54 protein-coding genes (1 of these 54 running past the window's edge) are annotated in these 57,671 nt (G+C 40.0%); 36 read left to right on the top strand and 18 right to left on the bottom strand.

Annotation, left to right across the window (positions count from 1 at the left end; translation table 11 throughout):
* The 4 genes from ACTWQB_RS00270 to cysK form a co-directional block, all read right to left on the bottom strand.
* Nucleotides 1-36, bottom strand: the 5' portion of a protein-coding gene (locus ACTWQB_RS00270) for an ABC transporter ATP-binding protein (protein ID WP_443137178.1). Its footprint begins 702 nt before the window's first position; the window shows 36 of its 738 coding nt (coding positions 1-36); it begins with the start codon at nucleotides 34-36; the stop codon falls past the left edge of the window.
* A 4-nt stretch (nucleotides 37-40) separates the two neighbouring features.
* Nucleotides 41-1,633 (bottom strand): ABC transporter permease, encoded by a 1,593-nt coding sequence (locus ACTWQB_RS00265; RefSeq protein ID WP_443137177.1) that lies wholly within the window; start codon nucleotides 1,631-1,633, stop codon nucleotides 41-43.
* 207 nt (nucleotides 1,634-1,840) lie between these two features.
* Nucleotides 1,841-2,881 (bottom strand): Fe(3+) ABC transporter substrate-binding protein, encoded by a 1,041-nt coding sequence (locus ACTWQB_RS00260; RefSeq protein WP_443137176.1) that lies wholly within the window; start codon nucleotides 2,879-2,881, stop codon nucleotides 1,841-1,843.
* 372 nt (nucleotides 2,882-3,253) lie between these two features.
* Nucleotides 3,254-4,183, bottom strand: coding sequence for a cysteine synthase A (gene cysK, locus ACTWQB_RS00255; protein WP_443137175.1), 930 nt, complete (start codon nucleotides 4,181-4,183; stop codon nucleotides 3,254-3,256).
* A gap of 160 nt (nucleotides 4,184-4,343) precedes the next feature.
* On the opposite strand from cysK, the gene kynA reads away from it, so the two are divergent.
* On the top strand, nucleotides 4,344-5,171 hold the full coding sequence (gene kynA, locus ACTWQB_RS00250) for a tryptophan 2,3-dioxygenase (protein WP_443137174.1): 828 nt from the start codon (nucleotides 4,344-4,346) through the stop codon (nucleotides 5,169-5,171).
* Nucleotides 5,172-5,210: 39 nt separating this feature from the next.
* Here the strand turns inward: kynA and kynB are convergent, their stop codons facing one another.
* Both kynB and kynU read right to left on the bottom strand, forming a co-directional pair.
* Nucleotides 5,211-5,825, bottom strand: coding sequence for an arylformamidase (gene kynB, locus ACTWQB_RS00245; RefSeq protein WP_443137173.1), 615 nt, complete (start codon nucleotides 5,823-5,825; stop codon nucleotides 5,211-5,213).
* Nucleotides 5,826-5,833: 8 nt separating this feature from the next.
* Nucleotides 5,834-7,108, bottom strand: a complete 1,275-nt coding sequence (gene kynU / locus ACTWQB_RS00240) for a kynureninase (protein WP_443137172.1) — start codon at nucleotides 7,106-7,108, stop codon at nucleotides 5,834-5,836.
* Between the two features lie 159 nt (nucleotides 7,109-7,267).
* Here kynU and ACTWQB_RS00235 point away from each other — a divergent pair, with 159 nt between their 5' ends.
* Nucleotides 7,268-7,582, top strand: coding sequence for a hypothetical protein (locus ACTWQB_RS00235; protein ID WP_443137171.1), 315 nt, complete (start codon nucleotides 7,268-7,270; stop codon nucleotides 7,580-7,582).
* Between the two features lie 32 nt (nucleotides 7,583-7,614).
* Here ACTWQB_RS00235 and ACTWQB_RS00230 read toward each other — a convergent pair whose 3' ends face one another.
* Complete coding sequence (locus tag ACTWQB_RS00230; protein WP_443137170.1) at nucleotides 7,615-10,074, bottom strand: sensor domain-containing protein; 2,460 nt, start codon at nucleotides 10,072-10,074, stop codon at nucleotides 7,615-7,617.
* A 188-nt stretch (nucleotides 10,075-10,262) separates the two neighbouring features.
* On the opposite strand from ACTWQB_RS00230, the gene ACTWQB_RS00225 reads away from it, so the two are divergent.
* Nucleotides 10,263-10,700, top strand: a complete 438-nt coding sequence (locus tag ACTWQB_RS00225; protein ID WP_443137169.1) for a DUF6376 family protein — start codon at nucleotides 10,263-10,265, stop codon at nucleotides 10,698-10,700.
* A 47-nt stretch (nucleotides 10,701-10,747) separates the two neighbouring features.
* Nucleotides 10,748-10,942, top strand: coding sequence for a hypothetical protein (locus ACTWQB_RS00220; RefSeq protein WP_443137168.1), 195 nt, complete (start codon nucleotides 10,748-10,750; stop codon nucleotides 10,940-10,942).
* A 41-nt stretch (nucleotides 10,943-10,983) separates the two neighbouring features.
* Here ACTWQB_RS00220 and megL read toward each other — a convergent pair whose 3' ends face one another.
* The 3 genes from megL to rarD form a co-directional block, all read right to left on the bottom strand.
* Nucleotides 10,984-12,189, bottom strand: a complete 1,206-nt coding sequence (megL, locus tag ACTWQB_RS00215; protein ID WP_443137167.1) for a methionine gamma-lyase — start codon at nucleotides 12,187-12,189, stop codon at nucleotides 10,984-10,986.
* Nucleotides 12,190-12,511: 322 nt separating this feature from the next.
* Nucleotides 12,512-12,751, bottom strand: coding sequence for a hypothetical protein (locus ACTWQB_RS00210; protein ID WP_443137166.1), 240 nt, complete (start codon nucleotides 12,749-12,751; stop codon nucleotides 12,512-12,514).
* A 17-nt stretch (nucleotides 12,752-12,768) separates the two neighbouring features.
* A complete protein-coding gene (gene rarD / locus ACTWQB_RS00205) occupies nucleotides 12,769-13,662 on the bottom strand; it encodes an EamA family transporter RarD (protein WP_443137165.1) in 894 nt (297 codons plus the stop codon).
* Nucleotides 13,663-13,803: 141 nt separating this feature from the next.
* On the opposite strand from rarD, the gene ACTWQB_RS00200 reads away from it, so the two are divergent.
* From ACTWQB_RS00200 to typA, 4 genes are all read left to right on the top strand, one after another.
* Nucleotides 13,804-14,097, top strand: a complete 294-nt coding sequence (locus ACTWQB_RS00200) for a HesB/YadR/YfhF family protein (protein ID WP_443137164.1) — start codon at nucleotides 13,804-13,806, stop codon at nucleotides 14,095-14,097.
* Nucleotides 14,098-14,109: 12 nt separating this feature from the next.
* Nucleotides 14,110-14,553: a hypothetical protein gene (locus ACTWQB_RS00195; protein ID WP_443137163.1), complete on the top strand. Its 444-nt coding sequence runs from the start codon at nucleotides 14,110-14,112 to the stop codon at nucleotides 14,551-14,553.
* Nucleotides 14,554-14,902: 349 nt separating this feature from the next.
* Nucleotides 14,903-16,171, top strand: a complete 1,269-nt coding sequence (locus tag ACTWQB_RS00190; protein WP_443137162.1) for an MFS transporter — start codon at nucleotides 14,903-14,905, stop codon at nucleotides 16,169-16,171.
* Between the two features lie 74 nt (nucleotides 16,172-16,245).
* The gene (gene typA, locus ACTWQB_RS00185; RefSeq protein ID WP_443137161.1) at nucleotides 16,246-18,078 is read left to right on the top strand and encodes a translational GTPase TypA; all 1,833 of its coding nucleotides are present in this window, start codon (nucleotides 16,246-16,248) and stop codon (nucleotides 18,076-18,078) included.
* Nucleotides 18,079-18,121: 43 nt separating this feature from the next.
* Here the strand turns inward: typA and ACTWQB_RS00180 are convergent, their stop codons facing one another.
* From ACTWQB_RS00180 to ACTWQB_RS00170, 3 genes are all read right to left on the bottom strand, one after another.
* Nucleotides 18,122-18,556 (bottom strand): ferritin-like domain-containing protein, encoded by a 435-nt coding sequence (locus tag ACTWQB_RS00180; protein WP_443137160.1) that lies wholly within the window; start codon nucleotides 18,554-18,556, stop codon nucleotides 18,122-18,124.
* A 342-nt stretch (nucleotides 18,557-18,898) separates the two neighbouring features.
* Nucleotides 18,899-21,496, bottom strand: a complete 2,598-nt coding sequence (locus tag ACTWQB_RS00175; protein WP_443137159.1) for a thermonuclease family protein — start codon at nucleotides 21,494-21,496, stop codon at nucleotides 18,899-18,901.
* 169 nt (nucleotides 21,497-21,665) lie between these two features.
* Nucleotides 21,666-23,303 carry a glutathione ABC transporter substrate-binding protein gene (locus ACTWQB_RS00170; protein ID WP_443137158.1) on the bottom strand — a complete coding sequence of 546 codons (1,638 nt, stop codon included), beginning with the start codon at nucleotides 23,301-23,303 and terminating at the stop codon, nucleotides 21,666-21,668.
* Between the two features lie 341 nt (nucleotides 23,304-23,644).
* Between ACTWQB_RS00170 and ACTWQB_RS00165 the strand changes: the two genes are divergently transcribed.
* The 6 genes from ACTWQB_RS00165 to ACTWQB_RS00140 all read left to right on the top strand — a co-directional run bounded on the left by ACTWQB_RS00165 (nucleotide 23,645) and on the right by ACTWQB_RS00140 (nucleotide 30,277).
* A complete protein-coding gene (locus ACTWQB_RS00165) occupies nucleotides 23,645-24,541 on the top strand; it encodes an ABC transporter permease (RefSeq protein WP_443137157.1) in 897 nt (298 codons plus the stop codon).
* 15 nt (nucleotides 24,542-24,556) lie between these two features.
* Nucleotides 24,557-25,477, top strand: a complete 921-nt coding sequence (locus ACTWQB_RS00160) for an ABC transporter permease (protein WP_443137156.1) — start codon at nucleotides 24,557-24,559, stop codon at nucleotides 25,475-25,477.
* A gap of 28 nt (nucleotides 25,478-25,505) precedes the next feature.
* Entirely contained in the window at nucleotides 25,506-26,528 is a 1,023-nt protein-coding gene (locus ACTWQB_RS00155) for an ABC transporter ATP-binding protein (RefSeq protein ID WP_443137155.1), read from the top strand.
* Nucleotides 26,506-27,519 (top strand): ABC transporter ATP-binding protein, encoded by a 1,014-nt coding sequence (locus tag ACTWQB_RS00150; RefSeq protein WP_443137154.1) that lies wholly within the window; start codon nucleotides 26,506-26,508, stop codon nucleotides 27,517-27,519. The genes ACTWQB_RS00155 and ACTWQB_RS00150 overlap by 23 nt, the downstream gene beginning before the upstream one ends.
* Nucleotides 27,520-28,109: 590 nt before the next feature.
* Nucleotides 28,110-29,300, top strand: coding sequence for a glycine C-acetyltransferase (locus ACTWQB_RS00145; protein ID WP_443137153.1), 1,191 nt, complete (start codon nucleotides 28,110-28,112; stop codon nucleotides 29,298-29,300).
* 29 nt (nucleotides 29,301-29,329) lie between these two features.
* A complete protein-coding gene (locus ACTWQB_RS00140) occupies nucleotides 29,330-30,277 on the top strand; it encodes an L-threonine 3-dehydrogenase (RefSeq protein ID WP_443137152.1) in 948 nt (315 codons plus the stop codon).
* A gap of 177 nt (nucleotides 30,278-30,454) precedes the next feature.
* Here ACTWQB_RS00140 and ACTWQB_RS00135 read toward each other — a convergent pair whose 3' ends face one another.
* Nucleotides 30,455-30,934 carry a tetratricopeptide repeat protein gene (locus tag ACTWQB_RS00135; protein WP_443137151.1) on the bottom strand — a complete coding sequence of 160 codons (480 nt, stop codon included), beginning with the start codon at nucleotides 30,932-30,934 and terminating at the stop codon, nucleotides 30,455-30,457.
* A 268-nt stretch (nucleotides 30,935-31,202) separates the two neighbouring features.
* Between ACTWQB_RS00135 and ACTWQB_RS00130 the strand changes: the two genes are divergently transcribed.
* The 16 genes from ACTWQB_RS00130 (at nucleotide 31,203) to ACTWQB_RS00055 (ending at nucleotide 45,452) form a co-directional block, all read left to right on the top strand.
* Complete coding sequence (locus tag ACTWQB_RS00130) at nucleotides 31,203-32,777, top strand: BCCT family transporter (RefSeq protein WP_443137150.1); 1,575 nt, start codon at nucleotides 31,203-31,205, stop codon at nucleotides 32,775-32,777.
* Between the two features lie 178 nt (nucleotides 32,778-32,955).
* Nucleotides 32,956-33,489, top strand: coding sequence for an acyl-CoA thioesterase (locus tag ACTWQB_RS00125; RefSeq protein ID WP_443137149.1), 534 nt, complete (start codon nucleotides 32,956-32,958; stop codon nucleotides 33,487-33,489).
* 59 nt (nucleotides 33,490-33,548) lie between these two features.
* The gene (hutP, locus tag ACTWQB_RS00120; RefSeq protein ID WP_443137148.1) at nucleotides 33,549-33,998 is read left to right on the top strand and encodes a hut operon transcriptional regulator HutP; all 450 of its coding nucleotides are present in this window, start codon (nucleotides 33,549-33,551) and stop codon (nucleotides 33,996-33,998) included.
* Between the two features lie 106 nt (nucleotides 33,999-34,104).
* Entirely contained in the window at nucleotides 34,105-35,589 is a 1,485-nt protein-coding gene (gene hutH / locus ACTWQB_RS00115; RefSeq protein ID WP_443137147.1) for a histidine ammonia-lyase, read from the top strand.
* A 207-nt stretch (nucleotides 35,590-35,796) separates the two neighbouring features.
* Nucleotides 35,797-35,988, top strand: coding sequence for a hypothetical protein (locus tag ACTWQB_RS00110; RefSeq protein ID WP_443137146.1), 192 nt, complete (start codon nucleotides 35,797-35,799; stop codon nucleotides 35,986-35,988).
* Nucleotides 35,973-37,643 (top strand): urocanate hydratase, encoded by a 1,671-nt coding sequence (gene hutU, locus ACTWQB_RS00105; protein ID WP_443137145.1) that lies wholly within the window; start codon nucleotides 35,973-35,975, stop codon nucleotides 37,641-37,643. Before ACTWQB_RS00110 ends, hutU begins: the two co-directional genes overlap by 16 nt.
* A 21-nt stretch (nucleotides 37,644-37,664) precedes the next feature.
* Complete coding sequence (hutI, locus tag ACTWQB_RS00100) at nucleotides 37,665-38,921, top strand: imidazolonepropionase (protein ID WP_443137144.1); 1,257 nt, start codon at nucleotides 37,665-37,667, stop codon at nucleotides 38,919-38,921.
* On the top strand, nucleotides 38,914-39,867 hold the full coding sequence (hutG, locus tag ACTWQB_RS00095) for a formimidoylglutamase (protein WP_443137143.1): 954 nt from the start codon (nucleotides 38,914-38,916) through the stop codon (nucleotides 39,865-39,867). Before hutI ends, hutG begins: the two co-directional genes overlap by 8 nt.
* A 77-nt stretch (nucleotides 39,868-39,944) precedes the next feature.
* Nucleotides 39,945-40,469: a hypothetical protein gene (locus tag ACTWQB_RS00090; protein WP_443137142.1), complete on the top strand. Its 525-nt coding sequence runs from the start codon at nucleotides 39,945-39,947 to the stop codon at nucleotides 40,467-40,469.
* Nucleotides 40,470-40,546: 77 nt separating this feature from the next.
* Entirely contained in the window at nucleotides 40,547-40,729 is a 183-nt protein-coding gene (locus ACTWQB_RS00085) for an SE1832 family protein (RefSeq protein ID WP_443137141.1), read from the top strand.
* Between the two features lie 387 nt (nucleotides 40,730-41,116).
* The gene (locus tag ACTWQB_RS00080; protein WP_443137140.1) at nucleotides 41,117-41,749 is read left to right on the top strand and encodes a TasA family protein; all 633 of its coding nucleotides are present in this window, start codon (nucleotides 41,117-41,119) and stop codon (nucleotides 41,747-41,749) included.
* A 99-nt stretch (nucleotides 41,750-41,848) separates the two neighbouring features.
* Entirely contained in the window at nucleotides 41,849-42,418 is a 570-nt protein-coding gene (locus ACTWQB_RS00075; RefSeq protein WP_443137139.1) for a TasA family protein, read from the top strand.
* Between the two features lie 123 nt (nucleotides 42,419-42,541).
* Entirely contained in the window at nucleotides 42,542-43,420 is an 879-nt protein-coding gene (tapA, locus tag ACTWQB_RS00070) for an amyloid fiber anchoring/assembly protein TapA (RefSeq protein WP_443137138.1), read from the top strand.
* A 14-nt stretch (nucleotides 43,421-43,434) separates the two neighbouring features.
* A complete protein-coding gene (gene sipW / locus ACTWQB_RS00065; RefSeq protein WP_443137137.1) occupies nucleotides 43,435-44,043 on the top strand; it encodes a signal peptidase I SipW in 609 nt (202 codons plus the stop codon).
* Between the two features lie 42 nt (nucleotides 44,044-44,085).
* Complete coding sequence (locus ACTWQB_RS00060) at nucleotides 44,086-44,841, top strand: LPXTG cell wall anchor domain-containing protein (RefSeq protein WP_443137136.1); 756 nt, start codon at nucleotides 44,086-44,088, stop codon at nucleotides 44,839-44,841.
* Nucleotides 44,838-45,452, top strand: a complete 615-nt coding sequence (locus ACTWQB_RS00055) for a class D sortase (protein ID WP_443137135.1) — start codon at nucleotides 44,838-44,840, stop codon at nucleotides 45,450-45,452. Before ACTWQB_RS00060 ends, ACTWQB_RS00055 begins: the two co-directional genes overlap by 4 nt.
* 73 nt (nucleotides 45,453-45,525) lie before the next feature.
* On the opposite strand, the gene ACTWQB_RS00050 is transcribed toward ACTWQB_RS00055, so the two are convergent.
* Nucleotides 45,526-45,858, bottom strand: coding sequence for a helix-turn-helix domain-containing protein (locus ACTWQB_RS00050; protein ID WP_443137134.1), 333 nt, complete (start codon nucleotides 45,856-45,858; stop codon nucleotides 45,526-45,528).
* Between the two features lie 167 nt (nucleotides 45,859-46,025).
* On the opposite strand from ACTWQB_RS00050, the gene ACTWQB_RS00045 reads away from it, so the two are divergent.
* Both ACTWQB_RS00045 and lipA read left to right on the top strand, forming a co-directional pair.
* A complete protein-coding gene (locus ACTWQB_RS00045) occupies nucleotides 46,026-46,865 on the top strand; it encodes a lipoate--protein ligase family protein (RefSeq protein ID WP_443137133.1) in 840 nt (279 codons plus the stop codon).
* Nucleotides 46,866-46,886: 21 nt separating this feature from the next.
* A complete protein-coding gene (gene lipA, locus ACTWQB_RS00040; RefSeq protein WP_443137132.1) occupies nucleotides 46,887-47,810 on the top strand; it encodes a lipoyl synthase in 924 nt (307 codons plus the stop codon).
* Between the two features lie 331 nt (nucleotides 47,811-48,141).
* On the opposite strand, the gene ACTWQB_RS00035 is transcribed toward lipA, so the two are convergent.
* The 3 genes from ACTWQB_RS00035 to ACTWQB_RS00025 form a co-directional block, all read right to left on the bottom strand.
* Entirely contained in the window at nucleotides 48,142-49,527 is a 1,386-nt protein-coding gene (locus ACTWQB_RS00035; RefSeq protein ID WP_443137131.1) for an ammonium transporter, read from the bottom strand.
* A 12-nt stretch (nucleotides 49,528-49,539) separates the two neighbouring features.
* Nucleotides 49,540-49,881 carry a P-II family nitrogen regulator gene (locus ACTWQB_RS00030; protein WP_443137130.1) on the bottom strand — a complete coding sequence of 114 codons (342 nt, stop codon included), beginning with the start codon at nucleotides 49,879-49,881 and terminating at the stop codon, nucleotides 49,540-49,542.
* Between the two features lie 379 nt (nucleotides 49,882-50,260).
* Nucleotides 50,261-51,832: an FMN-binding glutamate synthase family protein gene (locus ACTWQB_RS00025; protein ID WP_443137129.1), complete on the bottom strand. Its 1,572-nt coding sequence runs from the start codon at nucleotides 51,830-51,832 to the stop codon at nucleotides 50,261-50,263.
* A gap of 137 nt (nucleotides 51,833-51,969) precedes the next feature.
* Here ACTWQB_RS00025 and ACTWQB_RS00020 point away from each other — a divergent pair, with 137 nt between their 5' ends.
* The 4 genes from ACTWQB_RS00020 (at nucleotide 51,970) to dctP (ending at nucleotide 57,433) form a co-directional block, all read left to right on the top strand.
* Entirely contained in the window at nucleotides 51,970-53,766 is a 1,797-nt protein-coding gene (locus tag ACTWQB_RS00020; protein WP_443137128.1) for a cation:proton antiporter, read from the top strand.
* A gap of 584 nt (nucleotides 53,767-54,350) precedes the next feature.
* The gene (locus ACTWQB_RS00015) at nucleotides 54,351-54,935 is read left to right on the top strand and encodes a TRAP transporter small permease (RefSeq protein WP_443137127.1); all 585 of its coding nucleotides are present in this window, start codon (nucleotides 54,351-54,353) and stop codon (nucleotides 54,933-54,935) included.
* Nucleotides 54,936-54,970: 35 nt separating this feature from the next.
* The gene (locus ACTWQB_RS00010) at nucleotides 54,971-56,245 is read left to right on the top strand and encodes a TRAP transporter large permease (RefSeq protein ID WP_443137126.1); all 1,275 of its coding nucleotides are present in this window, start codon (nucleotides 54,971-54,973) and stop codon (nucleotides 56,243-56,245) included.
* Between the two features lie 63 nt (nucleotides 56,246-56,308).
* Nucleotides 56,309-57,433 carry a TRAP transporter substrate-binding protein DctP gene (gene dctP / locus ACTWQB_RS00005; protein WP_443137125.1) on the top strand — a complete coding sequence of 375 codons (1,125 nt, stop codon included), beginning with the start codon at nucleotides 56,309-56,311 and terminating at the stop codon, nucleotides 57,431-57,433.
* Nucleotides 57,434-57,671 lie beyond the last annotated feature (238 nt).

Genomic DNA, 57,671 nt, shown 5'->3' with positions numbered 1-57,671 from the left:
ATATTTAAAATGCAAGTCGCGAATATGAACAAACATATGCTTACTCCCTTTCTAAAACATAATGGAAAAAGTAAATCGCAACGGCGCTGATCACAATGATTAAAATCGATGGAACAGCAGCTTCATGAATCATCTCATTCGTTGCATACGTAAACGCATTGGTCGCAAGCGTTTCGAAATTAAACGGTCTTAATATTAATGTTAATGGTAGTTCTTTTAGTATATCTATAAACGCCAAAATAAATCCGCCGAAAATGGCGCCTCGAATTAATTTTAAATCGACTTTAAAAAACGATTGGGTAATGCTATTGCCGAGCATGCGCGATGCTTCTGTGAAGTTCGTACCTACACGGTCAAATCCGGACTCGACAGAATTATAAGCAACGGCTAAATAACGGACGATATAAGCAAAAATCAACATCACAACACTTGTGCTTAAGACATATGACGATACCCAACCCCAACCATAAATCAACTTGTCGATTCCAATGAATAACGTCACAATACCAACCGCAATCACGGCACCAGGTATAGAATAACCTAAAATTGTGACCTTAGGGAAGAGTTTTGCTGTTAAACCGCGATTAAGTCGAGAAAAATTACTAATCACAATTGCCATGATAGTAATAATCGTCGCAGCGACAAATGCCACAAAGACTGTATTACCTATGACAGAGAATAATTCCACTGAGAAAAACTGTTCATACGTTAAGAAGCTCCACTGCACTAATTGTACAAACGGAATAATAAATGCGATTAGAAAAATCCCCATGCAATAGCTGAATGCTAGCCATTTTTTTCTGCCTTTTAACTTAATAGGTTGAAGTAGTTTTACTTTTGTAGTGGTAAAACTAAATCGTTTCCTGCCACGCAATACGCGTTCTAGAATCAATAATCCTAATATAATTAACATCAAGGTTCCTGATAATTTAATCGCTGAATTCAGATCACCGAACCCAAACCATGTTTGAAAAATAGCTGTTGTGAACGTCTGGATGCCGTAATATTTTACAACACCGTAATCGTTTAAGACCTCTAAGATGACCAAACTGACACCAGCCACAATTGACGCTCGCGTAATCGGAATCACGATTTTAAAATAGATTCGCCATGAACTACTACCTAAAATTCGTGCGTTTTCAATTAGAGAGGTTGATTGTCGCGCCAAAAAGGCTTTCGTAATCGTAAATACATATGGGAATAGGAACATAACGAAAATAAATATAGCCCCTGGCATGTTCATAATATTGAAATACTGTTGGTTAACCGTCACGTCGAATTGGTTTCTTAACGTAGTTTGAATGACGCCGGTGTAATTTAAAATACCATGATAGGTGTATGCGCCGATATAAGGTGGGATGGCTAATGGTAAAATTAGTCCCCACTGGAAAAAGCCTCGCAATGGAAAGTCATAAGCGGATATTAACCAAGCTAAACTGGAACCAATGAGTGCAGTAAATAACCCGACAAATAGTATTAAAATCAATGAATTTGTAATATAAGTGCTGAGCATGTGCTCTTTTATATGAGCCCAATTATCATTAGACTCGGTAAAAAATTGGACAATGATGGATAAGTTTGGCAGTAATATAAGGCTGACAAATATTATGCTTAAGATTGCCCAACTATTCATGTTGCTTCTCGTATTTCTAAACCAACTCAATTTTGTTCACGCCCTTTAATCCTGTACAACATATCCATCTTACAAAAAAATCGCACTTGAAGTAAGAGTTTTTATTAACTTGTTGGTAAATAGACAAAATCAGGTTGTTGAAGCAACAACCTGATTCATTTATTGATGTCGGCGCACTGCGTGGTTAAACGTGCGCTTGCGCTTTTCTTACTTCCAGTTCACTTCGTTAAAGATCTTAACAGCTTCAGCATTGTTTTCGCCTAAAATAGATAGGTTTAGATCTTGTTCTTTAAAGTCTCCCCATTGCTTTAATGTTTCAGCTGGCTTGACATTTGGATTAACTGGGTACTCATAGTTCGCGCTTGCGAATTGCTCTTGAACTTCATCAGAAGATAAGAATTCAATTAGTTTAATTGCATTGTCTTTGTTTTGTGCATGCTTAGTTACTCCAATACCGCTTATGTTTACATGAGTTCCTGTTGTGTCTTGGTTAGGGAAGAAGACGCCTAATTGTTCAGCTACTTTAACTTCTTCTTCATCAGCAGAATTTAACATGCCACCTAAGTAGTAAGTGTTCATAACGGCGATATCACCTTCACCAGCTGCAACACCTTTTGCTTGGTCGCGGTCGCCACCTTGAGGGTCACGTGCCATGTTGTTTACGACACCTTCTGCCCAGGCTTTTGCTTCGTCACGTCCATGTAACTCAATAAATGAAGCTACAAGTGATTGGTTGTAAATATTTTCAGATGAACGGATTAAAATGCGATCTTCCCATTTTGAATCGGTTAAATCTTCGTAAGTTGAAAGTTCACTCGGATCCACGCGATCTTTGTGATAAACAATGACTCGTGCACGTTTCGTTAAGCCGAACCATTCATTATCAGCATCGCGTAGCTTTTCTGGAATGTTCTCATCTAGAACATTGCTTTCTACACTTTGTAGTAAGCCTTGTTCTTTAGCACGGTGTAGGCGTCCAGCATCGGCTGTGTAGAATAGGTCAGCCGTTTGTTCGCCTTCACGATTCATACGCTCGATTAACTCATCCGCACTACCTTCAATCACATTTACTTTAATGCCAGTCTCTTCTTCGAACTGTTGGTAAAGCTCATCGTCAATATCGTAATGACGACTTGTATATAGGTTCAGTTCATCATCACTAGAATCAGAACCTTGATCGCTGCCACATGCAGCTAAGAATAACATAATTAAAACTAAAGAAATTGAAAATAGAATTTTCTTATTCATGTATGTAACTCCCTTTCAAATTTAGTAATTGAGAATAATTATCAATTTCAATATATATTGTTAATGAAAATCATTCTCAAGTCAAGATGTTTTTTGAAAAATTTCATAATAAATTGGTTGGGATGAATCGCAATACTTTATTAGTAACAATTTTGGCTAATTTATATTAGTAAAAATAGAGTAAAATATATGGGACATTAAAAATCGTTTATGAGACATTTGGGGCCAAAATGAGGAATAGAATTTTATCGAAAATGGGTATTCTACTTTATTTATGAGAAAATGGAGCCTATTTATAGGACATTACAGCAAAAATATAAGACATTCATACAAAAAATCCACCCCGGTAAATGGAGTGGATTTCAAAACAACTTAAAAATCAAATAGGTCACCTGATAGGTAACGTTCACCAGTGTCAGGTGCGATGGCCACGATCACATCGCCAGGCTGCTTGCGCTTAGCAACTTCCAATGCAGCGTAAGTGGTAGCACCTGCTGAAGGTCCGACTAAAATTCCTTCCTCACGCGCTAGGCGACGAGTGACGTCATAAGCTTGATCGTCTTCAATTTTAATAATTTCATCACAAACGTTTAGATTTAACGTATCTGGAACGAAGCCAGGACTTGTTCCGACCAATTTGTGTTTACCTGGTTTTCCACCTGACAGAACAGGGGAGCCGGCTGGTTCTACGACATGCACCGTTAAGTCTTGATAAATTTTCTTAAGTTCCTCACCTGTACCTGTGACCGTGCCACCAGTACCGGAGCTTGCGACGAAGGCAGAGAGCGGTTTGCCTAGATAATCCATGGCTTCTTTAATTTCTTTTGCCGTCGATTCACGGTGCGCATCCGGGTTCGCTACGTTTTCAAACTGCATAGGCATAAAGCTGTTCGGAATTTCATCTAGTAGCTGTTTAGCTTTTTCAATAGCACCAGGCATTTTTTGATCACCTGGCGTTAAAACAACTTCTGCGCCATAGGCTTTCAATAAATTAATACGTTCTTTAGTCATCGTATCTGGCATCACAAGAATTGCTTTATAGCCACGCGCAGCTGCATTCATCGCAAGACCGATGCCGGTGTTTCCACTGGTCGGTTCGATGATGGTCGAGCCTTCTTTTAAGTATCCTTGTTTTTCAGCTTCAACAATCATGTTATAAGCCGCGCGGTCCTTAACACTTCCGCTAGGGTTAAACATTTCTAGTTTTAAATAAACATCAGCGCCATTGGCTGGGCTTAGTCGATTAAGTTTTACAAGTGGTGTATCTCCAATTAATTCAGCTATATTATTGACAACACGCATGTTTTCACATCCCTTATTGTTTTCATTCAACCTAATCTTAGTTTATCAATAGGGATTAGGAGAATTCAAATGGTTAGTTTATCTTATTATAGCATCATAAAGAATGCGATGATTTATGTGTTATGATAGAGAAAAAGTCCAAAAAGCGGAGGCGTGAGTCATGACGTTTAAAGATGAAAAAGGGATCCATACCGATTTTAAAGAAAAAATGACCTATGGAGATTATTTAAATTTAGATTCAATCTTGAATGCGCAACATCGATTATCTGGACACCACGATGAGATGCTGTTTATCGTGATTCACCAGGTCAGTGAATTGTGGTTAAAACTTACACTTCATGAAATTCAGGCAGCGACTGAAGCGATTCGTACTGAGAATTTTGATAGTGCTTTTAAAATGCTAGCGCGAGTATCTAAAATTCAAAATCAAATCATTCAAGCTTGGGATGTTTTAGCGACGATGACACCTGCGGAATACTTAGAGTTTCGTGACCTTTTGGGACAAGCATCAGGCTTCCAGTCTTACCAGTATCGTCTAACGGAATTTGCATTAGGTTATAAAACACCTCATGTCTTGAAAATTTACGAAAAAGACCCTGAACTTCATGCTAAGTTAAAGCAAGCATATGAAGCACCAGGTTTATACGATGTAGCAATCGAGGCATTGGCTAAAGCGGGGTTTGATATCGACCGTGACGTTTTAGAGAGAGACCACAAGAAAACTTATGAAGCAAATGAGAGTGTTGAAGAGGCATGGATTGAAGTGTATCGAAATGTCAATCAGTATTGGGATTTATACGAATTAGCTGAGAAGCTCGTTGATATTGAAGACTGGATGCAGCAGTGGCGGTTCCGTCATATGAAAACGGTGGAACGAATCATTGGGCATAAGAAAGGGACTGGCGGTTCGTCAGGTGTTGGTTACTTGAAGAGCGTTTTAGACCATTATTTTTTCCCAGAACTTTGGAATGTCCGTACAAAATTATAGTCAAAAATGAGACCCCCGTCGATATGATGGGGGTCTAACTTATCCTTGCAGTATGGCGCGGACGGGACTGCCGTCTGCACCTTCGATTTTCAGTGGAAGGGCTGTGAGATGATAGGTTCCTGGTTGAATGTCCTTTAGTTTTAGCCCTTCTAAAATATGCACACCGTTTTGAAGAAGTGAATGGTGTGTGTCTAATGTTTTACTGTCTAATGGGTCAACCGATGGCAGGTCAACTCCAAGTAGCTCGATGCCATTTTCTAAGAAAAAAGGTCCAAGCTCAGGGTCAATTAGTGGTATTTTTTCTGGAAAAACATCATCCGTCCACGTGTCCGTCTTAAGAATCACACGGCGAACGTCACTTAAATCAAGCCCTTCAAAATCACGAGGTGTAATCTCATCCTTTGTGGTGACATCAATCACAAGCGCATCGCCGACAAACAACTCAAGTGGCAGCTGCTCGATTGTCATGCCATTATCTTTAAAATGAAATGGTGCATCGACATGGGTTGCGGTATGGCAACTCGTTGTGATTTGTCCGACATTGACGGATCCTGTTTCTTCTTGAGACCACGTTAGGTTGTAAGAAAAAGGGGTATCGCCAGGCCAAGTCGGTGTGTTGGCATTTAGTAGCCTTGAAATATCATAGATCATCATCTCACTCCTTAAGCAATGACATCTCGTTCGTTTTTATAGTGCTTATACGTTTCATTTTCCATAATGTCTTTTAATATCATAACCATTTGATAGACATCGTGATACGTCACATAAAAGGCAACAGGTGCTAAGCGAATCACGTTTGGCGCACGGAAGTCAGGCACAACACCGTTTGCTTTTAATGCTTTACATATACTTGCTGCTTCAGAATGTTCTAAGCACACATGCCCACCGCGGAACGCATCATCAGTTGGGTTGCCAATGGTGAACTCGTAATCTGATAAATTTTCTTTAACTAAATACATTAGATACTCTGTTGCTTTAAGAGACTTTTCACGAATGGCATCCATTCCAGCTTCTTCAAACAGCTCCAACGAACCGATTAATGGGGCAACACTTAATACGTGCGGGGTACCAATTTGAAACGCTCCGGCTGTCTGTGCCGGTGTAAAGTCATGCTCCATATCGAACTGCTTTGTTTTGTCAGAACCAAACCAACCGGCAAGTCCAGGCTCAGTCCCGAAATGTTTTTCATGAACAAACAATCCGGCAACGCCACCAGGACCATTGTTCACATACTTATAGTGACACCAGTAAGCAAAGTCGACACCTTGATTGTGAAAATCATGCGGAATAGCGCCAACCGAGTGACAGCCATCCCAACCGATTTTGATCCCACGTTTATGCGCAGCGTCCGTTACACGTTTAATATCGATCAGCTGGCCACTACGATATAGTACAGTTGGCAAAATGACCAATGCGACTTCATCCGTCATCGCATCGATAATATCTTCTTCGTTGATTGTACGCCCATCACGACTTTTCACTCTAATGAGGTGTTCATCAGGGTCAAGTCCACGTAATTTCAGCTGACTTTTTAACGCATAAATATCTGACGGGAAGTTCAGCTCATCCGCCAAAATTTTAGTGCGTTTTCCTTCAGGCTTGAAAAAAGTCGCCACTAGCTGATGCAGGTTCGTGGTTGTCGAACCCGTCACAACGACCTCTTCAGGCTTCCCGCCAACCAACTTAGCAACTTTAGCTCCCAGGTTTTCAGACAGATAGAACCAAGGATGATCCCCGTTCGTCCAACCATCGATGCCAAAGTTTTTCCATGAATCAAGCACTTCTAACAATCTCTTCTCCGAACGCTTAGACATAAGCCCAAGCGAATTCCCGTCCATATATATCTGATTTTCTTTTATGTAAAACTCATCCTTAAAATGACTTAACGAATCTTGTTGATCTAATTGCTTTGCAAAATCTTCCGTAGATTTAAACATCCTAATCCCTCCTAAAAACAATATATCACATATGAAAGAGAGCTAGTAGTTTAAAAATTCGAACTTGAAAGAGGTGGAGGTAGTTGAGTTTGCCCAATGATGTGAGGAATTGTCGATAAGGAGCAGGTGAATGTAGATAGAGAAGCGTGAAATGTCGATATGGAGCGCGAGAATGTAGATAGGGGAGCTGGAATTATCGATAGGGCGCGGGTAAATGTAGATAGGGGAGTCGGAATTGTCGATAGAGAGCAGGTAAATGTAGATAGGGGAAGCGGAATTGTCGATAGGGAGCGGTTGAATGTGGATAGGGGAAGCGGAATTGTCGATAGGGAGCGGTTGAATGTGGATAGGGGAAGCGGAATTGTCGATAGGGAGCGGTTGAATGTGGATAGGGGAGCCGGAATTGTCGATAGGGAGCGCGAGAATGTAGATAGGGAAGCCGGAATTGTCGATAAGCAACGGATGAATATATAGAGCGTTAATCAAAAAGGGCAGAGCGCGTGGCTCTACCCATAGTATTCTTCAAATTCACCTACAGAACAAGGTTTCTTAAAGTAGAATCCTTGATAGTAGTTACAGTCTAAGGTTTGTAAAAATTCTAGCTCATCCTCAGTTTCAATTCCTTCGGCGACCATCGGAATCTCAAGTTCGTTTGTAAAATGAGAGATTCCTCTTAAGATGGCTTGATTCTTTGTGTTTTGGTCAATGTCTCTAATAAATTGGCGGTCAATTTTTAACAAATCAATGTTAAATAGACTTAAATGAGCAATTGACGAATAACCTGTTCCGAAATCATCCAACGCAAAACGAAATCCGATTTCCCTAAATTCATTGATTGTTTCATTCACAACAGCATAATCGTGAATCAACGTCGTTTCTGTAATCTCAAATATAATTTGTGAAGCGTCCACTTGATAGTAATCCAATGTATCGAGAACATAGTTTTTAAATGAATGCCTTAAAAAACGTTTGGGTGACAAGTTATTCGTAATAGCTATTTCAGTGCCAAAGCGGCTTTTCCAGCGACTAATGGTTTCACACGTTTGTCGTAAAACAAAATGGTCGATTTGATGAATCAGACCAGACTTCTCCGCAATCGGAATAAATACATTAGGTGGTATATAGCCGTATTTCGGATGTTTCCAACGTATGAGCGCCTCGGCTAGTGGTACTTGGTTTAATTGATTATTTAAAATAGGCTGCAAGTAAAGTTCTAACTGATCTTTTTCAATTGCAAAATGTAAGTCTTGTTCTAGCTCATAGTCATTAAACGTGCGTTTCTCAACGTCATCCTCAAAAATTTGCCATGAGTTTTTGCCGATCATCTTTACGTAATGAACGGCACGGTCCGCATTATTAATTAAGTCATTTAGCGTATTACCATGAGTTGGAAAATGGCTAATTCCAATACTGGACGTAACTTGTAGCTGATACTCATCAACTAACATTATTCGCTCAAGTGACACTTTCAGCCGTTGTGCAATGTCCTGAATAGTCTCACCATCTCTATGCTGGTGGACCAAAATAACAAATTCATCACCATTCAATCGTGCGCAAACGCCACGGTCTTCAATGATATTATTTAGCCTAGTCGCCGTCAGGGTTAAAACCTGATCTCCTATATCATGACCTAGTGAATCGTTAATCGATTTAAAGTTATCCAAGTCTAAATAAATTAGCCAAAACGGTACTTTTTTACGCTTCGACATTAACTTCTGAGCGTGAGCTTCGAAGTTGCGTCTATTTTTCAAACCAGTTAAATGGTCGTGATTAGCAATAAACTCCATCTCTTGTTCATGAAGCTTACGTTCGGTAAAGTCGACTAATACCCCGTCGATTTGTGTAATATTCCCATTCTCATCGAAAATAGGAATGGCTTGTTCTTCAACCCATTTAATCTGCCCAGTTTTTGACGTAATCCGATATTCATGTTTTACTTTTTCACCACGAAGGATTTGTCTACGGTTACGTGAAAAACTCGCCAAATCCTCAGGGTGTATATATGTTTCCCAGTTAAAATCATTTTGGTAAACTTGCTCGACTTCAACATTAATCATTCGCTCGATGCCTTTAGACACATACTCTAAACGGCGATTGTCCAAATTGAATGAGCAAACTATCATATCGAGAGAATCATAGATTTTCTGGAGGCGTTCACGATTAATCGTAAGGTCTCGCTCTAGCCCGCGCACCTTTGTCACGTCTTGAACAATTCCTATTAAACGGACAGGGGTCCCTTGATTATCTAGAATACTATCTCCTCGAGTGTGAAGTGTACGGACACCACTTCGAGTCTTAATGCGATAGTCTAACTCAAAACTAGTCCCATACTCCATTGCTTGTAAAACCGTGTTTCTAAAATGATCATAGTCTTTAGGGTGTGTTAGTGTGAGAATGCCTTCAAGATCTAATGTGGCCTCACGCCACTCTGGACGTTCATAGATTTCATAGACTTGGTCCGACCAGTGGATGGTATTCGTGTTAAGGTCAACTTCCCAAGACCCAATATCTGCTGTTGCTTGGACAGAAATTAGTTTTTCTTTTACATTAAATAAATCATTTAAATCTCGTTCAGTCTCTGATAAGTCATGAACGAGTGCATACATGCCAATCACTTTATCTTGCTCAAAAATAGGGACACTTGTTAACCGAACAGTGACTTCATACCCATATTTATGTATAACACTTGTGTAATGCTTAACAGATTGACCAGTTAAGACGCGATTAAAATAATTCAATGTCTCACTTTGAAATTCCTTTACAATAAAAGGTTTAAAATGTTGATTAACTAAATCCTCTCGGTCATAACACAGCATATCTAATAACTGTTGATTCGTATCAACTATAATACCTGTACGATCAACCGTTACAATTCCATCCGGGAAACGTTTGTAAAGGTCTTTCTGTGCCTGATTATATTGGCTAAGTTGAAGAAGCTTATGTTTGTTGAAATCAGTTCTGGACATGGTCTTTACCTCGTCTTTTGTCTAACGTTCTAGCTCTAAATATTTATACTTAATTATAGCATAAACACACATTACTGACTATGATCTATCTGAAAGTTTCGAAAAGTATAGATTAACGATATAATATAAGAATAGTAGGGTAGGACAAGCATATAATGATTAAAAATCGTTTAAGGAGATGACGCGATATGAGGTTACTATTAATTGCAGTTAGTTTTCTACTAATAACTGGTTGTGGTGTGATAGATGAAGTGAATCAAACGGTTGATTATGGTAAAAAAACTAAGGATTATGTTAGCACGATGGCAAGTTACCAAGATGATGTTTCTAATTATATGAACAAAGATCAATTCACGGAGCAGGATTTAGAAGATATAAAGGCGATGATTGAAGAAATTGAAACTGAAGTTAAGGCATTTAATGAGATTGAACCTCCAAGTGTGGCGAGTGGTTTGCATAGCGAGATTGAGCGACATAATGATCAAGTATTGGAAGCCATTGATGAGGCCAACCGTCAAATGAACCAAGGTCAATTTGATGCATCTGCTTTCGAAGAACTGGAAATAGCGAAAACACTAGCAGAGTTAAAGTCTTATAGAGACAAAGTTGATGAATATATGAATTAGTAGGAGGTGCCTACAATAATACGTTTCTCTTCTTTACAGAACCAGGCATGGAGTGGGAAGAAGTTGAGAAGGTCTCGCGTGAGGTTGAAGAAGGCTCACTAAGAGTCTTATCTTACACATTTTCAAATGACGAGAAATTCATAACTATCCCGTACAGCACGGAAGACAACAAAACGAAGGAAGCGATTCGAATGGTCCGTCAAGCTTATAATTGGGATGTGCAGGATGAAGTAGTGAATTAAGAAAAACGCTTGGGGGTAACTCACTCCCAAGCGTTTGTTTATTACTCTAATACATTAGCTTCAGCTACTTCTACTTGATCAAGGCTTTGTTTTAAATCTGCCCAAATATCTTCCCAAGCTTCTAAACCGCATGACATTCGAATGAGAGTGTTTGAGATTCCCATTTTTTCACGTGTTTCTTCTGGTACAACCGCGTGAGTCATCGTTGCTGGATGCTGAATAATTGTTTCGGCATCACCTAAGCTAACCGCAATTTTTAAGAATGATAGACGGTTTAAAAATGCTTGCGCTTCTTTTTTGCCACCTTTAACTTCAAACGCGATCACACCTGCGCCTAAACGCATTTGTTTTTTCGCAATATGATAGTCAGGGTTATCGGCATCAAACGGGTAGTAAACGCGATCAACATTAGAATGCGCCTTTAGGTGATCCACAATTGTTTCGGCTGTTTGTGAATGGCGCTCCATTCTCAGTGGCAACGTTTTAAGACCGCGTAACAATAACCAAGCATCAAATGGTGACATTTGACCACCAATATCTTTCTGAGTTGTCATAGCCATGTCCGAAATGAAGTCTTCTTTACCGACGACAAGGCCAGCCACAACATCCCCGTGTCCACCAATATATTTCGTCGCACTATGAATGACGATATCACAACCAAGGTCAATTGGACGCTGTAAGTACGGACTAGAGAACGTGTTATCGACCACGACTGGAATATTATATTCTTTCGCCACACGTGCGACCATTTCTAGATCAATGACTTTCATCGTTGGGTTGATTGGTGTCTCAACATAGATGACACTTGTTTCAGGTAAAATGTGTTCACGAATTTGGTCTTCGGTATCCATCGCGATGTAATCTGATTTAATATTATATTTTTCATCCATAATCGATAATAGACCAAACGTACAACCATAAAGTCCTTGTGAGCATAGAATGTGATCATTCGCTTTAGTTAATTTGATTAGTGTAGCGGATACAGCTGCCATACCAGTTGCAAACGCTAACCCAGCTTCACCATTTTCAAGTCTAGCAATACGTTCTTGCAATGCCGTTACAGTCGGGTTCCCTAAACGACTATAAATATAGCCACCTTCTTCACCAGCAAAGCGGCGCTCCCCTTGTTCCGCGGACTCAAACGTAAACGTCGACGTTTGGTAAATTGGTGTAGATAAACTCCCTAGATGATCCTTGGAATCATACCCGACATGAACTGCTTCAGTTTCAAAACGTCTTTCCTTCATGTACTCCATCCCCTTTAAAGAAAATCTATAAATCTATATGTATTATTGTAACACAAAATTTGAAAGCGCTTTCTTGTGTTTTGGAAAAGTTACTTAGAGTGAACGGGGCTTTTGCGCACGAGACGCATAAGCAATGTCTCTAAGGTGAGGTTGAGTGGGACGTGAAATTTTATGAAGTGCACGTAAAATGAGCTCAAGTGTCGCTCATATCTAAGCAAGTGCACGTGATATGAGCTCAATTGACGTTGAACAGGAAAAAGTCCACGAGAACAAAGTATTTCTATCAAAAAAGCCATTTCCTAATTGAGGAAATGGCTTATCTTCAACTCATTAAATTAACAAAGTCTTTTATAGCAATCATCGCCGTGACTGTGGCACTCATTAACATTAATGAACCATTGAATCTACTTTTTTCTTTGAGAGAATCCATTCCAATAAGTAAAAAAGTAATTGCCAAAACAGAAAAAATAACATAATCTGGAGCTTTCACATCACCTATAAACAGCGAGTAGAGTCCTCCTAAGAATACAATTAATCCGAGTAATAACTTGATTAACTTCAATCGTATTTCCCCCATTACTAAACAGTCTTCATTTTTCTTATATGCAAAAATCGTTCATAAGAATATAGGATTAACCCGAGCCAAATTAGGGTAAAGGTAATAGCGTGTACTTGCGTGAATGTTTCACCGAATAAAGAGACACCTAGTAACAACATAATCGTCGGTGCGAAGTATTGTAAAAAGCCGACTAACGACAAAGGAATGCGTTTAGCACCTTGGCCGAATAACAATAACGGTAAAGCCGTTGCGAGCCCTGTACCAATCAGGATCAATCCTTCAAACGAGAAGCCCATCGCGCCACTTCCTTCAAATTCTATGAAGAAAATATAAGCTAAAGCAATAGGCGTGACAATTAACGTTTCAATTGCGAGACCGAAAATGGCACTTAAATCAACCGTCTTTTTCAGTAGGCCATAAAGCGCAAAGGTGATCGCCATTCCCAAAGCAGCCCAAGGTACCGCACCAAAGTTATATGTCATGTAAAAGACACCAACAAACACGAGTCCAATCGCGGTCCATTGGATTTTCGTAAACCGTTCTTTCAGAAAAATAAATCCAAAAAAAATACTAATTAACGGGTTTATGTAATAACCTAGGCTCGCATCGAGCACACGGTCAGAGTTCACAGCCCATATGAATATAACCCAGTTTAAGCTGATAATCAGACCTGCAGCTGTAATACCGAACAATTTTTTCTTATTAAATATAATTTGCTTACACTCATCAACAAAAAGATGCCACCGACGAATGGCGGCAATTAAGATGATCATAAATACAAACGACCAAATAATGCGGTGAGCTAAAATTTCCCATGCTGGTACATGGTCAACGAGCTTCCAATAAAGTGGCAAGAACCCCCAAAGCAAGTATGCGCCTGATGCGTAAAGAATTCCGAGGCGTTCGTTCGACATACATAACATCTTCTTTCTCGTAAAATATGATTTTTGAATTTTATAACAGTATAGAAAAATTTGCAATAAACATGCTTAAAGTTGTTGTTTAAGTATGTTTTAGATACACTAAACTTAGAGGAATCAAAGGAGGAGACGCCATTGAATTTACATGTGACAGACAAAGCAGTGGATTGGTTTATCGATGAAATGGATTTAGTTGAGGGAGATGCGGTACGTTTTTTCCCGAAGTATGGTGGGACAAGTGACTTCCAAGATGGTTTCTCAGTAGCGATTGAACCTGGAAGCGCCGATGTGGTCGGTGTTGAAACAGAGAAGAAAAATATTTTATTTCAAGTCGATGAAAAAGATAAATGGTTTTTCAAAGAGCAGGATTTATATATCGGTTTGAAAGATGGAGAGGTCGTATTTTCGAACGAGCCGATTGAGTCATAAGGGGGAAGATTTATGTCATGGACGAGAGAGGAAGCGTTTGATTTCCTAAAGACCGTCTACACGGATGAAGTCATGCAAGATGAAAAGCGTCGTGTGTTTAAGATGCTAAACCGTCAGCTTTACGAACGCCTTGATGATTTAGCGATTAATAATGCTTTATCCGAGAAGTCAGAGAAGCAGCTTAAGTTTTTCAAAGAGTTCACGTTCATGCCAGGAGACAATATTTTTCAGTCGATGCGTTACTTATTCTTAATGGCGCGTGGCGAAAAAGAGCGTGACCGACAAACGACTGAAAAACATTTAAACCGCATTTACCAGTCATTGTTCCAAGCAGCAGGCTGGAAAAACCCGATCATTCCCGATTCGTTTTGGGAAACCCCACTTGGGATTGCGTGTACGATCGCTGAAAAAGGTGTTGAAGCGGTCTATCCAGTTTTAGATGAAATGAATTCGTAAAGTTCCACTCGTTGATGGGTGGGATTTTTTTGTGGAAAAGATGAGTGGTATTTACTAGACAATTTGGCCGAAATACTAGACAATATCATGAATTTACTAGACAATTTTCGAGTTTTTCTAGACAAAATCACGCATTTACTAGACAATTTTTAAATTTTACTAGACAAAATGCCAGATTTATTGGACAAAAAAATGAAATACTAGACAAAACGAACACTCCTAAACGACTCTCAGACTCAAGACTGAAATCATATATAACCGTCGACTGATTTTAACGGAAAGCCGTTTACGACGGTGTTCACATGGCATATAGTTAATTTAATAAAAGTAAAAGTCGGGAGTGGGGAAAATGAGTTCAGAGGCAGTGGCACCACCAGCAATTGATCAAGAAGAGGGTCCATCGGTATTTAAGAACGTGAATTTCCTCTTGTTTGTATTAACGTTTTTAGCTTCAAGTTTTAGCGTGTCGTTTTTCATGTTCACGGTGAATTGGTATGTGGTCGATTTCTTGAGGTTGGAAGCGATGTTGGGGTTGGTGTTCTTTGCTTCATCTGTCCCGCGCTTGATGTTCATGTTAATTGGTGGTGTGATTGCTGACCGGATGAACCGTGCTTGGATTATGTTTCTGTCGGATTTCACGAAAGGCGTCCTCTTAATCGGGATTATTGCACTACTTATTTTTGATACACTTACGATTTGGCCGTTGATCGCTATAGCACTGATTTTCGGATTGCTTGATGCGTTTTTTTGGCCAGCGAGCTCTTCGATGATTCCGACGTTGTTAAAAAAGGAGCAGTTAACACGTGGGAATTCGATTTTAGACACGGTTAGAAACATATTGGTCGTTGTTGGGCCTGTGCTGGCTGGGGTCATCATCGGGTTTGGAAGTTATACAATTATGTTTGCGATTGTCAGTATAATGCTATTTATTTCAGCGTTCGTTGACTGGTTATTGAAGAAGCGTCTAACGGAAGATGTCGATTTAACTCAATCTCAAGAAAAACCATCGACAATTTGGGAGTCAATTAAAGAAGGGTTCGTCTACCTTAAAAGCTCACCATTTTTATTAACACTCATGGTCACAATCGTGTTTTTAAATTTATTTTTCTCAGGACCGTTACAAGTAGGTTTACCTATTTTTGCAAAAAACATTCTTAACGGAAATGAGCTAACGTTTAGTACCTTAAGTGCTGGATTAGCGATTGGAATGTTGATTGGAACCATTTTAGTTGGATTTTTAAATATCCAAAAGCGAAGGGGTATCGTTGCAGTAGGGGCTCTAGGTGGGATGGCAATTTTCTTTACAGCGTTTAGCCTAGTTGAAAACCTTTGGATCAATGTGGCGCTTGTCGTGCTAATGGGAATGACCGTTGCCTTTACAAATGTTCCATTATCTTCAGCCATTCAACACCATACTGAGAAAAAATATATCGGTCGCGTCATGAGTCTTGTTCAATTTTCTGCGATGGGTTTAATTCCTGTGTCATATTTATTAACCACACTGTTTATTAGCATCGGAGTGTCGATTGATCAAATCATGTTGTTCGCGGCATTGGCGCTGTGTTTATTGTCTTTTATTGTCCTATTTAAAGCAAAAAGTTTAAGGGAATTAGATTAAATTAGGTATTTTGCCCATTTTTTGTTATAATATAAAGGTTGAATAAGTTTATGCGAAGAATAGGAGAATTTTTAATGCAAGAGAACAAAGACATTCGCAATATAGCGATTATTGCCCACGTTGACCACGGGAAAACGACCTTGGTTGACCAGATGTTACATTACTCAGGAACGTTCCGTGAGAATGAACATGTTGATGAACGTGCAATGGACTCAAATGATTTAGAGAAGGAACGCGGTATTACGATTTTAGCGAAAAATACAGCGATTAATTATAACGATACTCGTATTAACATCCTTGATACACCGGGACACGCAGACTTCGGTGGTGAAGTAGAGCGTATCATGAAAATGGTTGATGGTGTTTTACTTGTGGTTGATGCGTACGAAGGCTGTATGCCACAGACTCGTTTTGTGTTGAAAAAAGCCTTAGAAGATGGCTTAAAACCGGTTGTTGTATTAAATAAAATTGACCGTCCGAATGCTCGACCTGAAGAGGTTGTGGATGAAGTATTAGACCTTTTCATTGAGCTTGGTGCAGACGATGATCAGCTTGAGTTCCCGGTTGTATATGCGTCCGCTTTAAACGGAACGTCTGGTGAAGAGCCTGAAGAACAACAAGAAACGATGGATCCTGTATTTAAAGTTATTTTAGATTACGTGCCAAAGCCTAAGCGTGATGTGGAAGGGCCACTTCAGTTCCAAATCACGATGCTTGATTATAATGATTATGTAGGTCGTATTGGTGTTGGACGTGTATATCGCGGACGCATGAAAGTTGGCGATCAAGTCGCGCTTATGAAAAAAGACGGTAGCATGAAAAAATACCGTGTCACAAAGCTATTCGGTTTTATTGGATTAAAGCGTGTTGAAATTCAAGAAGCTGAAGCGGGTGACATTGTAGCAGTAGCTGGGATGGAAGACATCAACGTCGGTGAGACGGTTTGTGATGTTGAAAAACCTGATGCACTACCAATTCCGCGTATTGATGAACCGACATTACAAATGAAGTTTGTCACAAACAATAGTCCTTTTGCGGGTCGTGAGGGTAAATTTGTAACGGCTCGTCAGATTGAAGAACGTCTACTCACTCAACTTGAAACGGACGTAAGTCTACGAGTTGAGAAAACTGATTCTCCAGATGCCTGGATTGTATCTGGTCGTGGTGAGCTTCACTTATCGATTTTAATAGAAAACATGCGCCGTGAAGGTTTTGAATTACAAATTTCTAAGCCTCAGGTCATTATAAAGGAAATTGACGGTGTGAAATGTGAACCGATGGAACGCGTTCAAGTGGACGTACCAGAAGAGCACCAAGGTGCAGTGATGGAATCCCTTGGTGAGCGTAAAGGTGAAATGCTTGATATGGTGAACCAAGGAAATGGTCAAGTCCGCTTAGAATTTAAAATACCTTCACGAGGTTTAATTGGTTATACGACAGAATTTATGACCCAAACACGTGGGTTCGGGATCATTAACCACTCATTTGATTCTTATGAGCCAGTCGTTGGTGGCCGAGTAGGTGGCCGTCGCCAAGGTGTATTAGTATCTCAAGAAAAAGGTAAAGCGACAAACTATAGCATCCTTGCTCTTGAAGATCGTGGCGTCATCTTTGTTGAACCAAATACAGAAGTGTATGAAGGTATGATTGTTGGGGAGCACAACCGTGAAAACGACTTAACAGTTAACATCACGAAGGAAAAAGCTCTAACTAACGTACGTTCAGCAACAAAAGATAACACACAAACGATTAAATCGACACGTAAACTAACGCTTGAAGAAGCGATCGAATACCTGGATGACGATGAGTATTGCGAAGTCACTCCACAATCCATCCGTTTACGTAAGAAAATCTTAAACAAGAGCGAACGTGAACGTGCTCAGAAAAAATCTAAACTAAATAGCTAATATGTAAAAAATCCGCTGATATTATGTCAGCGGATTTTCTATATTATTGAAAATGTGGATCCATAAGCAGGCGATCAATTTCCTCCATATGACCTGTTTCATCAGCAATCATGTCATCAAGCTTTACAGATAGTTCGGTTAAACCTAGTTCTTCAGCTTGTTTTTTGCGCTCTTCATAACGGTCAATTGTTGCTTTTTCAGCATCACGTGCCGCTTGAAGCATCTTCTTCACGTCTGTCTCTTGAGGGACAGGAGCTGGCTTTACAGTTGGAGTCCCACCGAGTGATTTGATTTTTTCAGCTAAGTATAAAGCGTGCCCTTGTTCATCTGAGATTTCACTCTCAAAAAACGGCTTTAACGTCGCGCGATATAGCCCTGTAACGACTGCCGCGTTATTCGTATACATGATTGAAGCTGTGTACTCATTACTTAAATCTTCATTTAATCCATCAATAAGTTCTTTCATTTTTTGATCCATATAAAACATCCACCTTTCTTGAGGAGTTCTATATATGGTTTTCCCTGTTTAGTGAGGAATAAACATGAGATATTTCACGGGGCTAAGAGTTAGTTTTTATTATCTATTTTTGGGTTTTATTATCTAAAATGAGAGGTTTATTATCTAATATTAATTTTTATTATCTAAAATGAGAGGTTTATTATCTAATTTTTGATTTTATTATCTAAAATGAGCAGTTTATTATCTAATTTTTAGATTTATTATCTAATAAGGAGTAGGGACAGCACCTACCGAATCTAAAAAAGACGAATGTTAGTCATTGACACTAACATTCGTCTTCTTCTAGTTTCTAAAATCTAATTATGACGCTTGACGCTCAAATAATTTAGTTAATTCGTGATCAATTTTCTTAAGGTGTGCATCTTTACCGTTATTTTGGTATTTGATTAGAGCCTTTTCAACAGAATGAATAACTGATTTGATGTGTTGGTCTGTGTTGCCTTTGGTCTCAACGGTTTCATGTAGTTCTGTTTCTAATTTTTCTAGTAAAAAGTCGTTGCCTTGTTGATTGGCAATCTCGACTAGTTCAGCCGCTGAAAAGTCTAAAAACTTCGCTTCAACAACATCTTCAGCATTTCTAGGCATTACTTTGTACTCATCATAGTTATAAGTTAAGACACCTGTAATCGATTCATAGTATTGTCCTTTATCAACTAATTGAGTATCAGAGTCAATAACAAAATGGCCATTCTCGTCATAAGCTTGATAATTGTTATTTCTATCTACATCATCTACATAAAAATCTTTAACCGTTACCAGTTGACCTTCGTAAGCTTCTCCAACGTCATCTGATGTAATGACTTTTGGTTCAGGTACGCCAACGCCTTGTTCAACAAGTGAAACATTCTCCTCGTTTGGTAAGATTTGAAGTAAACCAAAGTATTCTTCCGTACGAGCTTTAGCACTTATTTTGTCACCAACTTCAGCACCGAAGTCACTCGCTCGAACGACGATACCAGCCGTGTCATCCTGAACGTAATAATTGTACATACCTCCAGCGTAGAAGGCAGCAGTGATGACACCTTCAATATGAATACGTGTGTCAAGCTCAGCATCGCGAGCTGACTGAATCGTTTGAACTTCTAATTCTTCTAATACATCATCTTCACTTCGTGGCATTAACTTAAACTCATCGAAATTATAATCAACGACACCAACAATTTCATCATAAGTTTTTCCAACTTCTAAGAAACCAACATCGTTATCTATTACAAACTCACCATCAGCATCACGAGCTGTATAGTCGTTGTATTGATTAACTGATAAAATTTCAATGTCTTCCATTTTTACAAGCTGAGCCTCAATTGATTCGCCAAGGTCACTAGATGTCACGAGTGTTGGCTCAATGTCAGATGTACCTTCTTCAATGACATTCGCATTGGCATCAACGATTTGAAGCATACCGTAATACTCATCCGTCACACCTGAAGCCACAATTTTATCGCCAACATTTGCCTCAAAATCACCTGTGCGAACGACAATGCCAGCCGTGTGGTCTTGTACATAATAATTCGTTTGTCCACCACTAACTACTTTATGTGTAATCGTACCTTCAATCGTAACGTTAGTGCCAAGTGCTGCTGCTCTTGCATCCGCAATAATTGGCTCGCGTTCAAACGCAGGCTCATAACCTTCGTTTAAAGCTGTTAATTCATCTCCAAAGAATATTCGTGCGTGCACAGGTACTTCTGCCCAATCGTTTGGTAAGTAGTATAGGCCTGTTTCAGAGTTGGCAACGTAACGATATAGAGCACGATCATCATAACGCGAACGGAACACGAATGGTAATTCCATTAACGGCGTTTCGTTTGACCAGATTCCTTTATTTTGTTCTTTAGCAGATTTCACCGCATCTTGGTACTCTTGATACGTTTCCTCAGGTCCAACTGGCCAAATAAAGTAAGTCGAAGCATATCCTTCTTTAACCATCTCAAGGTTTGTGTTTAAACCATCATCACTACGCACAACTTCTGCTAAAACACGCCCATACGTATCTAAAGGTTCTTCACCAACTTTAATGATGACTTCATCACCAGGTTGGAGTAATTCACTTAAAAATTGTGTTGCTTGATCTCCGTGATATTTTTGAGAGTGGTTTGGATCTTCTAAGATAAGATCCTCATCGTAATCATTCTGATGGTAGGTTTCTGGGGTGTCCATATTTAAGAAACGTATCGTTGTTTCACCTAAAATAGGTTCGTTCACATGTATCGTATCTCCGTCAACGACACGGTCAACCGTACGGATGTATTCTTCTTCGGGTTCGTTATCTGGCGGAGCGACTTCTTCGTGATTACCTAAATAGTCAAATGTATCTTTGTAAAAAGCAATCCATTCTTCATTAGGATCAAAATCATCAGTTGGATTAGTGTCACCACTAGTTATTGAAAAATCTCTTACCAATGTCATATCTTGAGTCTTGTTTGCGTTATCTCCCCAATAGCTACCAGGGTCTACACCAACTTGACCTATTGAATCGATAATTTCCCCTTCACGGTTATTTGAATCGTAATCTTTAAATAAAACTATAGCATCGTCACCGTTAAAATTAAGTGAGTTATTCGTAAGGTTTGCTAGGTCAAGTATTACTTGGTCAGCTTGTCCACTAGCAACTACATAAGTATCGCCATGGGCTAATTCACCTAATAGTTTTATTTCATTAGATGTACCATCACCGGGTTCGAATGATGCACCATTCATGAACGTTGTAAGTGAGTATGATCCTAAATTGACAGTTTCACCTGTGCCATTATAAATCTCAATAGCCTTGTTATACCCACTTCCCTCAATGTACTCAGAAATAATTAAATCCTCATGACTATCCGCTGAGATGCTAGTTAAGGGTAATAAAGTTAAAACCAGCGTCAACATAGATAGCAGACTAATAATCTTTTTCAAAGAAAAACCCTCCCTATATTTTGTACAAGTTAATTATATAAAAGAAAGGCATACTTTGTTGTAAATTTTCAGTAAATTAATAGAATTAAGTCGAAGGACTTAGGAGAATAACATATTTTTACACAAAAAACTGAGCACCGATAATCGGTACTCAGTTTTCTATTAAGACTTACTCTTCAATGTAAGCATCACGTAATTGGTAGATACCTTGTGCGTTAATGCCGAAGTCTTTAACGCTGCTGTTCACGCCAAGTAAGTACTCTTGGTGGTGAACGTAAATCATTGGAGCAAGTTCAACTAACATTTCTTGTGCTTGAGTGTATAATTCTTGACGAGCATCCGGATCAGTCTCACGACGTGCTTCTTCAAGAACTTCATCTAACTCATCATTTTCTAAGAATGAACGGTTACCTGGGTCACCCACTGCTGAAGAGTGGAATAATGGGAACATTCCATAGTCAGCATCTGAAGTTACTGTAGACCAACCTAGAATGAACATGTCATGTTCACCGTTAGCTGTACGCTCTAGGTAAGCACCCCATTCTAATTCTTCAATCTTAACATCGATACCAATATCTTTTAATTGGTTTTGGATAGCAACAGCAGTATCAACACGCTGTTCGTTATCGTTTGTCCAAATTGTAGTTGAGAACCCATCTTCGTAACCAGCTTCAGCTAGTAGATCTTTAGCAGCATCAACATCATAGTCTAAACCACTAACAGAATCATCATAACCAAATACAGGTGGAGCTAATGGACCAACTGCTGGAATACCAACGCCATTGTAAACTCCTTCGATAATCTCATCTTTATTAATAGCCATTGAAACCGCTTGACGAACACGCTCGTCATCAAATGGTTCGCTTTGAACATTAAATCCAACGTATGATAATGATACTGAAGGTGCTTGTAGTACATCAGCATCTGCCATACCTTCTACACGGCTTACGTTGTTAGGACCGATTGCATCTGCAATGTGAGATACACCAGATTCTAACTCTGCAATACGAGAGCTTTGCTCAGATACAACTTTGAAAGTAACTGTATCTAATTTTGCAGCGTCGCCCCAGTAGTTTTCGTTACGTTTTAATACAAGTTTTTCACCTGGAGTCCATTCTTCATATTCAAATGGACCAGTACCTACTGGGTTTTGGTTGATGTAAGCATCTACGTCTCCGCCTTCTTCAAGCTGAGCATAGTCTTCTTCAATAATGTTCGGACTCATAATACCAGTACCATTGTGAGCTAAGTTAGCTAGTAATGGTGCATATGGGTATTTTAAGTTAATGCGTACAGTGTAATCATCTTGTACTTCTACGCTCTCAACTGCTTCGAATAAGAAAGCACGTGGAGAACCGATTTCTTCATCTACTAGACGATCGAAGTTCATTTTAACAACTTCCGCTGTTAGTTCTTCACCGTCATGGAATTCTACGCCTTCACGTAGGTGGAAGTCCCAAGTAGTTTCATCTACTTCTTCCCAGTCTTCAGCAAGACCTGGTTCAACTTCTTGGTCTTCGTTTAATACAGTTAAAGTTTCGTAGATGTTCTCTGCAACGTTACTTGAAGGAACATCATTCGAACCTTGTGTTGATAAAGATACAACGTCAGATGGAATAGCGATTGTTAAGTCGCCGCCAGAACCTTCTCCGCCAGCTTCTTCGCCTTCACCCTCATTATTTGTTTCTTCTTCTGTACCAGATTCTTCTGGCTCTTCGTTCGGTTCGCCGTCACCAGCACATGCTGATAAAACAAGTGCAACCGCGAATAGAAGAGAAACAAGCCAAAATACTTTGTTTGACTTCATAGGTAAAATAGCCCCCTTGATAAAATTATGTGATTTTGATTACACAAGCTTAGTATGTAATCAATTACTAGAATATATGATAAAGGACAAAATATCAAGAAAATTTAAAAAGCGCAAATTTTAAGAATTCTCTTCGTGCGTAATATATGAAAAACCTTACAAATCAAGGTTTAGAGAAAGATTTTCCAATACATATATGTAGGAATTTTTATTGTCAAAAAAACGTTTACATAGTAATATGATGATTGAGTGTTTTTTCTGGAAAGTAGCCTAAATAGAGTTAAAATTTTCTGATTTTTGTTAAAAGAACAATAAAATTTATTAAAAGGGGAGGTTACATCATGAGTGCTGAATCAGCAAACATCAAAGCGAAACAAGCTAAAACTGAAAGCCCGCTGAAACGATCATTCAAAGAATTCTATAAAAAGCTAAAGAAAAATAAAACAGCCTTGTTTGGTGGTTATCTAATTATCGCATTAATAATAATAGCCATTGTTGGTCCTTTGCTAACTACTATGGATCCATATGAAACAGACTATAGCGTAAAATTTGTGGGTCCTTCTGCTGAACATTGGTTCGGTGCAGATCACCACGGACGTGACATTTTCACTCGTGTTATACATGGATTAGGAATTACGATGGGGATTGGTTTCTTTGCAACAATACTAGGAGGTACTGTTGGGGTATTAGTAGGACTTATCTCAGGGTACTACGGTGGTAGAATTGATTCCATTATTATGCGCCTAATTGATATTTTGCTGGCCTTTCCAGGAATCTTATTAGCACTAGCTTTAATTAGTATTTTAGGTGCCAATATGCAAAACGTAATCATCGCGGTTGCTATTTTCGCAATTCCGACGTTCGCTCGTATTGTAAGGGGTTCTACCTTAGCAACGAAAAACTTAGAATATATTGATGCGATGAAAGCTCTAGGGGCTTCAGATATTCGTATCATTTTTAAACATATTCTACCTAATATACTATCGCCAATTATTGTACAAGCTAGTTTATTTATCGCAACTGCAGTACTTTCTGCAAGTGGTCTTTCCTTCCTAGGTTTAGGTGCCCAAGCGCCTTCACCAGAGTTAGGAGCAATTTTAAGTGATGGTCGTGACTTTATGTGGGATGCAGGTCACATTGCTTTATTCCCAGGATTAGTCATTATGTTAATCGTATTAGCATTCAACGTATTCGGTGATGGATTACGCGACGCATTAGATCCAAAAATGAAAAAATAGGAAGTAGGTGCAAATATGTTTCAATATATTGTAAGAAGGTTGCTTCAGTTAATCCCTGTTTTAATAGGGGTAACAATTTTAGTTTTCTCATTAATGCACCTATCTCCGGGTAATCCAGCGCATATCATTGCCGGAGAGAGTGCACCAAAAGCAACAGTCGAACAAATTGAGGAAAGATTAGGATTAAATGATCCAATTCCAGTTCAATATATCAACTTTTTGAAAGATGTTGTGATGCTAGACTTTGGTAACTCATGGAGAACAAGTCTACCAGTTACGACAGAATTATGGCCAAAATTCTTAGTTACGCTAGAACTAGCAATATACAGTACGATTTTTAGTATTTTCTTAGGTTTAATTGCAGGTATTATCTCTGCTGTTAGACAGTATTCAGTGGCAGATGTATCAATTATGTTAGTCGCGCTATTCGGTTTATCAATGCCGAACTTCTGGTTAGGACTTATGTTGATTCAATGGTTTACCTTAAAGCTAGGTTGGTTACCACCGACAGGTTGGGGTACTCCAGAACAAATTATCATGCCAGTCATCACCCTCGGTACGATGGGGGCAGCGGTAATTGCACGTATGACGCGTTCTAGTATGTTAGATGTCATAACACAAGATTACATTCGTACAGCACGTGCGAAAGGCTTAAAAGAAAATGTTGTTGTCTATAAACACGCACTTAAAAACGCATTAATCCCAGTTGTTACTGTAGTAGGTTTACAATTTGGTGGTTTACTAGCAGGTGCCGTGTTAACAGAAACAGTTTTTGCGATTAACGGTATGGGTAAATTGATTGTTGACCGAATTCAAGCAAGGGATTTCCCTGTCGTTCAGGCATCAGTATTAGTCATTGCCGTAATCTTCGTGTTAGTAAACTTAATTGTGGACATTTCTTATAAACTATTAAACAAACGAATCGATTTAGAGTAAGGTTCTCTAATTGAAAGAGGTGAAATAAATGAGTGAGGAAACTCTTTTAGATATAAAAGATTTACGTACGTCTTTCTTCGTTGACGGTAACGAAATAAAGGCGGTAGACGGTGTATCTTTTAAACTGAAAAAGGGTCGCACAATCGGAATCGTTGGGGAGTCTGGTTCAGGTAAAAGTATTACCGCACTATCCATCCTGCGTCTTCTAGAAAATCCAGGTAAAGTGGTAGGCGGTGAAATTAACTTTAAAGGGAAAGACCTAACTAAAGTTAGTGACCGTGAGATGCGCCAAATCAGAGGTAACGAAATCTCGATGATTTTCCAAGAGCCAATGACCTCGTTAAATCCTGTTTACACAGTTGGTCAACAAATTCGTGAAACGTTAAAAGTTCACCAAGGCCTTGGTAAAGAGTCGGGTACGAAAAAAGGTGTAGAATTACTAGAGTTAGTTGGGATTCCTTCACCGAAAGAACGTATTAAACAATACCCACACGAATTATCAGGTGGTATGCGCCAGCGTGTCATGATTGCCATGGCATTAGCATGTAACCCTGAATTGCTTATTGCGGATGAGCCAACAACAGCACTTGACGTAACGATTCAAGCACAAATCTTAGAGCTTATTAACAAGCTTCAAGAAGAAATCGGTATGTCTGTAATTATGATCACCCACGACATGGGGGTTGTAGCGGAGACATGTGATGATGTTGCCGTTATGTATGGTGGTAAAGTTGTTGAGTTCGCAGACGTTAATACAATTTTTAAAGATCCAAAACATCCTTATACAATTGGTCTATTAAATTCTATTCCTCGTCACGATGTTGATGTTGATGAGTTAGAACCAATCAGAGGTAGCGTTCCGAGTCCGAAAGATATGCCAGATGGATGTCGTTTCGCACCAAGATGCCCATTCGCAACGGATCTATGTATGAACGAACTTCCTAAGCTTGATGAAGTTTCGAATGGTAACGAAGTACGTTGCTGGATTTATGATGACCGTTGGGATGGCGATCCGGAGGTGAAAGAGCATGGCCCAAAAAGAACTTCTTAAAGTAAGAAACCTAAAACAGTATTTCCCTATTAAAGGGGGAATGCTAGGACGCACCGTGAACCACGTTAAAGCAGTGGATGATGTGTCGTTTGAAATTTATGAAGGTGAAACATTAAGTGTCGTTGGTGAGTCTGGTTGTGGTAAATCCACAACAGGTCGTGCGATTTTACGTCTAGACGATCCTACAGAGGGTACGATTGAATTTGATGGCATTGACTTACTAAACCTTAGTAAAAGTGAAATGCGTAAGCGTCGTAAAGACATCCAGGTAATTTTCCAGGATCCTTATGCATCACTAAACCCACGTCAAACAGTTTATCAAATCTTAGCAGAAGCGATGGAAATCCAAGACGTGGTACCAAAAGAAAAACGTCGTGAACGCGCGATTGAACTTTTAGAAACAGTCGGTTTAAACGCTGAGCAAATCGACCGTTTCCCACACGAATTCTCAGGTGGTCAGCGCCAGCGTGTAGGTATTGCTCGTGCACTAGCGGTAGAACCAAAGCTTATTATCTGTGACGAGGCGGTATCAGCCCTTGATGTGTCAGTACAGGCGCAGGTTTTAAACTTATTAAAGAAACTACAACGTGAATTTAACTTAACGTTCTTATTCATTGCACACGACCTTGGTGTTGTACGTCACATTTCTGATCGTGTCGCCGTTATGTATTTAGGTAAAGTGGTAGAAATTGCGGATAAGAAATCCCTATTCGATAACCCACAACACCCATACACAAAGGCACTACTTTCAGCAATCCCAACACCAGACCCAGAAGCGAAGAAAGAACGTATCGTGTTAAAAGGAGATGTGCCGTCTCCTATTAACCCACCATCAGGCTGTCGTTTCCACACAAGGTGTCCATTTGCGACAGAAATGTGTAAAACAGACGTTCCTGAACCACGTCATTTAGATCATATGGAAGAAGGCCACCATGCGGCGTGTCACCATATTGAAAGAATCCTATCTGGCGAGTTAAAACCAAAATACTAAACAGTTGACCTAGTCCTTCAGCGGGGCTAGGTTTTTTGTTGTGAACCTTTTTTGGAAGGGGCTTGGACAAAACATTTGTAAACCTAGTAAAACACGAATATTATGGAGCGTGTGACCTGATATTTGTCCTCATTTTTGCTAAGTCAAAATGCTTCGCTTACCGCAGGCACGGCTTCAACTTCCCCAAACTCACTCTCGTTCGTTTGGCGTGATTTTCAGCCCGTGCTGTTCCTGCAGGTGTCTCAGCATTTTGACTACGCTAATAGCACTCAATATTCGTTTGCTGATCAGCTACTTTTCTATTTAAAATTTGTTGATGTAGCTTTTTCGCAAGGGCGAAAAAGCTTCGATAGAGCGTCGGGGGTTAGATATCTCGTCAAAAAGGGTAGATAAAATGATGTTTTTTACTTCGTCGACAAATTTCGCGGTAGATATTTTTCAAAGAGGGGTAGATAAATGGGAGAATGGGGTAGATATCCTGAGTAATCGAGCCGCGAAAAAATAAATCACGGCTAAATTTCGCTCTTTCTGCAAAAAATGTTATCATAGAATGGGTTTTAACATTTAACGTAATTTTAGGAGGTAAAGACATGCCAAGTGAAACGTTAAATCAATTTTTAAATGAGAACTTAAACGAACTTAAAGATCAAGGACTTTACAATGAAATCAACGTTGTAGAAGGGTCTAATGGTCCAAGAATTACAATTGATGGCAAGGAGCTTATTAATCTGTCATCAAATAACTACTTAGGTCTTGCAACGGACGATCGACTAAAAGAAGTTGCGAAAGACGCTGTCGATTCACACGGTGTTGGTGCGGGTGCCGTTCGTACAATTAACGGAACACTCGATGTGCACGTGAAACTTGAAGAGAAGATAGCTGAATTTAAAGGGACTGAAGCTGCGATTGCTTACCAATCAGGTTTTAACTGTAATATGGCAGCGATTTCAGCCGTAATGGATAAAAACGATGCGATTTTATCAGACGAGCTTAACCACGCGTCCATTATTGATGGTTGCCGTCTATCGAAAGCTAAAATTTTACGCTTCAACCATTCTGATATGGATGACCTTCGCCAAAAAGCGAAAGAAGCAAAAGAATCTGGTCAGTATAACAAAATTATGATTATCACTGACGGTGTTTTCTCGATGGATGGGGACGTTGCAAAACTTCCTGAAATTGTTGAAATCGCCAAAGAGTTTGACCTCATCACGTATGTTGATGATGCACACGGTTCTGGAGTATTAGGAAAAGGTGCGGGTACCGTTAAACATTTTGGTCTGCAAAACGACATCGACTTCCAAATGGGTACGTTATCAAAAGCAATCGGTGTTGTTGGGGGATATGTTGCCGGTAAACAGAACTTAATTGATTGGTTAAAAGTTCGTTCTCGTCCGTTCCTATTCTCGACATCATTATCACCAGCTGATGTGACGGCTTGTACGAAAGCGATTGATCTTTTAATGGAATCAACAGAACTACATGACCGCATGTGGGAAAATGGTGACTATCTGAAAAAAGGTCTTAAAGAATTAGGCTTTGATATTGGAAATAGTGAAACACCCATTACACCTTGTATTATTGGTGAAGAGAAAGCGACACAAGAATTCAGTAAACGCTTATATGAAGAAGGCGTTTACGCGAAATCAATTGTTTTCCCAACAGTCCCTAGAGGAACTGGGCGTGTACGTAACATGCCAACTGCTGCACACACAAAAGACATGCTAGATGAAGCATTAGCTATCTACGAGAAAGTTGGAAAAGACATGGGCTTAATTTAAGCACGCTTTGGGGAATGGAGGAAGTAACGATGAGGAGGATTTTAATAACGGGTGCGCTCGGGCAAATCGGTTCTGAACTAACGATGGCATTACGCGAAAAATATGGTTCTGACAATGTCATCGCGACAGACATCCGTGAAGCTGACAGTCCAGTTGTCACCAGCGGCCCGTTTGAAATTTTAGATGTAACTAACTATGATAAAATGTTCGACCTTGCCAAAACGTATGAAGTCGACACGATCATGCATTTAGCAGCCCTATTATCAGCAAAAGCGGAAAACAATCCGAAGTTTGCATGGGATTTAAACATGGGTGGCCTTGTGAATGCACTTGAAGTTGCACGTGAATTAGACCTTAAATTTTTCACACCAAGCTCAATCGGTGCATTCGGTCCAACTACACCAAAAGTCAAAACACCTCAGGATACGGTACAGCGCCCAACGACGATGTATGGCGTGAACAAGGTATCAGGGGAACTGTTGTGTGACTACTATTATCACCGCTATGGCGTCGACACACGTGGCGTTCGCTTCCCTGGATTAATTTCATATGTAACAGAACCAGGTGGAGGAACGACGGACTACGCAGTTGAAATTTACTATGAAGCATTAAAGAATAAATCTTACACTTCTTATATTGCTGAAGGCACATACATGGACATGATGTATATGCCTGACGCGATCAATGCGATTATTCAGCTGATGGAAGCAGACGCGGACAAGCTTGAACACCGCAATGCATTCAACGTGACAGCAGTGAGCGCAGCACCAGAGGATTTCGCTCGTGCGATTCAAAAACACATTCCAGAGTTTACGATTGATTATGATGTGGACCCGGTTCGTCAAGCAATTGCTGACAGCTGGCCAGATTCAATCGACTCAAACTGCGCCACAAATGAGTGGGGCTTCAAACCAGAATATGATATAGATAAAATGACAGAAGATATGTTAAATAAGTTAAAAGAAAAGTTGGGCTAATCACGCCCAACTTTTTTCATATCAAAAAGAACTTGCAGGTAAATTTCGAAAACTTACAGCTAAATCATTGAAACCTGCCGGTAAGATCGTCAAACCTGCAGGTAAAGTCAAAAAACATGTAGGTAAACTTCAAAAACCTGCAGGTATATCCGAAAAACCTGCAGCTAAAATTCCACCTTAATTAAACACCTCATCCAACCGACTCGCATAAAACTCCAGCGCTCGTGAATATTGCTTAATCGACTCATCATCCGTTGTCTCAAGCAACTTCGTCATCACAATCTCCATCGCCAAATCTGTATCGCCCAGATTATATAGCGTCATCGCAAAAAAGATATAAAACGCGTTATGATCAGGATACTCACTCATCCCAATTTCTAGTGTTTCGCGCGCTTGCTCGTACAAACCAACAGCACGATAACTGCTTCCAAGGGCAAGAAGCGCATCGCGGCGTGTGTCACCATCTAAACCGAGGTCTAAGGCTTGTTTATAAAACCCAATGGCCTGTGGCTCCATATCACTTTGATCATGTATATAAGCTGTTTCTAATAAAAGTTCAGCATTTTCTCCATCATCTTCTAACAATTTTAACGCTAAATCTCTAGCTTCATCTAATTTCCCTGCTTGTTTCAACTGTTTAACTTTCTCTAGATTCATTGTCAAACTCCTTTCTTAATCCAATTGTATAGCTCACCAGCATTCTAGGCAAACTAAAAACGCAGTCAACTCTGTATGGCCTTATATGTTGCTAAATTTATTTAAAATTTATCCTTAAACATAGTAAAACCTTTAAGTAGATATAAAATCCTTTAACATAATACGAAATCCTATTTTGACTAAATTCCGACAATTAACTACAATAAATTTTGTGTGAAAAATTCGAAGAGCGAAATGTCTTCGTTTTGAAAAAATTAGGAGGAACAGAATGAAAATTAAGAAAAAGTACCATAGTGAAGATTACCTGGGAACAGGAGTCCAAAAAACAGCTTTATTTATAAGCGGTGGATTTTTAATCTTATTCTTTTTACTAGCATTTTTAGCGCCTGATTTCACCGAAAGAGCAGTAGGTTCGTCATTTGACTGGTCTGCTAAATATTTTGGTCTGTTTTGGCAATTATTAATGCTTGCGACTTTAATTGTTGGTTTACTATTAATGTTTACAAGATATGGACGCGTAAAGTTAGGGAAACAGGAAACACCAGAGTTTTCAAATTTCCGCTGGATCGCAATGGTTTTAACAACTTTATTAGCTAGTGGTGGTGTATTCTGGGCAGCAAGTGAGCCAATGTCTCACTTCATGACAACACCTCCATTATTTAGTGCAGAGAACTTAAGCGCATGGGATCGCGCCGTACCGGGTGTTGCTCAAGCATTTTTCCACTGGGGATTCTCAGCTTGGGCTGTGTTAGGTACAGTTGCGACAATCGTCTTAATGTACTGCCATTACCATAAAGGTATGCCTCTAAAACCGAGAACGATTTTATACCCACTAATCGGCGATAAAGTTTTCAAACGTTATAATTTCTTTGGTTTAACGGCAGATGTAACGTCAATCATTGCCGTTGCAGCTGGTACGATTGGAGCAATTGGTTTCTTAGGACTACAAGCTGCGTACGCATTCGAACAAGTAACGGGGATCGAAAGCAACTTGTTTATGCAAATTCTATTTATTGTTCTGTTAATCGGGATTGCGACAATTTCGGCCGTAACAGGTGTTGATAAAGGGATTCAGATTTTAAGTCGATTTAACGTTGCTTTTGCTGTTGTTCTAATGATTATTATTTTAATCGTTGGTCCGACGATGTTTATTTTAGACGTATTCATTACAGCTGAAGCATTTCAAGTACAAAACTTCTTAATGATGAGCTTAACTCGTGGCGATGAAGTATGGTTAGCTTGGTGGACCGTCTTCTTCTGGGGTTGGTTCATTGGATTTGGCCCGATGATGTCAATCTTTATTGCGCGTATCTCACGTGGCCGTACGATTCGTGAATTAATTATCGCTGTTGCAATTATTTCACCATTAGTAAGTAACTTATGGTTCGCTACACTTGGTGGTTCAGGTGTGTTCTTTGAAATACAGAATTCGGGAATCATTTCCGAGCCTCTGAATAACGTTGGGCAAGAAGCTGCTGTTATGGCGATCTTGAACCAGCTACCAATGAGTGCATTATTTGCAATTGGGTTCTTAATCATCACAATCGTGTTCGTAGCGACAACAGCTGACTCAATGTCATACGCATCAGCTGTTGCTGTAACAGGTAATGATAATCCAAGCAAATACATCCGTGTATTCTGGGCGCTAATTTTCGGTGCTGTAGCCGTAGCTCTGTTAACGCTAGGTGAAGGTAGTATCAGCCTGTTACAAAGCTTTATTGTGGTATCGGCTGTTCCAGTATCATTACTCTTACTCCCACCAGTTTGGGATTCTGTCAAAATCGCTAACAAAATGGCGATCGAGCAAGGTATCAAAGACAAAGACGACAGAAGTAAATTATAAGTTGAATGATGAGCTTTTGCGCTGACTGGCGCAAAAGCTTTTTTCTTGGTGAGGTTTCACCGGAGGGTGCTAGGCCTCGCTAAAATTAAAGTAATCTGGTCAAAAGAACTGATTTATGCTTAATGATGCACAAGGGTGGTATACTAACAATAGAATTTTAGAAAAAGGGTGAAGCCAAATGGAAGCAAAACCTTGTATTAATTCATTAACGGTCAAAAACTCACACGTACTCCCACCAGATACGAATAGTCACGGAACCTTATTCGGTGGGAAGCTGATGGCATACATAGATGACGTAGCAGCAATCGCAGCGACACGTCATGCGCGTATGCCGGTCGTAACAGCATCGACAGATTCGGTTGACTTTTTGCATCCAGTAAAAGAAGGCAACACAATTTGTTTGGAAGCATACGTAACGTACACGCACCGTACGTCGATGGAGATTTTTGTAAAAGCGATAACAGAAAACTTACTAACAGGCGAGCGCCAAGTCTGTACGACAGCATTCTTAACCATGGTTGCGTTAGATGATAACGGGAAACCTCAAGAGGTGCCACCAGTATATCCGGAATCAGAAGAAGAAAAGTGGCTTCACAACGGAGCCGCTGAACGAGCTGAATACCGTCGTAAGCGCCGTGAGGATTCAAAAGAATTAGCCGACCGTTTCGGTGCGGATTTCCCATGGGACCCGACAACGAATCGAAAGGCCTAATTGACTTTACAAACAACACCATATAAAATGAAAATATTAAGAAAATTGTTGGTGTTATGATGAAAAAGACATTAGAAGCGGGAATCGGAAAGTCAGCTCTTCAGTTAGTAATAGCTAGTAGCCAAGAGATCGAAGAGGCCGAAACTCGCATAAACGAAGCAGGTTATATTTATTGCACAGGCAAAACTGGATCAATGGATATGCAAAAAGTCGTCTCAGCGATTGAGACTGCTGCTAAACGACAACAAATCATTGATTCAAACTTATACCGTGAAATGCACGCGCTATACCACGCCATTTTAGAAGCATTAGAAGGCGTTACAAGAGGCCAGGTGCTGCTTGGTGACGTGATGCGAACGGTAGGTTTGAGATTTAGTGTCGTCCGCGGCATGCCTTATGAGAATGAGGCGGAAGGCGAATGGATTGCCGTCGCGCTATATGGAACAATCGGTGCGCCGATTAAAGGCCTGGAGCACGAAACTACAGGTCTTGGCATTAACCACATTTAAATATTAATTTGCCCAGAGCTAATAGTGAATAGGGGGCTAACCTTCAAGGAATACCTTGAGGGTTAGTCCCTTTTTGTTTGAAAAAGTTACACGTAGGAGTGATGACATGGAGTTAACTGGTTCAAATCTCAACATCGAAAAAGTGAAGCACATCGTATACGATTTTGAATCCGTAACCATATCAAACGAGAGTTTAGAACAAGTAAAGAAAAGTCGAGAGACGGTTCAAGAGTACTTGGATCAGCACCAAATTATATACGGCATCAATACAGGGTTTGGAAAATTTAGCGACGTCGAGATACAGGCAGACGACCTCGATGAACTACAGCTCAATTTAATTCATTCCCACGCATGTGGTGTTGGGGAACCTTTTTCTGAACACGTAAGTCGGGCGATGATTTTGCTTCGCGCCAATGCGTTATTGAAGGGCTATTCAGGCGTTCGCCCTGTGATTATTGAAAGATTAATAGATTTACTTAACCACAACATTCACCCTGTGATCCCACAACAAGGCTCGCTTGGCGCAAGCGGGGACCTCGCGCCACTCGCACATTTGGCGTTAGTTTTATTAGGAGAAGGTGAAGTGTATTACCAAGGCGAACGAGTGCCGACGATGATTGCGTTTAATCAAGAGAAGCTTGAGCCTGTGCTGTTGAAGGCTAAAGAAGGTCTCGCGCTCATCAATGGAACTCAAGCCATGACGGCGGTTGGCGTACTGGCCTATATAGATGCCGAGCAAGTTTTAACTTATTCAGAAAAAATTGCTGCCATGACAATGGAAGGGCTGGAGAGTATCACCTGCGCGCTCGATGACTTAATTCATATGGCGAGAGGACACGTCGAACAACGCGAAGTCGCGACCAGGATGCGCTCGTACCTAGATGGAAGCAAGCTGACGACAAAGCAAGGAGAGAAACGAATTCAAGACGCTTATTCCATTCGCTGTATCCCGCAAGTACTCGGGGCGTCGTGGCAAACGCTCGGTTATGTCAAAGATAAGCTCGAGACCGAAATTAATGCTGCCACCGACAATCCGCTCATTTTTTCTGATGAAGGAAAAGTGTTATCCGGAGGGAATTTTCACGGCCAGCCGATTGCGATTGCGATGGACTTATTAAAATTTGGCATGGCAGAAGTCGCGAACATCTCAGAGCGCCGAATCGAACGTCTTGTCAACCCACAACTAAACGACTTGCCACCATTCTTAAGTCCAGAACCCGGCTTACAATCCGGCGCCATGATCATGCAGTACACAGCTGCATCACTCGTTTCCGAAAACAAAACACTCGCACACCCAGCAAGCGTGGATTCGATACCATCGTCAGCCAACCAAGAAGACCACGTTAGCATGGGGACCATCGGCGCCAGACACGCCGCCCAAATTATCGAAAACGTGCGCCGTGTCATCGCGATCGAACTAATCTGCGCTATGCAAGCCGTTGAGCTGAGGGGCGGTCCTAATAAGATGGCGGAAGCAACCAGTGCCCTTTATGAAGCAGGGCGTGAGATTGTACCAAGTATTAAGCGCGATCGAGTGTTTTCGAAAGATATCGAAGCATTACAGGAATGGTTAAGAAAAAATGAATCTTAGAATCATAGATTAATATTGATATGTTTCGATAAGAATGCCTTGAATGTTGATAGAGCGAGCTAGATTGTCGATAGGGAGGCTCTGAATGTTGATAGGCAACCGTCGAATGTCGATAGAGCGAGCTGAATTGTCGATAGAGAGCGCTGAATTGCCGATAGAGCGAGCTGAATTGTCGATAGAGCGAGCTAGATTGTCGATAGGGAGGCTTTGAATGTTGATAGGCAACCGTCGAATGTCGATAGAGCGAGCTGTGTTGTCGATTGGGAGGCTCTGAATGTTGATAGGGGACCGCCGAATGTCGATAAGGAAGCCCAGATTGTAGATAGAGATGCTCCAACTAGCGTTAAAGAAATTATAATTATAAACATAAGGAGGAAGTTTACATGTCTAATCCAGTAAAAACAATTCGTGCACCACGAGGGACAGAATTGAATACAAAAGGTTGGGTTCAGGAGGCGGCTCTTCGGATGCTGATGAATAATTTGGATCCTGAGGTGGCTGAGAAACCAGATGAACTAGTCGTCTACGGGGGGATAGGAAAAGCTGCTCGGAACTGGGAGAGTTTTGAAGCGATCGTCGCGACACTCAAAAACTTAGAAGAAGACGAAACGTTACTCGTTCAATCGGGTAAGCCGGTCGCGGTATTCAAATCTCACAAGGATGCACCACGTGTATTACTCGCAAACTCGAATCTAGTTCCGGCTTGGGCGAATTGGGATCATTTCCGTGAGCTTGAGAAAAAGGGGCTCATGATGTATGGCCAGATGACGGCTGGGAGCTGGATTTACATTGGCACTCAAGGGATTTTGCAAGGAACGTATGAGACGTTCGCTGAAGCGGCTCGCCAGCATTTCGGTGGCTCACTTCAAGGAACGCTTACAGTTACGGCAGGACTTGGTGGCATGGGTGGTGCGCAACCACTTGCGGTTACGATGAATGATGGGGTGGTCATTGCAATAGAGGTCGATGAATCGCGTATCAAGCGCCGAATCGAGCATCGTTATTTAGACAAAATGGCAATGACACTTGATGAAGCTCTAGACATGGCAAAGGAAGCAAAAGCGTCAGGTCGGCCATTATCAATCGGCCTTCTCGGAAATGCCGCAGAAATTTTACCTGAACTCGTTAAACGAAACGAAATTCCAGATCTAGTGACGGATCAAACATCTGCACATGACCCACTAAATGGTTATCTACCAACGGGCTATTCAATGGAACAAGGCGCAAAAGTTCGCAAGTCCAACCCAGACCAGTATCTCAAAGACTCGCGTTCTAGCATCAAATCACACGTTCAAGCGATGCTAGATTTACAGAAGGCAGGCGCGATTACCTTTGATTACGGGAACAATATTCGTCAGGAAGCTTATAATGAAGGACTAGAAAAAGCGTTTGATTTCCCAGGCTTCGTACCAGCGTTCATTCGTCCGCAGTTCTGTGAAGGAAAAGGACCATTCCGCTGGGCAGCGCTATCAGGCGATTCTGAAGATATTTATAAAATTGATGAGGTTTTATTAAAAGAGTTCGCTTACAATGAGCACTTATGCAAATGGATTCGTATGGCGCGTGAAAAAGTTGCATTCCAAGGCCTACCGTCTCGAATCTGTTGGTTAGGCTACGGTGAGCGTGCGCGTTTTGGAAAGATTATCAATGAGATGGTCGCAAGTGGAGAGCTGTCCGCGCCAATCGTCATTGGTCGTGATCACTTAGACGCAGGCTCGGTTGCGTCGCCAAACCGCGAGACAGAGGGCATGAAGGACGGCAGTGATGCGGTCGCGGACTGGCCAATCCTGAATGCACTCATCAACTCTGTTAATGGCGCGAGCTGGGTGTCTGTTCACCACGGAGGCGGGGTCGGCATGGGTTACTCGCTACACGCGGGAATGGTCATTGTCGCAGATGGAACGGACGAAGCAGCTAAGCGTTTAGAACGCGTGCTAACGTCTGACCCGGGTATGGGCGTCGCACGTCACGTTGATGCGGGTTATGATTTAGCAGAAAAAACGGCTCGTGAAAAAGGCGTTCACATTCCGATGATTGATCAAGACAACAATTAAAGTACTAAAAGGAGGATTCACATGACAACAACGCTACTTTATAACATTGGACAATTACTCACGATGGATCAGCACGAAGGTCCGGTACGTGGTGAACACATGAGCAAGCTTGAAGTGAAGGAAGACTACGCTATTTTAATGAAAGAGGGCAAAATTGCAGAGATCGCTCCGACGAACGAGTTACTTAACACTGAAGCGGATGAAAAAGTTGATTGCGAAGGGAAGCTTGTCACCCCTGGCCTTGTCGAACCCCACACGCATCTTGTGTTCGGTGGTTCACGAGAGCACGAGATGGCATTGAAGCAACAAGGCGTTCCTTATCTTGAAATTTTAAAACAGGGTGGCGGAATTTTATCAACTGTTCGGGCAACACGAAAAGCAACCGAAGAAGAGCTTTACGACAAAGCGATGTTTCACTTAAATCGAATGGCATCTTACGGAATCACTACGGTTGAGGCAAAAAGTGGATATGGGATGGACAAAGAAACGGAACTAAAACAACTTCGCGTAGCCAAAAAAGCTGGTGAGGACCACTCGTTAGATTTAGTGTCCACATTCCTTGGCGCTCACGCAATCACAGAAGACTACAAAGACAATCCAGAGGCGCTTTTAGATGAAATGGCGTCGATGTTTGACCAAATAAAAGAAGAAAACCTAGCTGAATTCGTCGATATTTTTACCGAAACTGGTGTGTTCACGATTGAACAGTCGAGACGCTATTTACAAAAGGCCAAAGATCACGGCTTTGATGTTAAAATTCATGCCGATGAAATTGATCCACTCGGTGGAACGCAGCTAGCGGTTGAACTCGGTGCAACGACAGGGGACCATTTAGCAGTCGCAACTGATGAAGGCATCGACCAGTTAGCTAAATCCGATACGATCGGCGTATTGCTTCCTGGAACGATTTTTTACTTAGGAAAAGGGGAATTTGCGCGTGCAAGAGACATGATTGAAGCGGGTGCTGCGATTGCGATTTCAACAGACTTTAACCCAGGCAGCAGTGTCACGGAAAACATTCAGCTTATTATGTCCCTAGCCGCCCTTAAAATGAAAATGACACCTGAAGAGATTTGGCATGCGGTCACGGTTAATGCCGCGCATGCAATTAATCGCGGCAGTGAAGCGGGACAAATCAAGGTCGGTCGCAAAGCCGATGTCGTTATTTGGGACGCACCGAACTACTTGTATATCCCTTACCATTACGGTGTGAATCACGTGAACACCGTCTTTAAAGCCGGCCAAAAGCTCTACCAACGAGGTGATTTGCTTGTCTAAGTTTTTAAAACCTGCAGGCCAAGCGAAGTTCGTGGATCGTTACACGAAAAAAATGAATGAACTACTCGTCGACTCAAGCGTTCATGAAGGTCCGGTGAAATACGCGCTAATGGGTGCGCCACTGTCCAAACCATCGATTAGCCATTCAGGTGCGTCGATGGCCCCGGGCGCGATTCGAGAAGCGATGGGCAGTTATTCAACGTATGCGAATCACACGGACCAAGACTTGCGCGAGACTCAGCTCGTCGACTTTGGCGATATCGTCATGCACCCGACTGATATTATTGAGTCGCAGGACCGCATCTATCAGTCGGTGAAAGATATTTTTCAGACCCATAATCCTGAGTATTTCATTTTATTAGGCGGTGACCACTCGGTTAGTTTTCCTTCTATAAAAGCGCTGCATGAAACGAAAGGAACAGTGGGAGTCATCCAGTTCGATGCGCACCACGACCTACGAAACTTAGAAGACGGTGGGCCAACGAATGGCACCCCTTTTCGCAGATCCATAGAAAACAATGTTCTAAAAGGTGAACATATCGTCCAAATCGGTATTCGTGATTTTATGAATGCGAAGGCGTATGCGGATTATGCTGTTAAGCAAGGTGTGAAGGTCTATACAATGCAGGACGTGATTCATGGACAGATTACATCCATTGTACGCGAGTCCATTAATTATTTAAAAAAGAAAGTCGACTACATTTATCTCTCCGTCGACATGGACGTTTTGGACCAAGCCTATGCGCCCGGATGCCCGGCAATCGGCCCAGGTGGCATGGCCAGCCACACCCTTTTAACTGCCATTGAAGAAGCCGCAAAACACCCGATGGTTAAAGGGATGGATATTGTTGAGATTGATCCAACGTTGGATATACGCAATATGACGAGCCGAGTTGCGAGTCATGTGCTTTTCAATTTTCTTAAGACAAAAGACCTAAAAAATTAAAGGATTAAATACTTGTCACGTCGAATAAAATAGTACGAGAATATGAAAACCGTATAAAAACTATTGGGGGAACCGACGTGAAAAAGATAAAAAGATGGAGTCTAGGTTTGGTGATCGCCTTGGTCGGGTTCGTCGGGTACTTTGTAGTGGAAGCGGCAAGTGATGAGGTCGAGTTCACGAGCGTCAGTCACGCTGGTGTGCAACACAGCTTATTTGTTGAACATGATGAGATCTACATTGGCAAAAGCATAAAATGGACAGGTGAGGAACTTCCTATTATAGAAGATATTAAAATTTTAACCAAAGAAGGAGAAGTTTTGGAGCCTAATAACTCAGAGATCCAAATTGATTTGTGGGTCGATGAAACCAATCGAACGCAAATTTTATATGGAGACTTGAATCAAGAACAACGAGAGCTCATCTCAAACTACCAACCAGTTGAAGGCTATAAAATGGTTGAACCAGAGATGAACTTAATCATGCAAGTCAAGCTCATCAACCCGAACTATCAATATCACCTGGAATCATTTATGATCGAGTTTACACAGAACGGTAAAACAAAAACACAAGAACTAACGTTGAAAAATTTCATCTTCCACTAAAGGTTAGGTCATCGGGCCTGGCCTTTTTATTTGGAAAAATGTTTTATTTTTCTTACAATGAGGGGTGAGGTGATGACATGAACAAGAAAGAAATCCAAGAACGAATAGATGAATTGAAAATGGATTATATACGAATTCAAGGTGATCTTGATAAATTAGAATCGACTGGCGGCAATGTCACGATGCTAGAAAAAACATTGTCACGGATGGAAGATGAGCTAAACGAACTAAGACAACAACTTGCGAAAGCGAGTGAATAGGTAACAATAACTAGGCCTTGTCTCATGAATTGAGGCAAGGTTTTTTATTTGTTTAATTGTTCTTTATATAGAACGAAGTAAAACGAAGAAAAAGTTAGGAATTTTAAGGAAATAGGGTTTGGTTCTTTGAAAAGAACGATTTTTGTTCATTATTAAGAATATTTGAGCTTTTTTCAGGTTTTGCAAATAGGAAATAAGACTCTATAATTTAAATTGTTCTTAATTAAGAACCAAAGAGATTTTTATATGCCGGCGAGTTCTAATTAACGAACATAAGCAATCAAGAAAAATACTTGAGATTTTAGCATGATTAATTGAAGGTTGGTCATGTTGAAATAAATAAAAATTTTTAAACCTCATGTTGGGGTAATAAGAGGAGGAATTATTTTGAGTATTAAAAAGAAATTAGGAATGGGCGTGCTGTCAGCAGCACTAGGTATTTCATTAATTGGTGGAGGAACGTTTGCATATTTTAGTGACACAGAAGAAACAAACAACACATTTGCAGCAGGTACTTTAGATTTAAGTGTTGATCCTACAACTGTAATTGATGTAGAGAATATCAAACCAGGTGACGTAATGGTAAGAGAATTTGAATTAATTAATGGTGGTACATTAGATATTTCTTCAATTGATTTATCAACTGCTTACGAAGTGATTGATGCTGAAGGTAACAACACGGATGATTTTGGTAAACATATTAAAGTATTATTCCTTGAAAACGCAGATAAAACCGGTGATGGCTGGATAATTGGTGACTATAATGATGTAATTGCTGAAACTACCTTATATGATTTAAAAAACCAAACTCCGGACGCAGTTGAGAATGTGCAAAGTTTCTGGACTCATTTACTTGGGCTAGATGGAGAAGGTAGTGGTCTTCCAGCAGGTACCTCGGATCAAATGTATGTAGCTTTTGAATTTGTAGATAATGGTGAAGATCAAAACGAATTCCAAGGTGACGCTTTAAAACTTACTTGGACTTTTGAAGCCCACCAAACTGAAGGTGAACTTAGATAAGTTTTATAAGGAAGGGGGTTAACTCCTTCCTTATACATATAGTAAATAACTAACACGACAATATTTTCAACATTATTTTTAGCTAAGGAGGTATGTTTTATGTCTATTAAAAAGAAGCTGGGAATGGGTGTATTATCAGCAGCACTAGGTATTTCATTAATTGGCGGAGGAACGTTTGCGTACTTTAGTGACACAGCAGAAACAAACAATACATTTGCCGCAGGTACATTAGATTTAAACTTAAAGTCCACTGATGATAATGAAGAAGTAAATGTCAATCTAGATAACATGAAGCCTGGAGATTGGAAAGTTCATCAGCTTAGATTATACAACGATGGGTCATTAAACTTTAAAGATGTTGTATTAACACCTTCATATGAAATCACTGATACTAAAGGAGATAACGATGGTGAAGACTTTGCGGATCATATTTTAGTTAATATTATAGATCCACAAAATAAAAGTGAAGGAAATATTGTAGAATGGACTCCGCTTAGCGAATTGGGAGACATAGTAGTTTCAGAGAATCAGCAAGCTGGAGACCGTAAACTCCTTAGAATAGATTTTAAATTTAATGAAAATGGGCAAGACCAAAATAAATTCCAAGGTGATGTGATTGACCTTAACTTCTCATTTGAAGCAAGCCAAGAAGATGGAAGCCTTAGATAATTAAGGAAAGGTGAGAAATCTCACCTTTCCAAGTATTTATTTTTTATCATAAGTCTATTATTGACTAATAGATTTACGATAAGGAATAAATGTAATGCTGATTCCTTGGATAGGAGGAAAATAATGCGAAGATATACGAGAGTTATAAAGTATCGTAAGAAACATCAGAATCTGATATTACTGACCAAAATAATTGCAATTTGGTATTTTAGTGTGTTTTTTGTATCTATGTTAACCTCTGGTACCCAAGCTTACTTTAACAGCCAACCACATTCTAGTGTATCAATTAATGCTGCAGATTCTTGGTGGGACGGAAGTGAACTGATTTTTACTGGTAAAAAAACTCAAAATGTAAAAGCGTGTGCACCTGAAGAAATAAGTGTTGAAATTAAGAATATAGGAAAAGACATGTATGATTCTTCAATTTTTGAAGTGCATTTCACAACAAAAGGCAAACCCCAAAACCCTCACGGGGAGAAAGTCGGAGAGGGAGTTATAGAACCTTTAAATACAGATGAAGTTAAAGATTTAGTCTTTTTAGCTGAAGAGAATGGCTTCTATGAGTTTAAAGCTTATCAACATGAAGACTATGAAGGTGAAAATGTAGAAATATGGAGCGAAAAAGTACATTTGAACTGCAACGCAGCAAAAGAAGAAAAAGGTAAAGGCAAGGGTAAAGAGAAGAACGAAGTAGAAAGTGTACCAGAAGTGAACGAAGATAATGTAGAAGACGATAAAGAAATAGATGCAGATCATCAAGAGAAAGAACAGGTTGAAGAAAGTTCAAAACAGGAAGAAAAGCCACAAGAGGAAGAGACAGATAAAGAAGATGAGGCTCAATCTGAACAAGAGCAAGAACAGAATGAAGAGAACTTAGAAGAAAAATCAAATGGAGATAGCGAAAAAGGTTTAGATAATGAAGCTTCTGAAGATGACCAAGAAAGTTCAAAAGAGGATTCAACTAAAGAGGAAAATGATGAAACATCAGAATCAGAGGAATAAAGGTGGGAGTATTGATGAAAAGACTCAACAAATATCTAAACCTAAAAACAGCCAAAAAAGTATTCAGTGCATTTATTAGTGTAATGCTTGCCATAACTTTGATCATCATGTTGTTTATGGTCATCACAGTTAAAGCATCAGGTGGAGAACCTGAAGTGTTTGGCTATCAAATTAAAACAGTATTATCTGGCTCTATGGAACCAGAGTTCTATACAGGATCGATTATAACAGTCAAACCGGGTGGGGATATGACTCGCTTTAAAAATGGTGATGTCATTACGTTTATGGAAGAGGATAAGTTAATTACTCACCGTGTTATAGAAGTTGTTAATAGTGGTGAGAATGTAATGTATAGAACTAAAGGGGATAACAACGATGCAGCTGATCGTGAACTAGTTCTATCAGATAATGTTGTCGCTGAGTACACAGGCTTTACAATTCCATATGTAGGTTACATTGCTAGTTTTGCGCAATCCAAAGAGGGTGGTGCGTTAATGTTAATGCTGCCGGGCCTTCTATTAATTGGTTATGCTGGATTTTCAATTTGGCAAGGATTAACCCAATTAGAAAGACGTAAAGAAAATCAGAGTAAATCAGAAGAAGTCAATGAGGGTCCTGCTTAATAATTTATTTACTCCACCTAGGGTAAAAAGAAGGTGATTCTTATGAAGAAATACTTAAAATGGAGAGTTTTGGTTGTCACTGTATTGGTCTGTTCAAGCTTAATATGTTATTCACCAATATATGCAGATAGTGAGGACATATCTATCTCTACTACACCTGAACAAGTTTTGTTTGATGTGACAAACATCAAACCAGGGGATTGGTTTGAAAGAGAAGTAGTGATTGAAAATGACGGAGAGAAAGATTTTGTTTACTATATTGACAGCAGGATGATTAGTGGGTCAGAGAAGTTATATAATCATATGAACTTCAAGATTGAGGACTCAAATGGTGAGATACTTTATGAGGGTAAGTTAGGAGACTATAAAGGGTTGGAGTACAGAGAATTGACGGCAGGCGAAAAAGAAGACTTACTGTTAGTAGCAGAGTTTCCACCTGAGTCAGGGAACGAATTCCAAGGTTTAGAGACAAACTTCTCTATTAGAATACTTGCTAGAGCCGAGCCGATAGAAGTTCCTGATGATGTAGAAGACTTACCAGATGAACCAGAAGAATCTGATAACCAAGATAAACCTAAAGAAGATGATTCTGATGAACAAGCGGGCAGAGACAAGGGTGATTCTGGAGGAAGTGATAATGAAGAAGCTACATCGGAAGAACAAGTAAAAGGTGATCAGGAGCTTCCCCAAACTGGCGAAGAAATTCCTTACTTATTCTATATTATCGGAGGTCTATTCTTAGTCAGTGGCACAATACTATTCTTAATCACTAGACGTATAGCTAGTGGTCAAAAATGAAGAAGCTGATTGCCATTCTCTTTATCCTTATCGGAATCGGCCTTATCGCCTTTCCGCATATTCAAAAACAAATCTATGCATCAAAGCAAGATGAGCTTGTTCGAGAATTTCAGAATCTCGATGAAATTTTCACGCAAAATCAAGCACGGTCTGAAATTGATATTACTGGCGATGATCCTGTAGAAGGTGAGCCTAAAAGCACCTCTTTTGATTCAGGGGTTGTGGGTTTAATGTATATCGAAAAAATTGATTTGACTCTTCCGATGCTTCAAGGGGCATCTGATGATAACCTAGACATTGGGCTTGGAATCATGGACGGAACGAGCCCACTTGGTCAAATTGGAAACACAGGGATTGCTGGACATCGTAGCCATACGGAAGGGCGATTATTTAACCGGTTGGATGAAGTAACCCTAGGTGATGAGATAAAGGTCGAAACACTTGAGGGCGAGATGACATACGAAGTATATGATACGAAGATTGTTACACCCGATGATGTATCAGTGCTAGAATCTAATGAAGAAGATTCAATCATCACTTTAATTACGTGTGAGCCGATGTATAACCCTACTCACAGAATCATTGTGCAAGCTAAGAAAGTATCTGATTAAGTCTGCCTTATCCTTGGCGGGCTTTTTTACTGAAAAAAGTTCCCCAAACAAAAAAACCGCCATCTCTGGCGATTTACTCATCTTCGTTCTTTAATTTCCATTTATTAAACTCTAAAAAGTTCTTAAACTCTTCTTTAGAAATCCCTGACTCCATCGCATCTTTAACAAGCTTTTCCCATTCTGAATCAAGACCGGATTTACCTTCTTCAACAGTGTCTTTAATTAGATGATCGATGCTTATATCTAGTTCAGTCGCGATTTTTTCCAAGAATTGAACAGATGGGTTTTGTTGTATATTTCGCTCAAGGGCGCTTAAGTAGGATTTAGCAACGCCTGCTCGTTCAGCAAGTTCCGTTAATGACATCCCTTTTTCTTTTCTATATTTTTGTACGCGTTCACCAATCATGTATGAAAACTCCTTATTACGTCCGTCGAAATTTTATCTTAACAATAATATAGCATATTTTTTATTAGAAAGTTAGGTCAATTGTTGAAAATCGTTTTATTTTTCTTAGTAGTCTTGTTAAGATGATAGTGTTAGTAAATTTATCTTGCTAAAGTGAGTGTTGCAACATGACAAAAGAACAGTGGTATTTTATTAATACAAAGTCTCATGATGCGGCTTATAACATGGCGTTTGATGAGTGTTTGTTGCGTTGGCATAGTGAGGGGACAATTCCGCCTGCCTTAAGGTTTTATACGTGGACGCCTAGCGCGATGTCAGTAGGATATTTTCAGAAGGTTGAAGGAAAGATACATACAGAGAATGTTCGTCAGCATGGATTTGATTTCGTTCGTCGTTTAACGGGTGGGCGTGCGGTGTTGCATGATCATGAATTAACATATAGTGTTGTTGTTTCTGAAAAGCATCCGAAAATGCCAAAGACTGTAACAGAAGCTTATCGTGTCATTACTAACGGTTTATTAGAAGGTTATCGCAACTTGGATATTGAAGCGGATCTGGCCGTGCCAGAAGGAAAGCTTCAACAGACGGGGTCAGCGGTTTGTTTTGATGAGCCGTCGTGGTATGAGCTTGTGATTGGGGATAAGAAGGCGGCTGGTAGTGCTCAGACGCGTAAGCAAGGCGTGATCTTACAGCACGGGTCAGTTCCGATTAGTATGGATGATGATGTGTTATTTGATTTGTTTGCGTATCCGAGTGATGAAGTTCGTGAGCGTGCAAAGTCCAAGTTTAAGGAAAAGGCAACGACGATGGAAGAGTACTTAGGGCGTAAGCTATCGCTGGAAGAAGTGGAAGAAGCTTTTTACAAAGGGTTTGAAAAAGGCTTAGATATAGAATTAGTTCCTTTTGAGTTAACCGCTGAGCAGGAACAAGAAGTTCAGACATTAGCAAAAGAAAAATATTCGTCTGATGAGTGGAATTTTTCGCTTAATAAAAAGGGAGTCAAATAAACTTAAGAAGGGGTGGCATGAATGGCGAAGAAGAATGATTACGTCAGAAAGCCTGAATGGTTGAAAATTAAGTTAAACACGAATAAGAACTACACGGGTCTTAAGAAAATGATGCGTGAGAAAAACTTACATACGGTATGTGAGGAAGCGCGTTGCCCGAACATTCACGAGTGTTGGGCAGTACGTAAGACGGCTACATTCATGATTTTAGGTAAGGTTTGTACACGTGGCTGCCGTTTCTGTGCGGTACAAACGGGTCTTCCAACTGAAATTGACTGGCAAGAGCCACAGCGTGTAGCAGAGTCAGTTGAGATTATGGGCCTACGTCATGCGGTAATCACAGCGGTTGCACGTGATGATTTGAAAGATGGAGGCGCAGCTGTGTTTGCTGAAACAGTCAAAGCTGTTCGTGAACGTAACCCTGGTACAACGGTTGAAGTGTTACCATCTGATATGAAAGGTGACTACGACAGCCTTCATACGTTAATGGACGCAAAACCAGATATTTTTAACCACAACATTGAAACAGTGCGTCGCTTAACGCCAACAGTGCGTTCAAAAGCGACTTACGATCGTTCATTGAACCTACTTAAGCGAGTAAAAGAGGTTGCGCCAGATGTTCCGACTAAATCAAGTATCATGGTTGGTTTAGGCGAGACAAAAGAAGAGATCCTTGAAGCAATGGATGATCTATTAGCACATGACGTTGATATTTTAACAATCGGTCAGTACTTACAGCCAACTCGTAATCACTTAAACGTTGTTCGTTACTATGAGCCTCAGGAGTTTGCGGAGTTACGTAAGATTGCGTTCCAAAAAGGCTTTAAACACTGTCAATCAGCTCCGCTCGTTCGTTCTTCTTACCACGCGGATGAGCAGGTAAGTGAGGCAGCTAAAGCCCGCCGCGAACAATTCGAAGCAAACTACATGAAAAACCCATCTTAATAGGTAATCCCCCTCAAGCGGTTGAGGGGGATTTTTCTATAACTTGCAGGTAAAAGTGGAAAACATGCAGGTAAGTCGTCGGGACCTGCAGCTAAATTTCCGAAACATGCAGGTAAATTTCAAAAAGTTGCAGGTAAAACTTAAAAACCTGCAGATATATTAAGAAAAGCTGCAGGTAAAGGGCAAATTTTATGGTTAAACAAACAGGCCGTAAATATCGAAAAAGAGGCCGATAATTTTCCAAAACGGACCGTAAAACCTTCAAAAATGGCCGTATACCTATGCCGCTCCTACCCACAAAAAGCTCCTCACGACGAGGAGCTTTTACTACTTATAAAGGCTGTTCCCCTGAGTCAGGAGATTTTTGATCTAGCCGGTCTAATCGTTTCAGCAATCCGACTCCAAACTCACCTTTAACGTCTAAGTTCTCATTATAAATACTATTTGTTGCCTCATAGGCGGATGATCCGTGTTCTGAGAAGTCGAGACCTGCAATTTCATCTTCACGAGATACTCTAATTGAACCTGTACTTGTTATAATCAATAAGGCAACAGCAGTTGTAACAAGTGTCCATACAATCACACTAATGACTCCAAGTGTTTGAATACCTAGCAATTCAAAACTACCCGTATAAAATAGCCCGCCTTCGACCGCAAATAATCCGACGGCGATGGTTCCCCATATTCCGCAAATACCGTGAACAGTAATGGCGCCGACCGGATCATCGATTTTTAATACGTGATCAAGTAACTGGACTGCTTCGACTAAAATGACACCTGCTATTAACCCGATGAAGATAGCGCCAATTGGTGTGACGTTTGCTGTTCCAGCGGTGATTCCTACAAGCCCAGCAAGTGCACCGTTTAACGTAAGCGTGGCGTCAATTCGATTGAACTTCATGTGTGAGTATAAGGCTGATGCAACGATACCAGCTGATGCAGATAAAAGTGTTGTCGCAATCACTGATGGGATTAATGTTGGATCTGCAGCAAGTGTGCTTCCGCCGTTAAATCCGAACCAACCGAACCATAAGATAAATACGCCTAAGGCCCCAATTGGTATGTTGTGTCCAGGGATCACGTTGACTTTATTTTTAGCATACTTACCTATACGAGGTCCAAGCACTAACACCGTCATCAGACCACCAACTGCCCCTGTTAAATGAACAACTGAGGAACCGGCAAAATCTACGAACCCAAGTGCAGCTAACCAACCGTCACCCCAAATCCAATGCCCTACGATCGGATAAATAATTCCGGTCATGAAAATGGTAAGTATTAAATAAGAACTTAATTTGATTCTCTCAGCTACTGCGCCTGAAATAATTGTCGCACATGTTGCGGCAAACATTGCTTGAAAGACAAAGAACCCGATTTGATCTGTTTGCCCAGTCAATAGAAACCCTGATGTCCCAATAAAACCACCAAGTGTCTCTCCAAACATCAGCCCAAATCCTATTAAAAAGTACAGAACAGATGCAATAGCTATGGTCATCATGTTCTTCATTAAAATGTTTAAGGCATTTTTTGAACGAGTAAATCCTGTTTCAACCATCGCAAATCCAGCGTGCATAAAGAATACTAGAAAAGCACCTAACATCATCCAGACCATATCAATTGATGAAATCAATGGGGCGATCTCATTTGATGTTGCAGCAAAAGATACAGTAGGAATTAAACTTAAACCAATCATTAACGATAAAACTTTTTTAATCATTTTTACTCCCCCTTAAATTAATGCTTCTTTTCCGAGTTCGCCTGTGCGAATACGATATACATTTTCAACAGGTGTGACAAAAATCTTCCCATCACCTACGTTGCCAGTGGAACAAACGTTCAGAATGGTGTTAACTAGTAAGTCAACTTCATGGTCATCAACGACTAATTCGACTTTTACTTTTGGATAAAGTTTAACTTCGTATTTTGTTCCTCTAAACATGCCTTCTTGACCTTTTTGCTGTCCACAGCCAGCAACTTCAGAGATTGTCATCCCTTTAACTCCTTTTTGATCGAGTGTTTCTCTAAGGTCTTGAAACCTTTCAGGCCTAATAATCGCCTCAATTTTTTTCAAAAAGATCACTCCTTTAAGAATATTTGTTAACTTTCTTAACACTAAATGTAATTAATAATTATAATATGCTTATTTTTATGAAAAATCAACCTTTTAAATAAAATTTATGTAAGGAAAGTTAACATATATAAAAATTATATAATAATAAAGGTCAAAAAAATGGGGTTAATGCAGTATATAGGAAGGTAGGAGAAGTCGTTGTGAAGAATCACTCGATAAAAATTTAAAACTGACCGATTTATTTAAGAAACTGGGCCGATAAATTTCAAAAAGTGAACGATCAATTCAAAAAAATGACCGATAAAACGAAAAAACGACCGATAAATCTAACGCGACGATGCAAAACAACCCACAAAAAAAGCCCCTCAATTCGAGGAGCTTACTTTTCGTTCGTCATTAAATGATTTTCATAGATCACATCATATAAATCTTTATATGAAACGTGTTCGTCTTTAAGTTCGGTAGGGGATTCTAATCCAGCAGCGGCAGCGATGTTGAATAGTCCTTCTCGAACTGAGACGACGTAGTTCGTGACGCGATATGATTTTTCTTCAATGTCGAGTGCTTGTTGAAGCTTGACATCGGTTGTTGCGACGCCGACTGGACAGTGGTTCGTGTGGCAAACTTGGGCCATGATGCAACCGACTGTGACCATAAATGCGCGAGCAACTTGAACGAGGTCTGCACCTAATGCGAGTGCAATGGCGATGCGGTCTGGTGTAAATAACTTACCTGATGCGATTATTTTAACGCGGTCACGGACTCCGTGGTCAACTAATGCGCCATGCAAGATTGGAATAGCTGATTTTATCGGTAAACCAACGCTATCCGCCAGTTCTTGATAGGTCGCACCAGTACCGCCTTCACCACCATCGACTGAAAAAAAGTCTGGCGATTGTCCAGTTTCAGCCATCACGCGAGCAAGGGTATCGATGTCTTTTTGTTGCCCAACAACGATTTTAATACCAACTGGCTTTCCAGTAACCTCCCGAATACGCTCAACAAAATCTAGCATGCCATAAACGTCATTGAATTCTTTGAATCGATTCGGACTATCAACTGTCTGATAAGGTGTGATGTTACGAATGGCTGCGATTTCCTCAGTGACCTTCTCACCTTCGACGTGTCCACCTCGAGTTTTCGCGCCTTGTGCCAACTTCAATTCAAACGCTTTAATTTGTTCGATATCTGCTTTTCTTTTTAATTCTTCCCAAGACATTTCGCCATCTTCAGTGCGTGCGCCGAACAGCCCAGGGCCAATTTGCATAATCAGATCAACGTTTCCTTTTAAATGGTAATCCGAAACGCCACCCTCACCAGTATTCATCCAAGTTCCACCTGCTCGACCTAAGCCTAACGACAACGCGGTCACAGCTCGATCTCCTAAAGCGCCATAACTCATACCCGACATGCCGACTAACCCTTTAGCGACAAACGGATTAGGGCAGTTTTCTCCAATAACAACAGCATGCCTGTCATCTAATAAGAACGGCTCAATTTCTTTCTTAATTCGATATTCTTTACGTGAAAAGAGATATTCTTTTTCTATATAATAGGCGTACGTCATGATCGATTCTTTTTGATCAATGGCCAGTTCCTCTTCTAGCTTCGGAAACATTGTGTTTTTTATGTAGTATCCTGGTTGATCAAAATCTCGTTGCGATCCGAAACCGACCATTCTATGTTTATATTTTGCAGGTAAAACGATATTTTGATAATCTTTTCTGGAAAAAGGTTTTCCGTCATTGTCTTCGGTAAATAAATATTGTCTCAGTTCTGGACCGATACTTTCAAAAAAGTAGCGTACTCTACCTACTAAAGGATAATTTTTCAGTACAGAATGTCGTTTTTGATTACGGTCGATGAAATATCCGTAAATCATAAAAACGCCTGGAATAATCATGAGAATGAATATAATAATTAGTAAAAATAATGATGCTAATTCTGTCATTGACTCGCCCCCTAAATATATATATAATTCTAGCGTGAAATTAAAAATGAAAGGCTCTATATCTTTTGTCCTATAGACAATATACCACAAGCAGACATTTTAAATCATGGAGATTATAGAGTGAGTGAGGTATTTATATGGATAGTTTGTTATTTATCTTAATGTTAATTGGAGCACTCGGTGTTATTTCACAGTGGTTAGCTTGGCGTTTCAGATTGCCAGCTATTGTTGTGATGTCTGTTATGGGATTATTAGCAGGTCCAATATTTGGAATTATAAATCCGCAAGAAGATCTTGGTGGCATGTATAGTCCATTAATATCTATTGCCGTTGGGATTATTTTATTCGAAGGAAGTTTGAATTTAGACTTCCGTGAAATTAAAGGATTAGGAAAACCGATTTTCCGCATAACGACGCTAGGTGCATTCTTAGCGTGGATTCTAGGGTCGTTAGCGGCTCATTATATAGCCGATTTATCTTGGGCAGTTGCATTTGTGATTGGTGGTATTTTCATTGTAACGGGTCCAACCGTTATTTTACCGTTGTTAAGGCAGGCAAAACTTAAACCGAGGCCAGCCGCTATTCTCAAATGGGAAGGGATTATTGTCGATCCGTTTGGCGCTTTAGTTGCTGTCTTTGCCTTTGAGTTCGTTAAGTTCTTGACGATGGACTCAGTCACGTTTGCAACGATTTTAGCGTTCTTAGCTGGTTCATTATTAGCAGCTGGAATTGGTGCCTTTTTCGGTTACGGTATTGGATGGATGTTCGAAAATGGTTATGTACCAGAATTCTTAAAATCACCAGTTGTATTAGCCAGTGTTGTTATGGCGTTTGCGCTGAGTGATACGGTAATGCACGAAACAGGGTTATTGGCCGTAACGGTTATGGGTATGACGATTGCGAACATGCATATTTCCTCAATTGGCGATATGCGTCACTTTAAGGAAAATATCTCGATTTTACTTATCTCGGTTATTTTCATCATGTTAACGGCGTCGTTAAATCGTGAGACGTTATTATCGATTTTCGACTGGCCAATCATTATATTTATCTTAACTATGTTATTTGTGACTCGCCCGTTAAGTATTTTCTTGTCGACGATTAATACAGACTTACAGTTTAAAGAAAAATTACTCGTCGGTTGGATTGCGCCACGTGGTATTGTCGCGCTAACCGTTTCGGGTTACTTTGCTGGCGTTTTACTTGAAGCAGGGTTTGAGGACGCAGAGATTCTCACATCCTTAACATTTGGCCTTGTATTCGCAACCGTTGTAGCGCATGGTTTCTCGCTCGGTTGGGTTGCTAAACGTTTAGGACTATCAACTGAAAGTAAACCAGGCGTCTTAATTGTTGGGTCCAGCAAATTCTCAGTTAACTTAGCTAAAGTATTGGAAGACTTAAACATTCCAGTATTAATTACCGATTCATCGTGGAGCCGTTTATCTCATGCAAGGCGATTAGGTGTACCATATGAACATGGAGAAATTTTGTCAGAGCAAACAGATTATCAAATTGACTTAACACCATATGAATATATGATTGGTTTAACAGAGTACGATTCTTATAATACGTTAGTTAGCTCAACGTTCATGCCAGCATTTGGCCGTGAGCATCTATTCCAGTTACCACTTCAAATTAATCAAGGGGATCACTTAGAAGATGTTAGCAAACACATCAGTGGTCGATTATTATTTGAGGAAGGCGCAAACTGGAGTGCATTAAATGATAAAATCAATAAAGGTTTCTTATTTAAGAAAACATCAATCACACAGCAATACACTTACAACCAATTCTTAAAAGATCTTGATTCAGAGAGTGTTTTACTATTCATCTTAAGAAAATCAGGTAACATTGATTTCTTCACACCAAATAATGAAGTGAAACCTGAAGCAGGAGATACTGTCGTTTCATTACAAAAACCCGTATTAAATTAATTCATGAACAACAAGCCGTTGATATTAATCAGCGGCTTGTTTTTTTCTGAAGCGTAGGCAAGTGCACGTGAAACGGGGTGAAGTGTCTCTCAAATGCGTCCAAGTTGACGTGAAACGCAGTTAAATGTACGCGAAAATTATTGCGATTGTACATGAAACCAATCGCATTCACGTGAAATTGTAAAAAAGTCAACAACTTTGGTCTGCTGACCTTTCTTAACTAAAATTAATCCAATTTTATGTTTAGCAGGACTTAAAAGAGGGTATGAAGAAGTAATATAGTATGCGAAAAACTATCAAAATATAATAATTTTGGTTATATCTATATGGTTAAAATTGACTATTTCGACAAATTCTGAGGATTTTTAACTATTAAGAAGGATAAGAGAAGGATTAAGAGTATAATAATTTTTTGGTTTGAATCATAAAGTGATAGAAAAGATAATTCAACTATATCCGTCTATACCAAGATTGAATCTAAATACTGGATTTAGATATTATTAAATAGACAAGTCATGGTTAATTATCGAAAGATTGATAGATAGGGTACATAATACCTACCCGACACAGAGGGGAGGCCCAAAGTGAATAAGGTTAAACAAGTTTTTAATAAAATCGACTATGCATTTATGAAGCTTGAAGAGTTTATTCTTAGCTTTGCGATTATCTTGATAGCGATTATGATTGTCGGAAATGTTATAGCGCGTGAGGTATTTAGCTCTGGTGCTTTTTACTTCGCTTATGAAGTTAGTAAATTCGCGATTGTAATCGCAACATTTATGGGGATTGGTTATGCAGCAAGAAAAGGTCGTCATATTAGTATGTCAGCGTTTTATGACTTTGCTCCATTCAAAGTACGTAAGGTCATGATGATTATTATCAATTTCGTTACTGCAGTAATCATGTTTGTAATGGCTTACTATACATATCATTTCGTGATGTTTGAATACGAGACAGGAGCTATTACAACTTCCTTACAGCTACCAAGATATTTAATGGCTATATTCCTTCCAATTGGTTTCTTCGTTGCAGGTGTTCAATTCTTACGTAATACTTATGTGAACTTCACGAGGAAAGCGAAGGATAAAGTTTATTTAGGGACAGATTCGGTTGACTATAATGACGAGAAGGATAAAGATGTTAAGTTAGAAGATATCTCGTCAATATAATGTTTTAAAAATGAAAATGTGGAGAGGACAATAGTATGCTAACTACCTTAATAACCATTATGGTCATATTCTTACTGTTGAACTTCCCGATGATGATCCCATTAATCTTGGGGCCATTAATCATTATGTTGGTTTATAACTCAACAGTAAGTATGGACTTATTAATGAAACAGCTTCTGACAGGTATTGAATCTCCAGTGTTATTATGTGTACCGTTATTTATATTTGCGGCAGACATAATGACGGCTGGTAAGACGTCGGAACGTTTACTAGATTTTGTGGGTTCTTTCGTTGGTCATATTCGTGGTGGTTATGCCGTTACGACTGCAGCATCCTGTACGATGTTTGGTGCTATTTCAGGCTCCACTCAGGCTACAGTTGTTGCGATTGGTCGTCCGATGAGAGAACGTTTATTGAAAGTTGGATATAAAGATTCGAGTGCGATGGCATTGATCATTAACTCGAGTGACGTGGCGCTATTAATCCCGCCAAGTATTGGTATGATTATCTACGCATTGGCTGCAGGTTCAGGTGTATCTGTTGGGGACTTATTTATCGCTGGAATTATTCCGGGTATCATCGTTTTTCTAGCTTTTGCTACATATAGTATAGTTTATGCGAAAATTAAAGACATTCCATTAGCGCCAAAAGCTAGTTGGTCAGAGCGTTTCGTACATTTTAGAAAAGCGCTATTACCACTTGGATTCCCAATCTTAATCGTTGGGGGTATTTATCAAGGTTGGTTTACACCTGTTGAAGCATCAGGTATTTCAGTACTATACGCTCTTATTCTAGAGGTGTTAATTTATAGAACTATTCCAATTAAAAAAATCCCAAGTATTGCTCTATCAACCGGGTTAGTGACATCAGCTGTTTTCATCTTAGTTGCTGGTGGTCAGTTATTCACTTGGGTGCTAGGTTACGCGCAAATTCCACAGCAAATTACTGAGGCTGTATTAGGATCAGATCCTAGCGCATTATATGTATTAATTATTGTAAGTATTTTCTTCTTTGTTGGCTGTATGTTTGTAGATCCGATTGTCGTGATCTTAATTCTAACGCCCATCTTTGTGCCTGCTGCAGAAGCGGCCGGGGTTGACTTGATTCACCTTGGAATTATCGTTACGTTCCAGGCGGCATTAGGGTCAGCTACACCACCATTTGGTGTCGATATCTTTACAGCCAGTGCGGTGTTTAAGAAACCATATTTTGAAGTTATTAAAAGTACGCCGCCATATATCATTATGTTATTAGCAATTGGGGCATTATTAATAGTAGTCCCAGATTTATCATTAATATTAATTGATTAAGTTATAAAGTGTGTTTTCAATAAACCACTTTAAATAAAATTTTTACAAATTCATTAGGGGGTAATGATTATTTTTAACAAAAAGCTTTTAGTATTATTAATTGCAATTCTTTCACTAGGCTTATTTTTAGCTGCTTGTGGTGGAGGAGACAATGAAGAAGAAACCGGTGGCGAAGAAGCTAACGGTGGAGAAGAAACAGGAAGCGAAGAAGGTTCTAGCGATGGTGAATTTGAAGAACAAGAATGGCGCTTTGTAACTGAAGAGCTTCAAGGTGAGGTTCAGTATGAGTATGCAGCTGAATTTGCTAACCGTATTGAAGAAAAAACAGGTGGAGCAATTACAGTTGAACCATTAGAATATGGTGCATTAGGTAGTGAAGTAGACCAAGCACAATTATTACAACAAGGTGGAGTTGAGTTAGCTGTTATGTCTCCGGGTTTCACTGGTGGACAGGTGCAAGACGGACAGATTTTCTCACTACACTATTTCTTCCCGGCAGATCCGGAATTAACACAAAAAGTACTAACTGAAAGTGAAGCTTTAAACACAGATCTAAGGGCTAAATATGAAGAGCACAGCATTACACCTTTATCTTTCTGGACTGAAGGTGCGATGGCTTGGACGAGTAACGTAGGTATTGAGTCTCCTTCTGATTGGGAAGGTTTAAACATGCGTGTACAGGAATCTCCATTAATGCGTGAGTCTTATGACGCTTATGGTGCAACGGTTCAATCTCTAAGTTGGGGTGAACTATACACGGCACTAGATCGTGAAACGGTTGACGCACAAGAAAACCCACTTTTCTTCATCGAGTCAGCTAGTTTCCACGAAGTACAAGATACAATCACAATCTCTAACCACAATAACTATGTGGCTATGACAACAGTTAATACGGATTGGTTCAATCAACGTACTGACGCTGAAAAGCAACTAATTGAAGAAACTGTTGCAGAGATGCAGGATTGGGTATTTGAAGAACAAAAACGTCAAAATGAAGCAGGTCTAAAAGCAATTGAAGAAGACACTGATAACCCAACTGAGATTATCGAACTTACAGATGAGCAAATTGAAGAGTTCAAATCAGTTGCAGAACCTGTTCATGAATTCTATCGTAATGAAGTTGAAGGCATTGACCCAGACTTATTCGATAAGTTAAAAGGTGAAATTGAAGAAATCGCAGGTGAATAAATTTAATAATGTAACGCACCGGTTAAAATAGCTGGTGCGTTTTTTATTGGCTCTATAATATTTGTTGGGGTAAAGGTTATTTTCTGATAATTCACTATGTGTTTTAAGGGGAACCTTCCAGGTTAGGCCTTCCCTTTCCGCGGGCGATCCGCGAGCCTCCTCGAACTCCACTAACGTTACGTTCTGTGGGGTCTCGCCTGGCTCGCTTCTCCCGCAGGAGTGTCAGGCCTACCTGGAT

The organism is Piscibacillus sp. B03, from assembly GCF_052246295.1.
Lineage (GTDB): Bacteria > Bacillota > Bacilli > Bacillales > Alkalibacillaceae > Piscibacillus.
The sequence above is the reverse complement of the archived record's forward strand: the minus strand, read 5'-3'. Positions and strand labels throughout refer to the sequence as shown.

What these genes read in the sequence shown, in the direction of transcription:
- lipA (WP_443137132.1), top strand. Translation starts at nt 46,887, where the DNA reads ATGGCGAAGAAGAATGATTACGTCAGAAAGCCTGAATGGTTGAAAATT.
- ACTWQB_RS00235 (WP_443137171.1), top strand. Translation starts at nt 7,268, where the DNA reads ATGGAGCGCGAGAATGTAGATAGGGGAGCTGGAATTATCGATAGGGCG.
- ACTWQB_RS00145 (WP_443137153.1), top strand. Translation starts at nt 28,110, where the DNA reads ATGCCAAGTGAAACGTTAAATCAATTTTTAAATGAGAACTTAAACGAA.
- ACTWQB_RS00190 (WP_443137162.1), top strand. Translation starts at nt 14,903, where the DNA reads ATGAGTTCAGAGGCAGTGGCACCACCAGCAATTGATCAAGAAGAGGGT.
- ACTWQB_RS00135 (WP_443137151.1), bottom strand. Translation starts at nt 30,934, where the DNA reads ATGAATCTAGAGAAAGTTAAACAGTTGAAACAAGCAGGGAAATTAGAT.
- ACTWQB_RS00060 (WP_443137136.1), top strand. Translation starts at nt 44,086, where the DNA reads ATGAAGAAATACTTAAAATGGAGAGTTTTGGTTGTCACTGTATTGGTC.
- kynB (WP_443137173.1), bottom strand. Translation starts at nt 5,825, where the DNA reads ATGATGATCTATGATATTTCAAGGCTACTAAATGCCAACACACCGACT.
- hutI (WP_443137144.1), top strand. Translation starts at nt 37,665, where the DNA reads ATGACAACAACGCTACTTTATAACATTGGACAATTACTCACGATGGAT.
- rarD (WP_443137165.1), bottom strand. Translation starts at nt 13,662, where the DNA reads ATGTCGAACGAACGCCTCGGAATTCTTTACGCATCAGGCGCATACTTG.
- ACTWQB_RS00125 (WP_443137149.1), top strand. Translation starts at nt 32,956, where the DNA reads ATGGAAGCAAAACCTTGTATTAATTCATTAACGGTCAAAAACTCACAC.
- ACTWQB_RS00020 (WP_443137128.1), top strand. Translation starts at nt 51,970, where the DNA reads ATGGATAGTTTGTTATTTATCTTAATGTTAATTGGAGCACTCGGTGTT.
- ACTWQB_RS00130 (WP_443137150.1), top strand. Translation starts at nt 31,203, where the DNA reads ATGAAAATTAAGAAAAAGTACCATAGTGAAGATTACCTGGGAACAGGA.
- ACTWQB_RS00195 (WP_443137163.1), top strand. Translation starts at nt 14,110, where the DNA reads ATGTCATGGACGAGAGAGGAAGCGTTTGATTTCCTAAAGACCGTCTAC.
- ACTWQB_RS00170 (WP_443137158.1), bottom strand. Translation starts at nt 23,303, where the DNA reads ATGAAGTCAAACAAAGTATTTTGGCTTGTTTCTCTTCTATTCGCGGTT.
- dctP (WP_443137125.1), top strand. Translation starts at nt 56,309, where the DNA reads ATGATTATTTTTAACAAAAAGCTTTTAGTATTATTAATTGCAATTCTT.
- ACTWQB_RS00055 (WP_443137135.1), top strand. Translation starts at nt 44,838, where the DNA reads ATGAAGAAGCTGATTGCCATTCTCTTTATCCTTATCGGAATCGGCCTT.
- ACTWQB_RS00035 (WP_443137131.1), bottom strand. Translation starts at nt 49,527, where the DNA reads ATGATTAAAAAAGTTTTATCGTTAATGATTGGTTTAAGTTTAATTCCT.
- hutP (WP_443137148.1), top strand. Translation starts at nt 33,549, where the DNA reads ATGAAAAAGACATTAGAAGCGGGAATCGGAAAGTCAGCTCTTCAGTTA.
- ACTWQB_RS00140 (WP_443137152.1), top strand. Translation starts at nt 29,330, where the DNA reads ATGAGGAGGATTTTAATAACGGGTGCGCTCGGGCAAATCGGTTCTGAA.
- cysK (WP_443137175.1), bottom strand. Translation starts at nt 4,183, where the DNA reads ATGCGTGTTGTCAATAATATAGCTGAATTAATTGGAGATACACCACTT.
- ACTWQB_RS00155 (WP_443137155.1), top strand. Translation starts at nt 25,506, where the DNA reads ATGAGTGAGGAAACTCTTTTAGATATAAAAGATTTACGTACGTCTTTC.
- ACTWQB_RS00050 (WP_443137134.1), bottom strand. Translation starts at nt 45,858, where the DNA reads ATGATTGGTGAACGCGTACAAAAATATAGAAAAGAAAAAGGGATGTCA.
- kynA (WP_443137174.1), top strand. Translation starts at nt 4,344, where the DNA reads ATGACGTTTAAAGATGAAAAAGGGATCCATACCGATTTTAAAGAAAAA.
- ACTWQB_RS00225 (WP_443137169.1), top strand. Translation starts at nt 10,263, where the DNA reads ATGAGGTTACTATTAATTGCAGTTAGTTTTCTACTAATAACTGGTTGT.
- ACTWQB_RS00150 (WP_443137154.1), top strand. Translation starts at nt 26,506, where the DNA reads ATGGCCCAAAAAGAACTTCTTAAAGTAAGAAACCTAAAACAGTATTTC.
- ACTWQB_RS00075 (WP_443137139.1), top strand. Translation starts at nt 41,849, where the DNA reads ATGTCTATTAAAAAGAAGCTGGGAATGGGTGTATTATCAGCAGCACTA.
- ACTWQB_RS00085 (WP_443137141.1), top strand. Translation starts at nt 40,547, where the DNA reads ATGAACAAGAAAGAAATCCAAGAACGAATAGATGAATTGAAAATGGAT.
- kynU (WP_443137172.1), bottom strand. Translation starts at nt 7,108, where the DNA reads ATGTTTAAATCTACGGAAGATTTTGCAAAGCAATTAGATCAACAAGAT.
- hutU (WP_443137145.1), top strand. Translation starts at nt 35,973, where the DNA reads ATGTCTAATCCAGTAAAAACAATTCGTGCACCACGAGGGACAGAATTG.
- ACTWQB_RS00025 (WP_443137129.1), bottom strand. Translation starts at nt 51,832, where the DNA reads ATGACAGAATTAGCATCATTATTTTTACTAATTATTATATTCATTCTC.
- tapA (WP_443137138.1), top strand. Translation starts at nt 42,542, where the DNA reads ATGCGAAGATATACGAGAGTTATAAAGTATCGTAAGAAACATCAGAAT.
- ACTWQB_RS00010 (WP_443137126.1), top strand. Translation starts at nt 54,971, where the DNA reads ATGCTAACTACCTTAATAACCATTATGGTCATATTCTTACTGTTGAAC.
- sipW (WP_443137137.1), top strand. Translation starts at nt 43,435, where the DNA reads ATGAAAAGACTCAACAAATATCTAAACCTAAAAACAGCCAAAAAAGTA.
- ACTWQB_RS00165 (WP_443137157.1), top strand. Translation starts at nt 23,645, where the DNA reads ATGAGTGCTGAATCAGCAAACATCAAAGCGAAACAAGCTAAAACTGAA.
- ACTWQB_RS00180 (WP_443137160.1), bottom strand. Translation starts at nt 18,556, where the DNA reads ATGGATCAAAAAATGAAAGAACTTATTGATGGATTAAATGAAGATTTA.
- ACTWQB_RS00265 (WP_443137177.1), bottom strand. Translation starts at nt 1,633, where the DNA reads ATGAATAGTTGGGCAATCTTAAGCATAATATTTGTCAGCCTTATATTA.
- ACTWQB_RS00045 (WP_443137133.1), top strand. Translation starts at nt 46,026, where the DNA reads ATGACAAAAGAACAGTGGTATTTTATTAATACAAAGTCTCATGATGCG.
- typA (WP_443137161.1), top strand. Translation starts at nt 16,246, where the DNA reads ATGCAAGAGAACAAAGACATTCGCAATATAGCGATTATTGCCCACGTT.
- ACTWQB_RS00220 (WP_443137168.1), top strand. Translation starts at nt 10,748, where the DNA reads ATGGAGTGGGAAGAAGTTGAGAAGGTCTCGCGTGAGGTTGAAGAAGGC.
- ACTWQB_RS00260 (WP_443137176.1), bottom strand. Translation starts at nt 2,881, where the DNA reads ATGAATAAGAAAATTCTATTTTCAATTTCTTTAGTTTTAATTATGTTA.
- hutH (WP_443137147.1), top strand. Translation starts at nt 34,105, where the DNA reads ATGGAGTTAACTGGTTCAAATCTCAACATCGAAAAAGTGAAGCACATC.
- ACTWQB_RS00230 (WP_443137170.1), bottom strand. Translation starts at nt 10,074, where the DNA reads ATGTCCAGAACTGATTTCAACAAACATAAGCTTCTTCAACTTAGCCAA.
- ACTWQB_RS00160 (WP_443137156.1), top strand. Translation starts at nt 24,557, where the DNA reads ATGTTTCAATATATTGTAAGAAGGTTGCTTCAGTTAATCCCTGTTTTA.
- megL (WP_443137167.1), bottom strand. Translation starts at nt 12,189, where the DNA reads ATGAAGGAAAGACGTTTTGAAACTGAAGCAGTTCATGTCGGGTATGAT.